Origin of the sequence: Pseudomonas sp. 382 (genome assembly GCF_002759075.1) — a bacterium.
In the GTDB taxonomy this organism is placed as follows: Bacteria; Pseudomonadota; Gammaproteobacteria; order Pseudomonadales; family Pseudomonadaceae; genus Aquipseudomonas; species Aquipseudomonas vlassakiae.
This window is the reverse complement of record NZ_PEMX01000009.1, coordinates 112,183-166,653: the sequence shown is the minus strand read 5'-3', so window position 1 is coordinate 166,653 and position 54,471 is coordinate 112,183. Positions and strand designations below refer to the sequence as shown.

Here is a 54,471-nt window from a genome sequence, read left to right as displayed (position 1 = left end):
GGCCCTGCTGATCACGATCAGCTCGCTGCTGATCATGGCCGGCCTGGCGCTGCTCGTGTTCCCAGGCGTGTGGATCATGATCAACCTGGTGTTCGCCGAGTACCTGCTGGTGCTGCGTGGCCTGCCGGTGGTGCAGTCGATGCGCGAAAGTGCGCGCATGACCACCGGGCACTTCCTGCGCATCATGATCTGCGTGCTCGGCGTGCTGGCACCAATCTGGCTGATCGATGGCCTGCTGCTGATGGCCTTCCCCGAGCCCGCGCCGGGCGTTGAACTGGCCCTGGATAGCCTGAGTGGGTTCTTGCAGTTGTTCAGCACCGTGGTGCTGTATCGCCTGTTCATGTTGCTGGAAGCGCAAGAGCAAGCCTGAAGAACCGAATACCGGAAAAGGACGACCATGAGCAGCAAACACCTGACCCAAACCAGCAAGTTTCTGAGCTATGTCTTGCGCCATGAGCCTCATGCCGTCGGCCTGCAACTCGATGCCGAAGGCTGGGTGGATATCGATGCCTTGCTTGCTGGCGCGGCAAAGGCAGGCCGCATGCTGGACCTGACAACGCTCCGTGAAGTTGTCGAAAGCAGCGACAAGAAGCGCTTCACGCTCTCCGAAGATGGCCAGCGTATTCGGGCTGCACAAGGGCATTCGGCTTCAGGCGTGAATCTCCAGCACACGAAAAAGCAGCCGCCGCCGGTGCTCTATCACGGGACGGCAACACGCTTTCTTGAGTCAATTCTGCAGCAAGGGCTGATTGCGGGTGCACGCCACCATGTGCACCTGTCGCAGGAAACCGTGACGGCGGTCGCTGTCGGGCAGCGATATGGGAAACCGGTGCTGTTGAAAATCGATGCCCAGCGCATGCATCGGCAGGGATTCAGGTTCTACCAGTCTGAGAATGGCGTGTGGTTGACCGAAGCGGTCCCCGTTGAATTCCTCTTGGTGGACGATTAACTGGCCTAAGGCTTACGGCGCAGCGGCCTCGCCCTACTCGCCTGCCTTGGTCTTCAAGGAGTTCAGGATTCTGCCGATGTAGACGCCCGTTCTGCGGTCAACCGCAGCCGTGACCATACTCAACGGGCTTATTTGCGCAAATTGCCCTTTCATCTCGACCAACTGTGGGCGCCCGCAAAACATGTCCTGCTTGTCTTGGTCATTCATGAACCACTTGCCTCCAAGATGGCGCCTGAACACCTGCCCCACGTACCTGGCCGCGCCATCGATGATGGCGGCCTGATCTTTCGGCTTTAGTGCATCGAAATTTTCGTAACGACGAAGCAACCAGGCTTCCAGATAATCCAGCGAGGCAATGGAATAGTCGAATTGCTCTCGGTCGCCTGTTGGAAAACTGTGCAGGAAGCGATCGATGGCATCGTTCATGTCCATAAGCCAGTACTCGAAAAGATCGGCATTCAATCAAAGGGCTCCAGTGAAATCGTTGCTGGCCAGCAGGTTGAGGCGATTGCTGGATTCCATCACCCCATCATATCTCCACCTACCGGATGCTGTGGATTCACTGTATAGGATTTCAGCTTGTTAGGATCAATCACCGCTTCCCCAGCATTGGGAAGTGCGCCGTCGACAGCTTTTACCCCCCCTTTTCACCCCAAGCCGCCGCCCGTTGCAGCGCCTGCCAGCGCTGAGGCAAGCGTCGCCAGCGCAGAAATGGTCTGTTTCTCTTCCTCACTCAGTTGATCCCGAGGCTTGTCAGGATAGATCCGAGCGGCTATCAACTCACCAGTCGCTGCGCCGGCCGCACCTGCAACCGCCGAGTTGCCCTGGGCCTGAGCCACCACGACACCCAATACGGCATGGGCCATGATCCGGACGTTTTCGTTATCACCCGCTACTTTCTTGATAACGCCGGCCAGGTACGGTGCCGAGGCACCGGCAAGCGCACCACCGATGTTGCCACCGGCCAGCCCCTGCAGGGCGGCCGTAACGGCTTGCGTCACCTTCTGGTAATCACCACTGGTCCCGTACTTGCCCATGATCCGCTGGTAAGCATCGGTAGCGACCAGCTTGTCTTGATAGGCCTTGAGGTCCTTTTCGCTCGCCCCTTCTCCCGGCGCCTTGATCCCGCGCGCCTCAAGTTCAGCACGCGCCTCCTTGTCGGCCTTGAGCTGGCCCTCGGTGCGGACGATGTCCGAAACCTGGGTGCCGATCTCGCCTATCATCTGCACCTGCTGCAGGCGCCGTTGCTCTTTCTCTTTGTCGAAGATCGGGCTGATGCTGTCGTTGGCATGCTCGACGTCGTGGCTGAGGCTGGCGACATCCTGCTTCTGCTGGCCCGGATCGCGGATTTCCAGGGTACCTTCGGAAACGGCTGAGGACGTGGTGCCGCTGGCACTGCCGCTGTGGTTGTAGGCGATCAGCGTGCCGCTAGGCATGTTGCTGGTGAAACCCGACGAGCCATTGTTGCCGCCCCTGACGCTGGCTCTTGAACTGCGCCTTGTTCTCGATATCGCTCCAGCCAAGAGTGCCGGTGCTCAGGTGGTTCTCGTCGGCCCCCCGCAGTACTGGCAAACACGCTGCCATCGAGTTGAGTGTACTTGCCTACAGCGATGTTCCAGACGGCTGGACTTGCCCCGGCAGCCCATCAAGCCTGCAAAGGCTGGCAAGCGGCGTATTTAGGTAGCGGCGTTGCCGGAACTGGCCGGGCTGCTCTCGACCACACTCGAACAGCTGTTTGGTCAGCAGCAGGAAACCACTTTGCGTAAGCGTGGCCCGGCTCCAAAATGGAAACAGCAACTGGAAGCCATCGACCAACTGCCCAAGAGCGAAGGGAGATTTAGCAGCAAGCAGATAAACAACACCGGCGCGCGAGAGCAGTGTTGAACAAATACTCCTATTGACTAGCTTTGGTAACCATCAAACTCCCAAGAAAATACTTTTCCTAGCTATATCGCGATAGTTACCCAGTTGTCTCCCTCGCAGCGACTCACACAATCATGAATCAATCTATTCGTAGTCGAAATTCATATTTCCGAACAATTAATATACCTCTCCCCCACCGCGCTTCCCATACTGTCTCTTGCAGCCACTTTGGTGGCCAATAAAAGCTCAAAATCATCTGCCCATTGCGTGCAATCAAGCCCGATCTGAACACGAAAATTCAGAGAAAAATTGTCTACGCTCTCAAGGCAGTAAGTCTCAACATAAAAAATGTCATTAGAAATGCCTTTTATAACAGCAAGCACATTCCTCCTCATCAGCTACATCCAGAGGACTATTACTTACTCTTACGCGCTGACCTGTTACAGGGTTGACGCTGTATGCTCCAAATTCTCCTGCACGCCTGCCGGCTTCCACCAGGCGGCTGTTGACCAAGCCGTTAGCGGCCTTAACCGACAGGTTGCTGCTGGCGCGCAGGTCGCCTTCGTTGCGCACCGTTGGGCGCCCGGCAGTCATTGCTGTGGACCAGGTACAACACGGGCACCTGCACCTGCTCGCCGTTCACCTCCGAGCTCTTCAGCCTGACGATGTTATGGATCAGCGCCGCCACCTGCTCCGAGATCAGGCTCACGCCCACGACCAGGTCCAGCCTATGCGTCGGAGTTTCCGTCGTCCGGGTGCAAAAACTGATTGGACCGATCCCCCTCAAGCTCTCGTCTAGATGATTCCAACATAGTGGACCAGACTTTAAAAATTTTGTCCTCACCCTCTAAAGACGAATCTACTGCAGGCATGTACCTGACAATAGGCTCCATGGACTCTGGATAATCAAAATCCGCATATATCTCTTCAACAACCGCCAATGGATCTTGATATTTATCTCTATTTACAAAGACCCATAAAAGAATCAGAAACAGCCAAGCCTTCTCTGAGCCCTTATCATCTCGCACATCCTGAGCAGCAAGCTGAGCCACGCACTCCCGAACATCACTATCCTGATCGCCATCCAGAGAGGCCAGGTCATACTGACCCGCTGAAGACTCAGGAGAAAGCCCTATAAGAGTATATTGGACAACACCACTTGGAGTTAGATAGCCACGCCCCAAGCCGTAATTAATATCCCCCCAACTTAACCAAGGCGCCTCTGAGTAGCAGAACTCACCATCTAAGATCATATGCATATCTAGCCTCTTATTTTGGCAACCTAGATGGTACTTGGTTGGGACTGCCCGTAATTCTTCCAGCAGGGATAAATCTCTGATGAGTCAACTCGCCCTTCGAGTTTACGAGCCACTCGAATATCTCCGATTTACCATCCACCACGCCTTCCATCTGAGTCAAATTGTACGACTTCCCGTCCCAGCCACGAATGGTGAACAACCTACCCTTCTCTGGGAGCCCTTCTGGATATCTACATCAGCGATATCTAAGCGGCGGGCATAGTTCGCAACATCGACAACAGTATTCACCGTCACCTCTCGCTGCTCCCAGCCAATTGTCGAATGATAAATATCCACTGCGGCATTGGCCTGCGGCGCCCGCACCCTTTGGACCAACGAACCAGTCTACCTCGGCAAAAAACGTCTACGCAAAAATGTTTTGTAGTCATCAGGCGCCGCACTTATTAACGCCTCGATATCATCACCACGAACCAGAGAATGGTCGATTATAGACTCAACAAAATAGTACAGATACTCAGGATTCTCACTCAACTCCAGCTCAAAACCCCAAAGGAATACCAGAATTTGCTCAAATGAATTTTTCTGCACCAGAGCGCAACCTAAAAACTCGTAAGCGGATACGTATTGTGAATCTTCAACAACACCACCCATCCCGCCCAACTCTTTTAACGAAGCCTCCAGAGCACCAGCGGAAAAGAAGGGTAAAGAAACCAACCACAGAACAAATTTTCTGAAGCACTCATCGACCAAGAGCATTGTCGATATCCCTTATTAGCTGTTTGGCAAAATCAATATCCCGCTGACCGTAAGGGTATTTGCCGGGTGGTTGATTCTCAGAATTAGAACTAGATCTCTTTGTCTATTACTGACCTTGATGACTTTTTCCCATGCTCAGCAGGAGACAACATGTCGCCTGTAGCTGGGCGTATCCACGCTAGCTTTTGCACCGACTACCTTGGTGCTCTTTAAAAAATTTCATGCCTTAGCAATTTAAACCCACCACCTTGGCTAATCAATTTTTCTATCTCAGTCGAACGATTTGTAGCATTTACATAAAGCAAGATTTTATAGCTCGCGTAGTTCTGCTCCACTGGATCGCCGTCAAAAGGATCAGTATTCAATTTTAAAACAAAATTCTCTGAATCACTCTTGCCCCACATATAATAAACACCACCTTGATAAGAGCTATCTCTTTCCTCAAAAGTCTCTCCCAGCGCCTTTTCCACATCACTTCTCGCCGACAAAAGACATGATTTTTCCGCACCATAGAGATCATACACAGTAGTCATTTCGGTAACACCGCACTCGGAGCACGACTTACGGCTGTTGCCGCAGAGTCATAGATCATAAACTTCGCGTCCTGCTTGGGCGCTCATCTTACTCGACAAATCCTTCAAACCAAGGGCTTGCAAGTCTCTTGCACTCAACGGCCCTGTGCGAGTTCCGCCACTCCGATTGCTGCGGCGAGATAATCCAGAGCGCTTTCGGCCTCCGCAAAGCTCTTTATATCACTGGTCACCGGGACATAATCAGCACCCGTCGCCACGATCTCTTGCAGGTTTTTACGGCGCTCATCGTACATCTTCACCGAGCAGGCTTCTGAGCTTAGCCCTGCGCAATTCTGCTGTTTGTAGCGTTCGTTTTCTGCCTTGACCCGTTCCTCGGCGACGACCTCTGGCGTCTTGCCTGCCGCCAAGGCCTCGGCAACATCACTCAGCGCATTGTTTTCCGCAGAGTTCCTCCCCGCCTGGCCCGCTGCAACGGCATCTCCCAAGCCGCCGCCCGTTGCAGCGCCTCCCAGCGCTGAAGCAAGCGTCGCCAACGCAGAAATGGTCTGTTTCTCTTCCTCACTCAGTTGATCCCGAGGCTTGTCAGGGTAGATCCGAGCAGCTATCAACTCACCAGTCGCTGCGCCGGCCGCACCCGCAACCGCCGAGTTGCCCTGGGCCTGAGCCACCACGGCACCCAATACGGCATGGGCCATGACCCGGACGTTTTCGTTATCACCCGCTACTTTCTTGATAACACCGGCCAATTACGGGGGCGAGGCTCCGGCAAGCGCACCACCGATGTTGCCACTGGCCCGCAATCCCCTTCTCCAGACGCGTTTCAGGTACCGCGCGGCTTGGCCCGTGCGGTAGCTTCGGCCACCAGCGGATCATCAGGCCAGTAATGCTTCGGGTAACGCCCCTTCAGGTCCTTCTTCACCTCGGCGTAGGTGGTACGCCAGAAGTTGGCCAGGTCCTGGGTCACCTGCACCGGCCGCCGCGCTGGCGACAACAGATGCAGTTTTACCTGCTGGCGGCCCTGGGCAATGCGCGGCGTATCGGCCAGGCCGAACAGTTCCTGCAGGCGCACGGCAAGGATCGGCGGGTGTTCGCTGTAGTCCAGGCGGATGTTCGAGCCGGACGGCACCGCCAGATGCGCCGGCGCCCATTCGTCCAGGCGCTGCGGCAATGGCCAGGGCAGCAGGTTACGCAGGATCGACGGAAGGTCCAGCGCGGCGAAGTGGCTCAGGCGCGAGACCTTGCCCAGGTAGGGCAGCAGCCAGTCTTCCAGCGTCGCCAACAGCGCCTCGTCCCCCAGATCGGGCCATTCGCTTTGCCCGTCCTTGTCCAGATCCAACTGACGCAGCAGCGCCACCCGTGCTTGCCACTGGCGCAGCTCCGGGGTCCAGGTGAGCAGGTTCAGGCCCTTGCGCCGCACCAGGCCAAGCAGCGCCCTGGCGCGGGCCTGGTCATCCAGGCCGGGCAACGGTTCGCGGCCCACTATCAGCTCGCCGACCTTGGTCTGGCGCTCGGCGCGCAGCACTTGCTCGCGCTCGTCCCAATCAAGGACATCGACGCGCTCGACCTGCTCAGCCAACACATCTTCGAGCAGCGCGGGGTCGAACTCGGCCGCCAGATAGATGCGTTCTTCGCGCTGGCCCTGGCGGCTACCGAGGTCGGCGATTACCAGCCAAGGGCATTTCATCAATGCGTCAACCTCGGCGAACAAGGCGGCCCGGCCATTGGCCAGACGATACTCGGCGCCACCTTCGCGACGCTGTTGGGCGACCCGGTCGGGATAGGCCAGCGCCAGCAAGGCGCCTAGCCAGCGGGGATGGTCGGGGGCGGCAACCGCCGCCGTGGCCTTGCCGCGCAACAGGCCACGGTACTGCCGAGCGAGTTGCCGCGCACGCTGCACGCCGCCCTGGCCACCCCGGCTGGCCTTGCTTTCACCGCTGACCAGCGCCAGGCGGCTGTGCAGGTCGGCACCACCACCGCGCTGGATATCTCGCTCGCCAAGCAAGCCCGCGACATCGCAGGCCATCGTTGCCAGGCCAAGGTCCTGGCCGCGCAACAGCAGGTGGGCGATGCGCGGATGAGCCGGCAGTTCGGCCATGGCCTGGCCGTGGTCGCTGAGGTTGTCGCGGCTGCCCGGCTTGAACGCGCCCAGCCGCGCAAGCAGGTCCTGGGCCTGGGCAAAGGCCGCTGCCGGCGGCTGGTCGAGCCAGCGCAACTGGTCGGGAGTGACGCCCCAACGCGCAAGCTGCAAGGCCAGGCCGGCAAGGTCGGCCTGGAGGATCTCGGCGCTGCCGTGGGCAGCCAGTTGGTCATGCTGGGCCTCGGACCACAGGCGGTAGCAGACCCCTGGTTCCAGGCGCCCTGCCCGGCCGGCGCGCTGGGTGGCGCTGGCGCGGGAAATGCGCTGGGTGTCCAGGCGGGTCATGCCGCTCCCCGGATCGAAGCGCGGCACCCGCGCCAGGCCGGCATCGATGACCACGCGCACGCCGTCGATGGTCAGGCTGGTTTCGGCGATGTTGGTGGCCAGCACCACCTTGCGCAGGCCCTGGGCCGGCGGGTCGATGGCGGCGCGCTGGGCACTGAGGTCAAGCTCACCATGCAGCGGGCACAGCAGCACATCTGGCCGCTCACCCAGGGCGTCCTGCAGGCTTTGATGCACACGGCGGATCTCGGCCTGGCCAGGCAGGAACACCAGCACGCTGCCAGGCTGTTCGGCCAACGCCAGCAATACGTTGTCCACCACCCGCGGCTCGATGAACTCGCCCGGCTGGAATGGCCGGCCCCAGCGGATATCCACCGGATGCATGCGGCCTTCGCTGCGCACCACCGGCGCGTCGCCCAGCAGCCGCGAGAGGCGCTCGCCTTCAAGGGTCGCCGACATCAGCAGGATTTTCAGCGCAGGCTCGTCACGCAGTAGTTCGCGGCCATTGAGGCTCAACGCCAGGGCCAGGTCAGCATCCAGGCTGCGCTCATGAAATTCGTCGAAGATCAGCAGGCCCACGCCGTCCAGCGCCGGATCGGACTGTAGCCGGCGGGTCAGGATGCCTTCGGTGACCACCTCGATGCGCGTGGTCGGCCCGACCTTGCTGTCCAGGCGGATGCGGTAGCCCACGGTTTCACCGACCTTTTCACCCAGTTCGCTGGCCAGGCGCTCGGCCGCCGCCCGCGCCGCCAGGCGGCGCGGCTCGAGCATCAGGATGGTCTGCCCGGCCAGCCACGGCTCGTTGAGCAGCGCCAGCGGTACGCGGGTGGTCTTGCCCGCTCCAGGCGGCGCTTCGAGCACGGCTTCATCGCGGTTATGCAGGGCTTCGCGCAAGGCGGGCAAGACAGCATCGATCGGTAAAGAAATCATGGTGGTCCTCGAACAGTCTGGCGAGTATAACGGCGAACCCAGCCTGCTCTATCATGGTCTTAGCTTCAGGTGCTGGCGCTTCGCTTGCCCTGCTGAATACTTTTCGGAGATTTACATGCGCATCCCATCCCGTGTCATCGGTGGCGCCCTGATCGTCACGCTGCTGACCCAACTGACGGCCTGCGGCACCATCTTCTACCCAGAGCGCCGTGGCCAGATCGGCGGCAAGATCGACCCCGTCGTGGCGGCAATGGACGCCATCGGCATCCTGTTCTATGTCATCCCAGGCCTGATCGCCTTTGGCATCGACTTCGCCACGGGCGCCATCTACTACAAAGGTGGGCACACCGCCCAGGTCGACCCGGTAAAACTGCGTGACGCCGTCAGCCCGGATGGCAAGGTCGACAACCTCAAGCTGCAGGCCATTCTGGAAAGCGAACTGGGCCAGCGCCTGCCGCTGGATGACCCGCGGCTGATCCAGCACCGCGGCAGCGTGGAGCAACTGGCGGCCCTGGGGCTGGTACCCGCAGCCTGACACTGACAAGGACAAAGCCCTGAGCATGATCACCCCAGCCGAGCATCAGCGTTTGCTGCGCCTGGCCACCCGCGCATCACTGGCGGTGGCCAGCATACTGGTGGTAAGCAAGGCTGTGGCCTGGTGGCTGAGCGGCTCGGTCAGCCTGCTGGCCGGGCTGACCGACTCGGCGCTGGATGCCGTCGCCTCGTTCCTCAACCTGCTTGCCGTGCACTACGCCCTGCGCCCTGCCGATGACGACCATCGCTTTGGCCACGGTAAGGCAGAGGCGCTGGCGGGCATGGCCCAGGCGCTGTTCATCGGGGTCAGTGCGGTACTGATCGGGATACAGGCCTATGAGCGCCTGCAAGCCCCGCAACCGCTGGGTGACACAGCCATCGGCATCGGCGTGATGCTGTTGTCGCTGGCGCTGACCGTCGCTTTGCTGGCCTTGCAGCGCATGGTGATTCGCCTGACCGGCTCGACCGCGGTGCGCGCCGACTCGCTGCACTACCGGTCCGATCTGCTGCTCAACGGCAGCATCCTGCTGGCCCTGCTGCTGGCACGCCTGGGCTGGGCGCAGATGGATGCGCTGTTCGGCTTGGGCATCGCGCTGTACATCCTTTGGAGTGCACTGCAGATCGCCCGCGAGAGCACGGCGATTCTCATGGACAAGGAACTGCCGAGCGACATCGGCGAAGGGATGGTCGAACTGGTGCTGGGCATTCCGGGTGTCGAAGGCGTGCATGACCTGCGCACCCGGGTGTCAGGTAACCAGTGGTTCGTGCAATTGCACCTGGAGCTACCCGGGCAGCTGCCGCTGAATGCGGCGCACGACTTGTGCGTGCAGGCATCGGACGTCATCCGCCAGCGTTATCCACAGGCGGATGTGATGGTGCATGCCGACCCGGTGTGATCATTGGCAGGCACTGTCTTGCTCATTTTTTAAAGGTCGGCTCGATCCCTGTGGGAGCGAGCAGTTCCTCTCAGGCGTCAGTTGACGCTGTAGCCGCGGCCGCTGAAACAGGCGCTCAGCGCCCGTCGGTAGTTGCTCGCCACTTCGCCGGGAGGCGCATAAGGCGCCGTTGCCGGGTCGAAGCCTGACTGGCTTACCGCCCAGCGGTGGCACTGGTAGCGGTCCTGGTCCTGCTGCTCCTGCCCCTGGCCATACATCGGGTAGGCGATCACGTCGTAGCTGTTGCCGGCCGGCGCTGCCGCCGACAACGGTGCCGGGGCCATGGCGGGCGGGTTGACCACGACGTACTCCTGGCTGTCGGCCAGGTACTGGTAGTAGGTGTCGGCCACAAGGAAGAACAATGCACCGCCCAGCCAGACTTCCCGCGCATAGGAAGGCAGGTAGTTGACCCGCACGCCGTAGGGCGGGGTTACCACCACGTAGCTGCCCCCATGCGGGCGATACCAGTAACCGCCGGAGTAGAAGTAATCATCGCCGCGGTAGGGCACCTTCCAGTAGCGGTCCCGGAAGTGGTCGATGGTATGCCCCGGGCGATACTGCGGCCCGGGGCCCCAGCCATTACCGTGGCCATCCGGGCGCCCCTGCCAGTCGCCACCGGGCCGTTGCCCTGGGCCGCCGGCTTGCCAGTGGCGGTAGTCGCCGTTGTGCCGGGGTATATCCTGGTAATAGCCCTGCCGCGCGGGCTGCGTCTGCTGCACTTCGTCACGCGAGTTGAGAGCGCGGCCAGGGGCTCCCTCGTTGCCGTGCCCCTCGCCCGGGCCTTCGGCCATAGCCCCGAGGCTGATACTCAAGCCCAGCAAACCAACACCTGCCAACTGCCAGATGCGCGACTTCATGTTGTTCCTCACGGTAAAGAAAACGGCATGCTGCCAGTCTACCGCGCTGGCACTAAGGGCAGATGAAATTGCGGCCATGAAAAAAGGGAGGCCATTGGCCTCCCTTTGAGAATTGTCGTCCGTGCTCGGCACTTGTGGCGCCGGCTCACCTCACAGCGTCTTCTGGAAGCTGTGTAGCCCGGGGGCCTGCAGATCCTGTTGGATGGCTGGCCGCGACCGCCCGCCTAGGGCGCGTCGCCGTGGACTGATGTCCGGGCAGTGATTCTGGGGTTAACGATACGGGAGCGGTAGCGGCACAGGATTGCGAAGATTGCTCAGATAAATAGCGCTTGCGCAATTTTTAACCCTGGATCGATAATTCACCGCAATCCGAACAGAAAAGGCCTTTTCCATGAGCAAACTTGACCGCTACGACCTGAGCATCCTCGCCGAATTGCAGCGCGACGCGCGCATCTCCAACCAGGAGCTGGCCGAACGCATCGGCCTGTCGCCATCGCCATGCTCGCGTCGGGTCAAGCAACTGGAAGACGACGGCTATATCTCGCGCCAGGTCGCCCTGCTCGATCGCAAGAAACTCGGCCTGAGCCTCACCGCCTACGTGCTGATCGGCATGGACCGGCACACCCCGGAGCGCTTCGAGACATTCGAAGCCGCCATCCGCAACCTGCCGCAGGTGCTCGAGTGCAGCCTGGTCACCGGCATGGATGCCGACTACCAGCTGAAGGTGGTGGTGCCAGACATGGACCACTACCAGAAACTGCTGCTGGGCAGCCTGACCCGCATCGAAGGGGTGACCAGCGTGCGTTCGAGCTTCGTGCTCAACCAGGTTCTGGCAAGCACCGAGCTGCCACTGACGCACCTGCGTTAGACGCCCACCCGCCCGCGTATAATCGCAAGCTCAGCCTGCCTGGAGAACACAGATGGATCCCGCCGTATTCGAAGAGTGGATGATGATCGTGCTGGTCACTGTACTGATCGGCTTCATGGGCTTCATCGTCTGGGACCTGGCGAAAAAGTCCAAGGCCGGGCGCTTTGGCACGATGATCCTGTTCTTCGTGCTCGGGCTGGGAGTGCTGGCCTTCATCATCAAGAGCGTGGTGGTGGCGTTTCTCGAAGGGGTCTAGGCCATCAACGCGCGAGCTTCGGGGCAACCTCGCGCCAGCAGCCCTGCTCCAGCCCATCCAGCGCCCAGTCGCCGATCCGCACTCGCACCAGGCGCAAGGTCGGCAAGCCGACCGCGGCAGTCATCCGCCGCACCTGGCGATTACGCCCTTCGCGAATCACCAGCTCCAGCCAGCTGGTCGGTACGCTCTTGCGAAACCGTACCGGCGGATTGCGCGGCCATAGCTCGGGCTCGTCGAGGCGCCGCGCTTCGGCTGGCAGGGTTGGGCCATCATTGAGCTCCACGCCATCGCGCAAACGCTGGATCTGCTCGTCGCTAGGTTCGCCTTCCACCTGCACCCAATAGGTCTTGGGCAACTTGTGCCTGGGGTCGGCAATGCGCGCCTGCAAGCCGCCATCGTTGGTCAGCAGCAGCAGGCCTTCACTGTCACGGTCGAGCCGACCGGCCGGGTAGATGCCAGGGATATCGATGAAATCCTTGAGCGTCGCGCGCCCTTCTCCGTCACTGAACTGGGTCAGCACGTCGAATGGCTTGTTGAACAGGATCAGGCGTGGCTCGGCCGGTGGCGCCTTGGCCTGGCGACGGGGGCCGGCAGGCCGCGCCTGGGGGCGGCGCGGCTTGGAACGGGGTGGCAGTGGCATGGATCCTCAGCGGAACGGCGGCTCATCGAAGCTGCGCAGTTTACGCGAGTGCAACGAATTGAGCTCGGTGCGCAGCAGGTCGAGGGCGGCGATGCCGATCTTCAGGTGCTGGCTGACCGCACGGTTGTAGAAGGCATTGGCCGAGCCGGGCAACTTGATCTCACTGTGCAGGGGTTTGTCGGACACGCACAGCAAGGTGCCATACGGTACCCGCAAGCGATAGCCCTGGGCGGCGATAGTGCCGCTTTCCATGTCCACCGCCACGGCACGCGACAGGTTGATCAACGGCCGCTCCTGGGCCCAGCGCAGCTCCCAGTTGCGATCGTCGTAGGTCAGCACGGTGCCGGTGCGCAGGCGCTTCTTCAGCTCTTCGCCACGCTCGCCGGTCACCTGTGCCGCGGCTTCCTGAAGTGCCAACTGCACTTCGGCCAAGGCCGGAATCGGAATGTTCGGCGGCACCACGCGGTCGAGGATCCCATCGCGGCGCATGTAGGCGTGGGCCAGCACGTAGTCGCCGATGGTCTGCGACTGACGCAGGCCGCCGCAGTGGCCGATCATCAGCCAGCAGTGCGGGCGCAGCACCGCCAGGTGGTCGGTGATGTTCTTGGCGTTGGACGGGCCGACGCCGATGTTGACCAGGGTCACGCCATCACCGTCACCGGCGATCAGGTGATAGGCCGGCATCTGGTAGCGGTGCCAAACCACGCTGGCGACCAATGCCTGTGCTTCGCCGTGGTCCATGCCCTTTTCGATCACCACGTTGCCTGGCAGCACCATGCGCACGAAGCGCGGGTCTTCACGCAGCTGCTCGAGGCCGTGGCTGATGAACTGGTCGACATAGCGGTGATAGTTGGTCAGCAGGATCCAGGGCTGCACATGGCGCCAGTCACTGCCGGTGTAATGCACCAGGCGACGCAGCGAGAAGTCCACGCGGGCGGCATCGAACAGCGCCAATGGCAGGGTTGCGGCATTGCCCCAGTCGTACAGGCCATCGGCGATGTTGTCGGTGGCTGCCGACAGGTCGGTGCTGGGGAATACTCGCGCCAGCTCGGCGGCGGTAATGCCGCTGCCAGCCAGCTCATCGCCCTGGTCAACCACGTAGGGGTAGGGAATGTTCTGCTCGCTGACGCCGACTTCCACAGTCACTGTGTAGTCATGCATCAGCGGTCGCAGCTGCTCCAGCAGGTAACCGCGGAATGCCGCCGGCTGGGTGACGGTGACGCTGTAGGTGCCCGCCACCTGGACCTTGGCGTAGGCGCGCGTGGTGGCAGCCACTTCACCGTGGCTGTAATAAGTCAGGCGCAGTGCCGGGTAGCGATACAGGGCGCGCTCGTCGGCACTCGGTTCGGTACGGTCCTTCAGGTATCGCTTGAGGGCCTGGCTCAGAGCCCCGGTGGCCTGTTCATGCAGGGCCGCCAGACGGTCGACGGCCTGTTCGGGGGTATCAACGACTACAAAAGCTTGGCTCACACTGGGCTTCCTGTCTGGACATGCATGTCAGCCATCTTGCCTGCCTTTGTTACTAAATACATCCCCGATGGTCAGCCGCCGTGTTCAGCTGGGCCAGGCGGGGGTCGCCCGCGCCACCAGTGCCTCGACATCGATGCCTCGCGGCAATGCGCCATACACCCGCCCGCCACCGTTCAGCCGGCTGCCAATGAACGCATCGCTGACCACGGCATTGCCCGCCTCCAGCAGCAGCTTGGCCTGCAACGCCAAGGCAATGTCTTCGGTCAGCTGCCGTGCCCGGTACTGGATATCGCTGGTATCGGCGAACGCCCCCTTGAGGTTGCCAATATGCGCGGCCAGGCGCGGGTCGCCATGCCCGTCGCCCAGTTCGGCGAACAGCGCATCGAGCACCCCCGGCTCCTTGGACAACGCCCGCAGCACGTCCAGGCATTGCACATTGCCGGAACCCTCCCAGGTCGAGTTGACCGGCGCTTCGCGATACAACCGCGGCAGGATGCTGTCTTCGACATAACCGGCACCGCCCAGGCACTCGGCAGCCTCGTTGATCATGGCCGGCGCCCGCTTGCAGATCCAGTACTTGCCCACCGCCGTGACCAGCCGTGCGAAGTGCGCCTGCTGCGGGTCGTCGAGCTGTTCCAGGGCCTGCCCCATGCGCAGGCTCAGGGCCAGCGCGGCCTCGCTTTCCAGCGCCAGATCAGCCAGCACGTTCTGCATCAAGGGTTGTTCGTTCAGCACCCGGCCGCCGACCTTGCGATGGGCGCAGTGGTGCGCCGCCTGGGTCAGCGCCTGGCGCATCAACGCGCTGGAGCCGACCATGCAATCGAAACGGGTCATGGCCACCATCTCGATGATGGTTGGCACGCCGCGCCCCTCCTCGCCCACCATCCACGCCAGCGCGCCACGGAACTCGACTTCGCTGGAAGCGTTGGAGCTGTTGCCCAGCTTGTTCTTCAGGCGCTGGATGTAGAACTGGTTGCGGCTGTCGTCGGGCCGATGGCGCGGCAGCAGGAAGCAGCTCAGGCCCTTGTCGGTCTGCGCCAGGGTCAGGAAGGCATCGCACATCGGTGCCGAGCAGAACCACTTGTGCCCGACCAGTTCGTAGGGCTGCCCGGGGCCGGGGCTGCCGACCGGGTAAGCACGGGTGGTATTGGCGCGCACGTCGGTACCGCCCTGCTTCTCGGTCATGGCCATGCCAAGGGTCACGCCGGCCTTGTGACGGTCACCGACGTTGCGCGGGTCGTATTCGCGGGCGAGGATCTTCGGTAGCCAGTATTCGGCCAGCTCTGGCTGCAACCGCAGCGCAGGCACGGCCGCAAAGGTCATGGTCAGCGGGCAGCCGGTACCGGCTTCGGCCTGGCTGTGCAGGTAGGTCATCGACGCCCGCGCCACGTGGGCACCGGGCCGAGGTTCGGCCCAGGGCAATGATGGCAGGCCGTGTTCGACGGCGGTGCGCATCAACTCGTGGTAGGCGGGGTGGAACTCGACCAGGTCGATGCGGTGGCCAAAGCGGTCATGGCTGCTGAATTCCGGCTTGTGCGCATTGGCCAGAAAGCCTGCTGCCATCAGCGGACCGCCGGCCAAGGCACCATAGGCGTCGATCCGCGCTTCGGCCCAACCAGCCCCGAAACGCCGCGACCATTCCTGCAGCGGCAGGTCGAGGCGGTACAGGTTGGCACCGTCGAGCGACGGTGGCTGGTTGGTGACTTCGTGGGTTTCAGCGTACTGGTGCAGGTTCATCGGGAGCTCCTGGATCCGGGCATGCGTGAAAGCCCAGTGAAGCACTCCCTGCCGGTGAGTAATAGTGACAATAATGACTAAACGTGTGGCTCAGGACTGCCAAGGGTTCGCCACAACAATTTCAGCGCCTGCAAGGCAGGCCCTAGAACCGCGTAGCCCCCGACACGGCCCGTCCCGGCGGCATCTGCACCTGGGCAATGGCGACGTTCAAGGCCAGCTCGAACCGGCTCCCAAGTCCCCGCGTCGACTCATGGGACAGCTTGGCATCAAGCAGTTCGGCCAGTTGCCGGCAGATCGACAATCCTATCCCGAGCCCGCCATAGCGGCGAGTCATCGAGCCATCGACCTGGAAGAAGCGCTGATAGAGAATAGCCTGGTCCAGATCATCGAAGCCGATGCCGCTGTCGCTGATGGTAAAGGTCAACGCCAGGCTGTCGGGGCCAAGGCGGCGCCCGCGAACTTGCATCATCACCCCACCGTGATGGGTGAACTTCAGGCCGTTGTCCACCAGGCAGCCCAGGCAGCGGGCCACTTTCTGCGCATCGCCCAGCAACTCGTCCGGCAGCTCGGCGGGGATGTCCAGGCTCAGGTACAGACCCTTGCCCAAGGCCGTTCCGGCATAACCGGCACGCAGGTCCTGCAGCGTGCGCCGCAAGCTGAACGGCAGCGCCTGCAGACGCATACGGCCGGCCTGCAGTTCGGTCAACGTGAGGATGTCGTCAACCATGTCCATCATGTCCTGGGCCGAGCCGACCGCCGTGCGGTGGTACTGGGCCATCTCGGCAGTCATGGGCAGTGTGTGCATCAGTTCCAGCGAGCCGATCACACCATTCATCGGTGTCCGCAGTTCGTGGGTAACGGTGGCGAGGAATTCATCCTTCAGGTGATTGCTCCTGGCCAGCTGCTGGTTCATCTGCTCCAACGCCTCACCGGTATCACGCAAGGTCTGTGCCTGCTGTTCGCGCATGCTGTTGATGCGGTCGGCCAGGGCCAGCGACAGCAACGCCACTTCCAGCGCCGACCCCAGCTGGCTGGAATACATGGTGATGAACTGGTTAGGCAGGTAACCCAGCACCATCAGGGTATTGACCAGCCCACCGAGCAGGAACGCCGTCCAGGCGATGATGAACCAGCGCGCCACACGCAGGCCCCGCACCCAGGCATACAAGCCGGCAGCAAAGATGCTGACGGTGAACAGCAAGGCCAGCACCGTGGCCATGCGCAAGGCGATGCCGTAGCGCATGCTCACCGACAGCACCATCACCAGTACGCCACCCAGCATCAGCAGCTGCAGCAAGCGGTCAAAGCCGCGGCTGATCTTGCCCAACTGCAGGAAGTGGCGGGCGAACTGGCACCCGAACAAGCCCGCAGCGCCGATGAACAGCGGTGTAGCGGCGTTGGCCCACCACGGGCTGTCCGGCCAGAAGTAGGCAACCCCTGCCCCGTTCACCGACACCTGATACAAGCCGAACGAGGCAATGTAGAGGATGTAGTAGAGGTAACTGACGTCTCGCACACTGAGGTAGATGAACAGGTTGTACACCGCCATTACCAGCAGTACGCCGTAGATCATGCCCAGCACATAGAGGCGGGTCGGCTGGTCTTCCAGGTACGCTTCGGCAGACCACAACGACAGCGGTGCCTGTACCGAACCCTGGCTGTGCAAGCGCAGGTAGGCGGTGGTCGACTGCCCGGGCTGCAGTGGCAGTTCGAACAGGTAATTGTTCTGGCGGATCTGGCGGCTGGCGTAGGGCAATGCGTCGCCGGTGCGCCGGGCCAGGACGAACTCGCCATCGCTGCCCGGCAGGTACAGCTCGATATGGTCCATGGGGGGGTATGCCAGCTCGAGCAGCCACTGGCGCGGTTGCGCATTGGCAGAAGCCACATAATGCAGCTCGACCTTGAGCCAGAACACCGAAGTCGAGTAACCGGCGTTCAGCACCTCCTGGTGATGTGTGCGGAAACGGCTGGCAAAGATCGGCGCGCTGACCTGGGCGATGCTCGCGCTGCCATCGCGGTCTTCGTAGACCTGCATGATCTTGCCCAAGGGAAGATGCCGAGTCGCCTCGTCGATTTCGACGGCTCCGGCCAGCACGGGCAACAAGCCCAGAAGCATAATCAGCAAATAGCGCATACAGCCCCAGCATGGCCTGTCCGGTCGCGTCGCGATGGCCCCCAATCCCTTTGAGACGACGAAATCCGGCAGAGCCCGTTTGTCGAGTTATCCGAGCACTCTAGCATAGCTTTCAAGGCTGGCCACGGGCCACTCCAATTTTCTAACAAATGGCTCTAGGACAATACTTTCAGCGCAAACACGCGAGAAAATCTGACCAATCGATCAACAAAACTCGCTTGTAGGACGATCCGCACAAAGGGGTTTGGTGGTAAGCTCGCCGCCCATGAATACCTACAGCTCCCGCCCCGTTGTCCTCTGTCTCTCCGGCCACGACCCAAGTGGCGGCGCCGGCTTGCAGGCAGATATAGAAGCCCTGCTCGCCCAAGGCTGTCACGCCGCACCTACCGTGACTGCCCTGACGGTGCAGGATACCGTCAACGTTTCCGACTTCCGTGTGCTCGACCGCGAGTGGGTCCTGGCCCAGGCCAATGCCGTGCTGGCCGACTCCACCGTCGCCGCCGTGAAGCTGGGCATGCTCGGCTCGATCGACATGGTCGACACCGTCGCCGAACTGCTCAGTGCCCACCCACACCTGCCGCTGGTCTGCGACCCGGTGCTGCGAGCCGGTGGCGGTGGCCGCCTGGGCAAGGACGAAGTTGGCTATGCCCTGCGCGAACGCCTGCTGCCGCTGGCGACCATTGCCACGCCGAACTTGCCAGAAGCGCGCATCCTGGCCGAACTCCCTGAAGGCACCGCCGACGAGTGTGCCGAGAAACTGTTGCCGTTTTGCAAAAACCTGCTGATTACTGGTGGGCACGGTGACGAGGAAGAAATCCACAATCGCCTGTACAGCCGCGACGGCCAGAGCCATACCTGGACCTGCCAGCGCCTGCCGGGCAGCTACCACGGCTCGGGCTGCACCCTGGCCAGCGCCCTGGCCGGTCGCCTGGCCCTCGGCGAGCAATTGCAAAGCGCGGTGAAAAGCGCCCTGGACTATACCTGGCGTACCCTGCGCGACGCCGAACAGCTGGGCAAAGGCCAGTACGTTCCGCGTCGCCTGCCCCTGGATTTCTGCTCCTGAGACGAGGCGTTCAATGAAGCTACGCGGTCTGTATGCAATCACCGACAGCCAGCTGCTCGCCGGCCGTTTCCTGTCCCACGTCGAAGCAGCGCTGGAAGGCGGTGTGTGCCTGCTGCAGTACCGCGACAAGGGCGATGACGCCGCCCGCCGCCTGCGCGAGGCCGAAGCACTGATGAAGCTTTGCGAACGCTACGGCACTCAGCTGATCATCAACGACGACGCCGAACTGGCCGCACGCCTGGGCGTCGGCGTACACCTGGGCCAGACCGACGGCCCGCTGACACCCGCTCGCGCCCTGCTCGGCCGCCAGGCGATCATCGGCTCCACTTGCCACGCCAGCGTCGAACTTGCCGCCCAGGCTGCCAACGAAGGTGCCAGCTACGTGGCCTTTGGCCGCTTTTTCAATTCTGTCACCAAGCCCGGTGCGCCGGCTGCCAACGTCGACCTGCTGGAGCAGGCCCGCGCCCAGGTAAAACTGCCGATCGCCGTGATCGGTGGCATCACCCTCGACAACGCCGCCCCGCTGATCGCCCACGGTGCCGATCTGCTGGCGGTCATCCACGGCTTGTTCGGTGCCGACAGCGCGCAGGAAGTCACCCGCCGCGCCCGCGCCTTCAACGCCCTGTTCGCTTCCTGATTTCGAGAGAAGACCCATGTCCCGTTCCGAAGCCCTGTTTGCCCAAGCCCAGAAGCACATCCCTGGCGGCGTCAATTCGCCGGTCCGCGCTTTCAAAAGCGTCGGCGGCACCCCACTGTTCTTCAAGCATGCCGAAGGCGCCTACGTCGTCGATGAAGATGACAAGCGCTACGTCGACTACGTCGGCTCGTGGGGCCCGATGATCCTTGGCCACGGCCACCCGGACGTACTCGATGCAGTACGTCGCCAGCTGGAACACGGCCTGTCTTACGGCGCGCCGACCGCGATGGAAACCGAGATGGCCGACCTGGTCTGCTCGCTGGTGCCGTCGATGGAAATGGTGCGCATGGTCAGCTCCGGTACCGAGGCGACGATGAGCGCCATTCGTCTGGCCCGTGGCTACACCGGTCGCGACGCCATCATCAAGTTCGAAGGCTGCTACCACGGCCACTCCGACAGCCTGCTGGTCAAGGCCGGTTCCGGCCTGCTGACCCAAGGTGTGCCAAGCTCGGCAGGCGTACCGGCAGACTTCGCCAAGCACACCCTGACCCTGCCGTTCAACGACATCGCCGCAGTCGAGAAGACCCTCGCCGAAGTCGGCCAGACCGTTGCCTGCATCATCGTTGAACCGGTGGCCGGCAACATGAACTGCGTACCGCCGGCACCCGGCTTCCTCGAAGGCCTGCGCGAGCTGTGCGACAAGCACGGTGTGGTGTTGATTTTCGACGAAGTGATGACCGGTTTCCGCGTCTCGCTCGGCGGCGCCCAGGGTTACTACGGGATCAGGCCTGACCTGTCGACCTTCGGCAAGATCGTTGGCGGCGGCATGCCGGTTGGCTGCTTCGGCGGCAAACGCGAAATCATGGGTTGCATCGCCCCGCTGGGCCCGGTGTACCAGGCCGGTACCCTGTCGGGCAACCCGCTGGCCATGGCCGCTGGCCTTACCACCCTGAAGCTGATCAGCCGCGCTGGCTTCCATGACGAGCTGACCGCCTTCACCAGCCGTATGCTCGATGGCCTGCAGCAGCGTGCCGATGCCGCGGGCGTGCCGTTCGTCACCACCCAGGCCGGCGCCATGTTCGGCCTGTACTTCAGCGGCGCCGACGACATTGTCACCTTCGACGACGTGATGGCCAGCGATGCCGAACGCTTCAAGCGCTTCTTCCACCTGATGCTCGACGGTGGCGTGTACCTGGCGCCAAGTGCGTTCGAGGCGGGCTTCACGTCGATCGCCCATGGTGAAAAAGAACTGCAGATCACCCTGGATGCGGCCGAAAAAGCCTTTGCCGCGCTGAAATAAGCCAGCACGCGGCCGCTGTAGGAGCGGCCTTGTGTCGCGAAAGGGCTGCAGAGCAGCCCCAGAGTTTTAGCGTTGACGCAGACAATGTCGGGGCCGCTTTGCGGCCCTTTCGCGACACAAGGCCGCTCCTACACAATCATCCAATCCACCAGCAAGACAGAAATTCGCGTAAAACTTTGTAAGGTTGGCGCTGCTTATCCCATAATGTGCCACCAGAGATATTGGCCGCAGCTTTGCAGAGGTAAGTCGATCCCCATGAACCGCACCGGCCGCGCCCTCACCTTGGGCTGCCTGTTGCTTCTTCAGCCCCTGCTGGCCCTGGCGGAGGGCGGTAACTCGTTGCTGATTCCGGCAACGGGGCGCTGCACGCTCAACGTTCAGCCAGAAGACCTGCAGAACGCGCTGAAAGCCTGCGAAGAAACAGCGGCGACCGGGGACGCCCAGGCACAGTTCGAGCTGGGCGAGTACTACTACACGCTTACGCCGAAAAACCTGAAGTTGGCGCTGGACTGGTTCCAGAAGGCCTCGCTGCAAGGCCACGCCGAAGCCCAGTACCGCCTTGGCGCCATGTTCTTCCATGGCGAAGGGGTAAAAGCCAACAATGTGCAGGCCTATATCCTGCTGAAGATGGCCGCGGTCAACGGCGCCGAGGATGCGCTGGACATGGCCGACGAAGTAACCGAACAGATGCCTCGCGACGAGCTTGAGCACGCCACCCAGGTGCTTGGCCAGATCTTCCGCAAGTACCTGCTGGAACTGCAGAACGCCGAAGGACGCACACCGTTCTCGCCGCTGCCCTGATGCTTACCGCTCCGGCATCGGCATGGGGAACGGCATCACATTGCCGCTGACCTTCGCCTCGCTGATCTTGGCCGTGCCCAGGCGCTCCACTTCATCGATCCGCACGATCGAATGCATCGGTACGAAACTGCGGATCACCCCTTCGAACTGATTCTTGAGCTTCTCTTCGCTTGGGTCGACCACCACCTGGGTGCGTTCGCCGAAAACGAACTCCTCGATTTCCAGAAAGCCCCACAGGTCGCTCTGGTAGATCTGCTTGGCATACATCTCGAAGACCTGCCCCTGGTTGAGGAAGATCACTTTGTAGATGGCGGGTTCGCGTTTGCTCATGTTCGGCGGGATAACACATGCGTAAGAAAAGGCGCGCATCATAGCAGAGCGGGCCCCGGCCCGGGCGGGTACACAGCCTGAACCAACCCTTGATCGTTTCAGTGCTTTCGCCACTGCCCTTCAAGGGTTATTCTTGAGTTCACATTCATTGCCGTCGAGCGGCTAAAAACGACCTTGAACGCACCCATACAACCTCATCGTTTCATCCTCGAACCCTTCGAGGCCCACCGTTTCGCCAACTTGTGCGGCCAGTTCGACGAGCACCTGCGCCTGATCGAACAACGCCTGGCCATCGAAATCCGCAATCGCGGCAACCAATTCGAGCTGATCGGCGAACCCAAGACCACTTCCGCTGCCGAGCAACTGCTGCGCCGCCTCTACCGCGAGACCAAGGCCACGGACCTGTCGCCGGAAACCGTGCACCTGTACCTGCAGGAGTCGACGGTAGAGAACATCGACAATCCTGCGGTCAATGAAGTCAGCGTCTCGCTGCGCACGCGCAAGGGCAATATTCGCCCGCGCGGCGTCAACCAGCAGCGCTACGTCAAGGAAATCCTCGGCAACGACATCAACTTCGGCATCGGCCCGGCCGGTACCGGCAAGACTTACCTTGCCGTGGCCTGCGCCGTCGACGCCCTGGAGCGTGAGCAAGTGCGCCGCATCCTGCTGGTACGCCCGGCGGTCGAGGCGGGCGAAAAGCTCGGTTTCCTGCCTGGCGACCTGGCCCAGAAGATCGACCCGTACCTGCGCCCGCTGTACGACGCGCTGTACGAGATGCTCGGCTTCGAACATGTGGCCAAGCTGATCGAGCGCCAGGTGATCGAGATCGCCCCGCTGGCCTACATGCGCGGCCGCACCCTGAACAATAGCTTCATCATCCTCGACGAAAGCCAGAACACCACGCTGGAACAGATGAAGATGTTCCTTACCCGTATCGGCTTCGGCTCGACAGCGGTGATCACCGGTGATATCACCCAGGTCGACCTGCCCCGTGGCACCAAGTCGGGCCTTGCCCATGTGATCGAGGTGCTCAGGGACGTACCGGGGATCAGCTTCACCCACTTCCAACCCAAAGATGTGGTTCGTCACCCACTGGTGCAGCGTATCGTCGAGGCTTATGACCGCTTCGATGCCCGCCAGGCCAAGCCCGAGGCACCCGGCAAAGATGCTTGAACTTGACCTGCAACGGGCCACGGATGCTGCCGCCCCGGACGACGCCGCCTTCCGCCGCTGGTGCGAACTGGCCTTGCGCCAGCGCACGGCCGATTCGGAAATGACCATTCGTCTGGTCGACGAAGGCGAAGGCCGCGAACTCAACCACACCTACCGGCACAAGGACTACGCGACCAATGTGCTGTCGTTCCCGGCCGACGTGCCGGATGACCTGCTCGATATCCCGCTGTTGGGCGACCTGGTGATCTGCGTGCCAGTGGTCGAGCGCGAGGCGGCCGAACAGGGCAAATCGCTGGAAGCGCACTGGGCGCACCTGGTCATCCACGGCTGCCTTCACTTGCTCGGCTACGACCACATCGAAGACGACGAGGCCGAGGAAATGGAAGCGCTGGAACGGGAATTGCTGGCGGAACTGGGTCACCCTGACCCGTACGCCGACGATGAAAACGAACCTCTCACACACTGATACACGAAGGATCACGAGAACCGCCATGAGCGAAGATCGATCGAGCAACGGGCAGAAGTCCTGGCTGGGTAAACTGACCCAGGCTTTTGCCCATGAGCCGAAAAACCGCCAGGAGCTCCTTGAGCTGCTGCGCGAAGCCCATCAGAACAAGCTGCTCGACAGCGAAGCGCTGACCATCGTCGAAGGTGCCATCCAGGTCGCCGACCTGCAGGTACGCGACATCATGGTCCCGCGCTCGCAAATGATCAGCATCAAGGCGACCCAATCGCCGCGCGAGTTCCTCCCGGCCGTCATCGACGCTGCCCACTCGCGCTACCCGGTGATCGGTGAAAGCCACGACGATGTGCTCGGGATCCTGCTGGCCAAGGACCTGCTGCCGCTGATCCTCAAAGAGAACGGCGACAGCTTCAACATCAAGGACCTGCTGCGCCCGGCCACCTTCGTGCCGGAGTCCAAGCGCCTGAACGTGCTGCTGCGCGAGTTCCGCGCCAACCACAACCACATGGCCATCGTTATCGACGAATACGGCGGCGTGGCGGGCCTGGTGACCATCGAGGACGTGCTGGAGCAGATCGTCGGTGACATCGAGGACGAGCATGACGTCGAGGAAGACAGCTACATCAAGCCGCTACCGAGCGGTGACTTCCTGGTCAAAGCGCTGACCCCGATCGACAACTTCAACGAGTTTTTCGACAGCGAATTCTCGGATGACGAGTTCGACACCGTCGGCGGCCTGGTGATGAGCGCCTTCGGCCACCTGCCCAAGCGCAACGAGACCACCGAAATCGGCGCCTACAAGTTCCGTATTCTCAATGCCGACAGCCGGCGGATACACTTGCTGCGCCTTACCCCGATCACCCGCTAAGGACAAACATGCGTTGGATCACCCGCCCCGGCTGGCCCGGTAATTTGCTGGCCCTGGCGGCCGGCGCATCGACCCTCCTGGCCCTGGCGCCGTTCGATATCTGGCCGCTGGCCCTGCTGTCAATCGCCCTGCTCTACCTTGGCCTGCGCGAGCTCAGCCCGCGCCAGGCCATGTGGCGTGGCTGGTGGTTCGGCTTTGGCCTCTATGGCGCAGGCACGTGGTGGATCTACGTCAGCATGAATACCTACGGCGGCGCCTCGCCGTTGTTGGCGATCGCCTTGCTGCTGGCGTTCTTCGCCGCCCTCGCCTGGTTCTTCGCCCTGCCCACCTGGCTGTGGGCACGCTGGTTCAGGCGCAACGAGGCGCCTCTGGCCGATGCCCTGTGCTTCGCCGCCCTGTGGCTGCTGCAAGAGGCCTTCCGTGGCTGGTTCCTGACTGGCTTCCCTTGGCTGTATGCCGGTTACAGCCAGCTCGACGGCCCGCTGTCGGGCCTTGCGCCGCTAGGTGGCGTGTGGCTGATTTCCTTCGCCCTGGCGCTGAGCGCCGCGCTGCTGTGCAACCTGCAGCGCCTGCGCGAACGCCCATCGTTCCTTGCCATCGGCGCGGTGCTGCTGCTGGCGCCATGGGTGATCGGCATGGCCCTCAAGGGCCACGCCTGGACCACGCCGGCGGGCGACCCGCTCAAGGTTGCGGCCCTGCAGGGCAACGTCGAGCAGGACCTGAAGTGGGACCCGGCCCACATCGACGCGCAACTGGCGCTGTACCGCGACATGAGCTTCAGCTCCAGACCGGTTGACCTGCTGGTGTGGCCGGAAACCGCCGTGCCAGTGCTCAAGGACCAGGCTCAAGGCTATATCGATGTGATGGGCCGCTTTGCTGCCGACCGGCACTCGGCGCTGATCACCGGTGTCCCCGTCCGTGAAGTGGTGCATCACCAGCGCCGTTATTACAACGGCGTCACCGCAACCGGCGAAGGCGACGGCACTTACCTCAAGCAGAAACTGGTGCCGTTTGGCGAGTACGTGCCGTTGCAGGACATGCTTCGCGGCGCGATCGAGTTCTTCAACCTGCCGATGTCGGACTTTGCCCGCGGCCCCGCGGACCAGCCACTGCTGCAAGCCAAGGGCTACCAGGTTGCCCCGTTCATCTGCTACGAAGTGGTCTATCCCGAGTTCGCTGCTGGCCTGGCGGCACGCAGTGACCTGCTGCTGACCATCAGCAACGACACCTGGTTCGGTACCTCGATCGGCCCTCTGCAGCACCTGCAGATGGCGCAGATGCGTGCACTGGAAGCCGGCCGCTGGATGATCCGCGCCACCAACAATGGTGTAACCGCACTGATCGACCCGTTTGGCAAGATCACCGCCCAAGTGCCGCAGTTCCAGCGGGCGGTGCTGTATGGCGAAGTGGTGCCAATGCAGCAGCTGACGCCTTATCTGCAGTGGCGGTCCTGGCCGCTGGCGATTCTTTGCGTGCTGTTGCTGGGCTGGGCCCTGCTGGCGAGCCGTATCGCCAAGACAGTCTGATTCAGCCTGCACCGGCCTGTTCGCGGGCACGCCCGCTCCCACAGGGTTCCGCGCTCCCATGTGGAAGCGGGCGTGCCCGCGAAGAGGCCGGCATTGGCGACACAAGGCTCAGTAGAACAACCGATACCCCACCAACCCCACCGCTTCATTGAGCAACTGCCCGCTTTGCCACATGGCCCGGCTCTCGGGCAGCAACCCTCCGAACGGCCGTGCATGATCGCGCCCCAGGAACCCCACCGGTGCCGGCACCACCTCGAACCCGGCCCGCTCGAAGCTCCAGCGTGAGCGCTGCATGTGCCACGCCTGGGTCACCACCACCACGCGGCGCATACCCAGCGGCTGCAACACCTTGGCGCTCAGCTGGGCGTTCTCCCAGGTGGTACGACTGGCTTCTTCCTTCCATTTCACCTCGACGGCGAAATCTTCGCGCAGGCGATCCGCCATCAGCTGTGCTTCGCTAGGCGGCGTACCGTAATGCAAGCCACCGCTGGTCAGCACCGGCAACCCCGAGGCTTTCGCCAGCCGAGCAGCAAAACGCATGCGCTCAAGGGCCGTCGCCGTGGGCTGGTCACCACCACCCCAGGCCGGATCACCGCGTTCGCGCCCCGCGCCAAGCACGACGATGGCATCTGCCCTGCTCGCCAGGCCGGTCCAATCCGCTGTCGCCAGGGGCGGCTCGGTTTCCAGGAGATGGGCAGACTCTTGCACCACCAGCGGCAAACTCATGAGCCACAGGCCTCCCAGCCCCATGACAAAACACAGCGTCGCCAACTGCGGCCGCCTTCTGCGCAACCACCAGGCCGCGAGCAGCAGCAGAAACAGGACGCCAGGCGGCATCAGCCATTGCTTGAAGAAAAACCGGATCGGCATCGACACACCTCCATGGAAGGCGTGCAGCCTATAAAGGATCGACGCCGGTCAACAAGCCCGGGCCGGCGTCGATCATGGGAAGTGTGTTGTAGAACCGGCGGGCGATTGCCTGCGCCTGGCGTCCTGAACGGCTAGCGATGCGGCAGCCTCCTGGAACTCGCCGAGTTGGCGGGGCGTCTCTTGTCCTTGAGCCAGATGATCTTGGCCGTGGCCGGTTCCGCTTGCGGGAATGTACCGGCACAGGCATTACGGCGTTCCGGGAGGGACTCCAGGTAAGCCTTGATCACTTCGAACTCTGCATGGCTCAAGCCACGCAACTCCAGCTCGGCTGGCATCTCGTCGCGTAATCTTACCGAGGTCCTGGCGACTTCCAGTGCCAGGCCAAGACGGTCGATCAGGCGTTCGTAAAGCTCCGGTTTGATTGCGGGTAGCTGCGTCTCTCCCATCCGTTCACCTCATTGAAGATAAAGATTATCTCCCCCCACACCTGAGCTTAGCGTCGCTGTAAAAAGCAGCCGGATGCCGCGACCAGCGGGCATTCGCAATCAAGGTTTCCCACGATGCGCGGCGCTGCTGTATGCTACGGCGTTCACTCTAAAACGACACCGGAGTGCCGGACGCAGCGAGGTTCCGCTGCCTGGAACAAGGTCTCTTCTCTCTCAGCAAAAAGTAGCCATGCACGAACAATACACGCCCCGTGATATCGAAGCCGCCGCCCAGAAATTCTGGGACGAGCAACAATCGTTCGCTGTTACCGAACAGCCAGGCAAAGACACGTACTACTGCCTGTCGATGTTCCCGTACCCGAGCGGCAAGCTACACATGGGCCACGTGCGCAACTACACCATCGGTGACGTGATCGCCCGTTACCAGCGCATGCTGGGCAAGAACGTCCTGCAGCCGATGGGCTGGGACGCCTTCGGCATGCCCGCGGAAAACGCGGCAATGAAGAACAACGTCGCCCCGGCCAAGTGGACTTACGAGAACATCGACTACATGAAGACCCAGCTCAAGAGCCTGGGCCTGGCCATCGATTGGGCGCGTGAAGTCACCACCTGCAAGCCGGATTACTACCGCTGGGAACAGTGGCTGTTCACCCGCCTGTTCGAGAAAGGCATCATCTACCGCAAGAACGGGACCGTGAACTGGGACCCGGCCGACCAGACCGTACTGGCCAACGAGCAGGTCATCGACGGCCGCGGCTGGCGTTCCGGCGCGCTGATCGAGAAGCGCGAAATCCCGATGTACTACTTCCGCATCACCGACTACGCCGACGAGTTGCTGGAAAGCCTCGACGAACTGCCGGGCTGGCCAGAGCAGGTCAAGACCATGCAGCGCAACTGGATCGGCAAGTCGCGTGGCATGGAAGTGCAGTTCCCGTATGACAAGGCCAGCATCGGCCACGAAGGCACCCTCAAGGTCTTCACCACCCGTCCCGACACCCTGATGGGCGCCACTTACGTCGCCGTTGCCGCCGAGCACCCGCTGGCCACCCAGGCCGCCCAGGGCAACCCGGCCCTGCAGGCGTTCATCGACGAATGCAAGAGCGGCAGCGTCGCCGAGGCCGACATGGCCACCCAGGAGAAGAAGGGCATGCCCACTTCCTTGTTCGTCGAGCACCCGCTGACCGGCGAGAAGCTGCCGGTCTGGGTCGCCAACTACGTGCTGATGCACTACGGCGATGGCGCCGTGATGGCCGTCCCTGCCCACGACGAGCGCGACTTCGAGTTCGCCCGCAAGTACAATCTGCCGGTCAAGGCCGTGGTGCGCACCAGCGCCGGTGATGACGTCGGCAGCGAATGGCTGGCCGCCTATGGCGAGCATGGCCAGCTGATCAACTCCGCCGAGTTCGACGGCCTGGACTTCGCCGGCGCCTTCGACGCCATCGAAGCCGCCCTGATCCGCAAGGAGCTGGGCAAATCTCGCACCCAGTTCCGCCTGCGCGACTGGGGCATCAGCCGCCAGCGCTACTGGGGCTGCCCGATCCCGATCATCCACTGCCCATCGTGCGGCGACGTACCCGTGCCGGAAGACCAGCTGCCGGTCACCCTGCCGGAAAACGTGGTGCCGGACGGTGCCGGTTCGCCGCTGGCGCGCATGCCTGAGTTCTACGAGTGCAGCTGCCCGAAATGCGGTGCTGCGGCCAAGCGCGAAACCGACACCATGGACACCTTCGTCGAGTCGTCCTGGTATTTCGCCCGCTACGCTTCGCCGAACTACGAAGGTGGCATGGTCGACCCGAAAGCAGCCAACCACTGGCTGCCGGTCGACCAGTACATCGGCGGTATCGAGCACGCGATCCTGCACCTGCTGTACGCGCGCTTCTTCCACAAGCTGATGCGCGACGAGGGCCTGGTGACCTCCAACGAGCCGTTCAAGAACCTGCTGACCCAGGGCATGGTGGTCGCCGAGACTTACTACCGCGTAGCCAGCAACGGCGGCAAGGACTGGTTCAACCCGGCCGACGTCGAAATCGAACGCGATGCCAAGGCCAAGATCATCGGTGCCCGCCTGAAGACCGATGGCCTGCCGGTGGAAATCGGCGGCACCGAAAAGATGTCGAAGTCGAAGAACAACGGCGTCGACCCGCAGTCGATGATCGACCAGTACGGCGCCGACACCTGCCGCCTGTTCATGATGTTCGCCTCGCCACCTGACGCGAGCCTGGAGTGGTCCGACTCCGGCGTCGAAGGTGCAAGCCGCTTCCTGCGCCGCGTCTGGCGCCTGGCCCAGGCTCACGTCGCACAAGGCCTGCCGGGCAAGCTGGACGTCGCCGCACTGGACGATGCACAGAAGGTCATCCGCCGCGCCATCCACGCCGCGATCAAACAGGCCAGCACCGATGTCGGCCAGTTCCACAAGTTCAACACCGCCATCGCCCAGGTGATGACCGTGATGAACGTGCTGGAAAAGGCCCCGCAGGCCACCGAACAGGACCGCGCCCTGCTGCAGGAAGGCCTGGAGGCCGTGACCCTGCTGCTGGCACCGATCACTCCGCACATTTCCCACGAACTGTGGAAGCAGCTGGGCCACGACCAGGCTGTCATCGACGCAGGCTGGCCGACAGTCGACGAGAGCGCCCTGGTGCAGGACAGCATCACCCTGGTGGTGCAGGTCAACGGCAAGCTGCGCGGCCAGGTTGAAATGCCAGCCGCCGCCAGCCGCGAGGAAGTCGAAGCCGCTGCCCGCAGCAACGAAAACGTCCTGCGCTTCATCGATGGCCTGACAATCCGCAAGGTTATCGTGGTACCGGGCAAACTGGTCAACATCGTCGCCAACTGATGGCAACGCCCACCCGCATCCGGTGCGGGTGGGCGGTATCGGCCCACAAGGGAGCAACAACATGATCAAACGCAATCTGCTGGTAATGGGCCTGGCTGTCCTGCTCAGCGCCTGCGGTTTCCAGCTGCGCGGCACCGGCACCAACGACCTGCGCGTCAAGGAGATGGACGTCAGTGCGCGCAACGCCTACGGCCAGACCGTGGTGCAACTGCGCCAGGTACTTGAGCGCAGTGGCGTCAACGTGCATGCGGGCGCGCCTTATCGCCTGGTACTGACCAACGAGCAGGAAAGCTCTCGCTCGGCGAGCTACTCCGGCGGCAACAGCACTGCCGAGTACGAGCTCACCACCACGCTCAGCTACAGCATCCTCGGCCTGAACAACCTCGAACTGTTGAGCAACAAGGTAGAAGCACGCAAGGTGTACGTGCGTGACGGTGGCAATATCACCGGCTCCGATCAGGAAGCCCTGCGAGCACGCGAAGAAATGCGCCGCGACCTGGTGCAGTCGATGGTTTCGCGCCTGCAACAGCTGAGCCCTGCGCAGCTCGATGAGTTGCAGCGCAAGGCCGACGCACGCGCCAAGGCCGAAGCCGATGCACTGGAAGCTGCACGCCGCCAACAGGCCGAGACGCCGCAGCAGTCCCCCATGGAAATCCCGGGCAACTAAGCCCGAAACGGGGCACTCCGGTGCCCCGCCTGCTCCCATGAAGCTCGCCCCCGCCCAACTCAACAAGCACCTGCAAGGTAGCCTGGCCCCGGTCTACGTGGTCAGTGGCGACGACCCGCTGCTGTGCCAGGAAGCCGCCGATGCCATCCGCAATGCGGCGCGCCAGCAGGGGTTTGACGAACGCCAGGTGTTCAGCGCTGACGCCAATTTCGACTGGGGTACCCTGCTGCAAGCGGGTGCCAGCCTGTCGCTATTCGCCCAGCGGCGCCTGCTGGAGCTGCGCCTGCCGTCGGGCAAGCCCGGTGACAAGGGCGCTGCGGCACTCATGGAATATTGCGCCAAGCCCGCCGAAGACACCCTGCTGCTGATCAGCCTGCCCAAGCTCGACGGCAGCGCGCAAAAGACCAAGTGGGGCAAGGCACTGATCGAAGGTGCCCACTGTCAGTTCATCCAGATCTGGCCGGTGGATCCCCAGCAATTACCCCAGTGGATCAACCAGCGCCTGTCCCAGGCCGGGTTGTCGGCGCAACGCGATGCCGTCGATCTGATCGCCGCACGGGTAGAAGGCAACTTGCTGGCCGCCGCCCAAGAGATCGAAAAGCTCAAGCTGCTGGCAGAGGGCAACCAGATCACCGTCGAGACGGTACAGGCTGCGGTTGCCGACAGTGCGCGCTTCGATGTCTTCGGCTTGGTGGACGCCATTCTCAATGGTGAGGCCGCACATGCACTGCGCATGCTTGAAGGGCTGCGCGGCGAGGGTGTGGAACCGCCGGTGATTCTCTGGGCGTTGGCGCGTGAGCTGCGCCTGCTGGCCGGGCTGGCCCAGCAGTTCAGCCAAGGTGTACCGCTGGACAAGGCCTTCAGCCAGGCGCGCCCGCCCGTGTGGGACAAGCGCCGACCGCTGGTCAGCAAAGCGCTTCAGCGCCTCTCGGCGCAGCGCTGGGCGCAGTTGCTGCAGGATGCCCAACGTATCGATGCGCAAATCAAGGGACAGGCCGAGGGCTCGCCCTGGACCGGGTTGTCGCGATTGGCACTGTTGATGGCCGGGCAGCGCCTGGTACTTCCTTCGCAATAGCTGAGGGCGCATTGCGCCCTTTTCGCGACACAAGGCCGCGCCTACAACGAACCGCGTTCCCCTGTAGGAGCGGCCTTGTGTCGCGAAAGGGGCGCGAAGCGGCTCCAGAATCTCAGCCATAAAGACAATCAATTGGCTCCACCCAGCCCCAAGCCCTAAAGTCCGCCCCGAAACCTACCCTAGCCGGGATCCCGCCATGAGCAAAAAGCCGAAAAAGCACGGCCACAACAAGGCCAAATCTATCATCGCCCAACCCTTGTTCCGCTGCCGCCAGGAACAACCGGAAAAAGGCAAGGGCAGCTACCGCCGCAAAGCCTTCCAATCGAGAGATTGGGAGGCTTCTTACTTTTTGGCCGCATGAAAGCATCGCAGGCGCAGGCATGGTATGGTCGGCACCTGACCTGCAATTCTGGATCCGTGCATGCTCTTGAGTCTTCTCCCCCGTTGGAATTCCCGCCAGTTACTCGCGGCCTCCAGCTTCATCCTGCTCGTCGCCTGCGCGGAAAAACCCACCGCCGCCGACGCCCTGCCGCTGGCCCCCGCCCAGCCCGCGCCGGCAGTGACCCTGCCCAGCGCCACAGCTGACGTCAGCACTGAAATCCAGCCCCTGCTGTCCTTCGCCGAATGGCAGGCGAACTTCCGCCAGCAGGCCCTCCAGGCCGGCATCGAAGCGAGCACCTTCGACCGAGCATTCCTCGGCGTGACCCCTGACCTCGATGTGATCAAGGCCGACCGCAGCCAGCCCGAATTCACCCGCCCGGTGTGGGAATACCTGGAGGGCGCGCTGTCGCCCCTGCGCGTGCGCAACGGCAAGAAACTGCTGGAACAGAACGCCGAACTGCTGACCCGCATCGAGCAGCGCTATGGCGTCGATCGTCAGGCGCTGGTTGCGGTGTGGGGCATGGAGAGCAACTTTGGCCAGTTCCAGGGCAGCAAGTCGGTGATCCGTTCGCTGGCCACCCTCGCCTATGAAGGGCGCCGCCCTCAGTTCGCTCAGGACCAGCTGATCGCCGCCCTGCAAATCATCCAGCACGGCGATATCCAGCCTGAGGCCATGCGGGGTTCGTGGGCCGGCGCCATGGGCCAGACCCAGTTCATCCCGACCACCTACAACACCCATGCGGTGGATTTCGACGGTGATGGTCGCCGGGATATCTGGAACAGCACGCCAGATGCCTTGGCATCGACTGCGCACTACCTGCAGAGCTCTGGCTGGAAACATGGCCAGCCTTGGGGCTTTGAAGTGCAGGTGCCGGCCGGTTTCGACTACTGGCAAGCCGACGGCTCGCTGCGAAAGCCGGTGTACGAATGGTTGCAGATGGGCGTGAAACTGCCGGCAGGTACCCAGCTGCCAGCGGGCAGCAATCAGCTGTCGGCAGCCCTGCTGCTGCCTGCGGGCGCTCGTGGTCCGGCATTCCTCGTGCTGGACAACTTCCGCGCCATTCTCAAGTACAACAATTCGTCGTCCTACGCGCTGGCAGTGAGCCTGCTCGGTGATCGCTTCTCGGGCTGGGGCTACATCAGCGGCAGCTGGCCGAAAGAAGACCTGCCATTGAGCCGCAGCGAGCGCATGGAGTTGCAAAATCTGCTGAACGCCCGTGGCCATGAAGCCGGGAACCCGGACGGCATCATCGGGGCCAACACCCGCAAGGCGATTCGTAATGCCCAGCAGCAGCTGGGGTGGCCGGCGGATGGCTATCCGACCCACAAGCTGCTTGATAGCCTGCGTCAGCGCTGATGCACCCCGGGGCCGCTTTGCGGCCCCGGCGATTTCAAGCCTTGAACAAATCCTGACCCAGCACCAATGTCTGCTGCTCACTGTCGAGCCTCACCAATGCCCCCAGCGGCAAGCACACATTCGGATCACAATGCCCACTGCGCCACCCGGCCAGCACCGGCACGCCCAGCGGCCCGAACGTCTCCTCCAGCAGCGGCGCCAGCGCTGCCACGGTAATCCCGGCAAAATCCCCCACCAGAACGCCCCGGACGCCCTCCAGCTTGCCCGCCAGGCGCAACTGGGTCAGCAACCGGTCCACCCGATACAGCGGCTCATTGACGTCCTCGATGAACAGGATGCAGCCCTGCGTATCAATCTCCGCTACCGTCCCGAGGGTGGCACCCAGCATCGACAGATTGCCACCCAGCAGGCGCCCGCTGGCGACACCGGGTACCACGCAATTCAAGGCGAACGCGGCCGGATGGACAATTTCATCGCCCTCCCGCAAAAGCCCGCCCAACTGCGCCAGCAACGATGACTCGGTCGGTTGCAGCTTGGCGCCCAACAGGTCGGCATTGAGCATCGCACCGTGAAAGGTGATCAACCCGGTACGCTGGTGAATGGCGGTGTGCAGCGCGGTGATGTCGCTGTAGCCGATCAACGGCTTGGGGTTGCGGCGGATCAGCTCGAAATCGAGCCGATCGAGCAGGCGCATGCTGCCATAACCACCACGCATGCACAGGATCGCATCGACCTGCGGGTCGGCGAAAGCGGCATGCAGATCCTCCAGGCGCTGCTCGTCGCTACCGGCCAGGTAACCCACAGCCTGGGAAACGCCCGGGTAGATCCGGCAACGGCAGCCACGCTCACTGAACCACTGGCCGGCCTTCTGCGCATCCAGACGTGCCGGCCCTGCCGGTGCAACGATGGCAAAGCAGGCATTTTCCGCCAGCGCGGCAGGCAAACGGGACTCTGTGGTTTCAACGCAATTCATCGCAGCTCCTTACGGGACAGCAAAGACAAAAATGCCGATGCCGCCTCTCAGCGTGCATCGGCATGTTCAACGCAAGCCCGGATCAGAGCTTGATCTTGGCTTCGTGCGCCTGCTGGTCGGCATGGTACGACGAACGCACCAACGGGCCGGAAGCGACGTTCTTGAAGCCCATCTTGTAGCCTTCCTCGGCGAACCAGGCGAAGGTGTCCGGGTGGACAAAACGCTGCACCGGCAGGTGGCTGCGCGATGGCTGCAGGTACTGCCCGAGGGTCAACATGTCGATATCGTGCTCACGCATGCGCTGCATCACCTCGATCACCTCCTCGTCGGTCTCGCCCAGGCCGAGCATCAGGCCCGACTTGGTCGGCACGTGCGGGACCATCTGCTTGAACTTTTGCAGCAGGTCCAGCGACCAGTCGTAGTCCGAACCCGGACGCGCGGCCTTGTACAGGCGTGGTACGGTCTCGAGGTTGTGGTTGAACACGTCAGGCGGCGTTTGCGCAGTGATTTCCAGGGCAACGTCCATGCGGCCACGGTAATCGGGCACCAGGGTTTCCAGCTGCACGCCAGGCGACAAGGCGCGGATTTCGCGAATGCAGTCGGCGAAGTGCTGGGCACCGCCGTCTCGCAGGTCGTCGCGGTCCACCGAGGTGATCACCACGTACTTCAGGCGCAGGTCAGCAATGGCAACGGCCAGGTTCTTCGGCTCGTCCAGGTCCAGTGGCTTCGGCCGGCCATGGCCAACGTCGCAGAACGGGCAGCGACGGGTGCAGATGTCGCCCATGATCATGAAGGTCGCGGTGCCACCGGAGAAGCACTCGCCCAGGTTCGGGCAAGACGCCTCTTCGCACACGCTGTGCAGCTTGTGCTTGCGCAGCAGCTGCTTGATGCGGTCGACTTCCGGGGAGACCGGGATGCGCACGCGGATCCAGTCAGGCTTTTTCGGCAGCTCATCGGTGGGGATGATCTTCACCGGGATACGCGCGACCTTTTCGGCGCCACGCAGCTTTACCCCGGCTTCCACTTTTTTCGGCGCTGGGCGCGCGGTGGCATCCTGGGTGGGTATCAGGTTCGGCACGGCTTCTTGCACAGTTGTCATATTCAGTCGATTCCGCCCGTGAGGGTCGTCTGCTCAGCATAGTCGAGGTGCCTGACCAGCTGTCCGCGCAGCCTTGTCCTGACCTCGTCGAGTTCGATCGGACCTGCCAGGTCACGCAGCTGGGTCATGGCCAGCCCCGCATACCCACAGGGGTTGATTCGGCGGAATGGCGCTAGGTCCATGTCCACGTTCAGAGCAAGGCCGTGGAAGGAACGGCCGTTGCGGATTCGCAGGCCGAGGGAGGCGATTTTCGCTCCGTCGACATAGACACCCGGCGCATCGGGCTTGGCCACGGCGTTGACGCCATAGCTGGCCAGCAGGTCGATCAGGGTCTGCTCGATGCGGCTGACCAGGTCGCGCACGCCAAAGCCCAGACGCCGCACGTCCAGCAGCAGGTAGGCCACCAGCTGCCCGGGGCCATGGTAGGTCACCTGGCCGCCGCGGTCGGTCTGCACCACCGGGATGTCTCCAGGAACCAGCAGGTGCTCGGCCTTGCCGGCCTGGCCCTGGGTGAAGACCGCGGGGTGCTCGACCAGCCAGATTTCGTCCTGGCTGTCCGGGCTACGCTGCTCGGTGAAGCGACGCATGGCCTCCAGCACCGGTTCATAGGGCTGCAGGCCAAGTTCGCGAACACCGAGGCAAAGCGACATCAGAGCACCATTTTCACGATGCCGGTGGCACGCAGGGCACTGTTGATGTCATGCAGCTGATTTTCGCTTTCGGCGACGATGTGCAGTTGCACGGTGGTGTACTTGCCTTCCTTGCTCTGGCGCTCGGCCAATGTGGAAAGGTCGACCCTCGCGTGCTTGCTCAGGATCTCGATCACCGTGTCCTTGAAGCCGACTACGGTGTCGCCGATTACCTTGATCGGGTAATCGTCGCAGGGGAATTCGATTTTGTGCGACTTGACGTCAGGTTCGCTCATGGCGGAAACGGCCTCGTAAGCCGTGGCAACAACAACGCCCCCACTGGTTACGCGGGGGCGTGCAGGTCACGTATTCAGTTGAACAACCCGTAGAAGAATAGACGGATGCTATCCCACATACGGCGGAAGAAACCACCTTCCTCGACGCCATCGAGGGCGATCAGGTCGGCGCTGTGAACCACGTTTTCGTCCAGTTTGACTTCCACTTTGCCGATCACGTCACCTTTGGCGATGGGTGCGGTGAGCTGCGGGTTCATGGTCATCGAAGCCACCAGACGTTTAAGCTGGCCTTTAGGCATAGTCATGGTCAGATCTTCGGCCAGGCCAGCCTTGACTTGGCTGGTAGCACCCTTCCAGACCGGAGCCTGGGTCAGCTCGGTGCCCTTCTGGTAGAAGGTCTGGGTTTCGAAGAAGCGGAAACCGTAGGTCAGCAGCTTCTGGGTCTCGGCAGCACGGGCTTGCTCGCTGTTGGTGCCGAACACCACGGCGATCAGGCGCTGGCCGTCACGAACGGCCGAAGCCACCATGCAGTAGCCGGCTTCTTCGGTGTGGCCGGTTTTCAGACCGTCGACGGTCTTGTCACGCCACAGCAGCAGGTTGCGGTTCGGCTGCTTGATGTTGTTCCAGAAGAACTCTTTCTGCGAGTAGATGGCGTAGTGGGCCGGGTCGATATTGATGATCGCGCGGGCCAGCAGGGCCATGTCGTGCGCCGAGGAGTAGTGCTCCGGGTTCGGCAGGCCGGTCGGGTTCATGAAATGGCTGTTGGACATGCCCAGTTCGGCAGCGGTCTTGTTCATCATGTCGGCGAAGGCGTCTTCACTGCCGGCGATGTGCTCGGCCAGGGCAACCGAGGCATCGTTGCCCGACTGGATGATGATGCCGTGCAGCAGGTCGCTCACGGTGACCTGGCTACCGACCTTGATGAACATGCGCGAACCGCCGGTACGCCAGGCGTTCTCGCTGACGGTGACCGGGTCGTTTTCGCCGATCTGGCCGCGACGGATGTCGACGGTGGCGATGTAGGCGGTCATGAGCTTGGTCAGGCTGGCAGGCGGCAGGCGCTCGTCACCGTTGTTCTCGACCAGCACGTTGCCGCTGGACGCGTCCATGAGTACGTAGGACTTGGCTGCCAGTTGCGGTGGCGCCGGCATCATCTGCTCTGCTGCGAAGGCAGCAGGCGTGAGCATCAGCAGTACGGGCAGGCAAAGTCGTTTGGCAAGGTTGGTGATGTTCATCCGTCTCTCGAAAATCGCTAATGGTCTGATGTTCCCTGGGCCACATCGTGTGCCCAGCGCCAGTCAGTCTAGTTTTGGTGGCCTTCGGCCTGGCCCGCGAACTGCGGCTTTATGTCGCTGCGGGCAAAAGCCGATATTGTACATGTCCGGGCCCGGCAATTCATGACAAAACCGACAGTTTGTGGAGGCCCGGGCCCCCACATGAACGGTCAGTCAGCGGTGACCAGCTTGGCCTGGCCAAGATTCGCCAGGCGAATGCTGTCCTGTGCCTGCTGGATCTCGCCCTGGCTGCCGAACGGCCCCAGGCGCACGCGGTGCAGGGTTTGCTGGTTGCGCACGATGGAGCTGATGAACACCGGCGCGCTGACCATGGTGCTGAGCTTGGAGCGCAGCAGTTCGGCAGCATCCGGGTTGGCGAAGGCACCTACCTGCAGGACATTGCCAGCCGCGCCGGCTGGCACGTTGCCGCCGCCCACCTGCACCGGCACCACCGGCGCCGCGTGCTGCTGCGGTGGCGGGGTCCACTGCTCGACCCGCCCGGTACTGGCCGGAATCGCCTGGGTCTGCGCGACCTGCGGTTCTTTCAGCATCAGTGGCGGCTTCTGGCCCTTCTGTGCCCACCACTGCTGCGGGTCGATACCCTCGACCCGTACGTGCGCGGTGCCAATCTCGGCGTAGCCGAGTTTCTTCGCCGCTGCATAGGACAGGTCGATGATCCGATCGGAATAGAACGGGCCACGGTCGTTCACCCGCAGGATCACACTACGACCGTTGGCCAGGTTGGTCACCCGGACATAGGCCGGCAGCGGCAGGGTCTTGTGCGCCGCGCTCATGCCGTACAGGTCGTACAGTTCTCCGTTGGCAGTGTTCTGGCCGTGGAACTTGGTGCCATACCACGATGCAGTGCCCTCGGCGCGGTAGTTGCGCGCGTCCTGCATCGGGTAGTAGGTCTTGCCCAGCACGGTATACGGGTTGGCCTTGTAGGCACCGGTATGCACGGTCGGGGTGGCATCAGGGATCTTGTTGACATCCACATCCCACCACGGCGCACCGTCCTTGTGGGCACGGTTGATATCCAGGCCAGGCTGCGAACGGACGACATTGCCACTGCCCTGGGAGGTCGGGCGGCTGGAGGAACAGCTGACCAGCAATATGCCGACGGTCATGCAGGTCAGCAGCTTGAAGGTATTGGCAGAGATGATTGCGCGCATTACTTGACGCCCCGTACTTGGACCAGCTGTTCCGCAAGCTGATGCACCGCCATGGCATACATCACGCTGCGGTTGTAGCGAGTGATCGCGTAGAAGTTCTTCAGGCCCATCCAGTACTCGGGGCCGTTTTCGCCTTCCAGGCGCAAAGCCGTCACCGGCAGATCATCGCGCAGCGCATCATGGCTCGACCAGCCCAACGCCCGCAACTCCCCGACCGTCTTGACCGGCTCGATGCCCGTGGTGACGCCTTCGTCGACCCGCGTACCACTGACCCGAGCGCGGCTGACCACGCCTTCGCCGGCCACCCAGCCATGGCGCTTGAAGTAGCTGGCCACGCTGCCGATGGCATCGTCGGGGTTGTTCCAGATGTTGATGTGACCGTCGCCGTCGAAGTCCACTGCGTAGTTGCGGAAGCTGCTCGGCATGAACTGCGGCAAGCCCATCGCGCCGGCGTAGGAACCCTTGAGGTTGAGCGGGTCGATCTGTTCGTCGCGGGCCAGCAGCAGGAACTCGCGCAGCTCCTTGCGGAAGAATTCGGCTCGCGGCGGGTAGTCGAAGGCCAGGGTGGACAAGGCATCGATCACTCGGTAGTTGCCGGTGTTGCGGCCAAAGAAGGTCTCCACCCCGATGATCGCGACGATGTATTGCGCCGGCACACCATAAGTTTGCTCGGCCCGGGCCAGCACCGCCTCGTGCTGACGCCAGAAGTCCACACCCCGGGCAATGCGCGCGTCGGTGATGAACATTGGCCGGTATTCCTTCCACGGCTTGACCCGTTCGGCCGGGCGCGAGATGGCGTCGAGAATCGACTGCTTGCGCTGCACCTCGCGGAACACACCGTTCAATTGCTCGGGAGCAAACCCGTAGTCGCGGCTCATCTGGAGAACGAACTCGGTCACCTGCGGGGAGCCGTCGTAGTCACCGGCATGGGCCAGCTGTACAGCGCCGAACAGGCCCACCGCGCCGATCCACGGCGCACAACGGGCAGCCCAGTTACGCACTGCTTGCATGAAATTGTTCACCTTATTCAAACTTGCGCGATCCATTTGCGGTGCGTGTGGATCGACATCAGAACGCCAAACGCTGACAGCAGCGTCACCAACGAAGTTCCGCCATAGCTGATGAAGGGCAGCGGCACCCCCACCACGGGCAACAGGCCGCTGACCATACCGATATTGACGAACACATAGACAAAGAAGGTCATGGTCAGGCTGCCTGCCAGCAACTTGCCGAACAGGGTCTGCGCCTGAGCGGTGATCATCAGCCCGCGGCCGATCAGCAGCAGGTAGACGATCAGCAGCAGGCAGATGCCGACCAGGCCGAACTCCTCGCCAAGCACCGCGATGATGAAGTCGGTGTGGCTTTCCGGCAGGAAGTCCAGGTGCGACTGGGTACCCAGTAGCCAACCCTTGCCGAACACACCACCAGAACCGATGGCAGCCTTCGACTGGATGATGTTCCAGCCGGTACCCAGCGGATCGCTTTCAGGGTCGAGGAATGTCAGTACGCGCTGCTTCTGGTAGTCGTGCATCACGAAGAACCACATCGCCACCGCTACCGGTACCGTCGCTGCAAGTACGCTGAGGATCCAGCGCCAGCGCAGCCCACCCATGAACAGCACGAATGCGCCGGAGGCAAGAATCAGTAACGCCGTGCCCAGGTCAGGCTGACGGACAATAAGAATGAACGGCACGCCAATCAACACCAGGCTTATTGCCACGTGTTTCAGGTGCGGCGGCAACGTGCGCTTGGACAGGTACCAGGCGATGGTCGCCGGCATGATGATCTTGAGGAATTCCGAGGGCTGGAAACGGATCACCCCGGGGATGTTGATCCAGCGCGTGGCACCCATGGCGTTGTGGCCCATGACATCGACCACCACCAGCAGGCACACCCCTACCAGATACGCCAGTGGCACCCAGCGGGCCATGAAGCGCGGCTCAAGCTGGGCGATGACGAACATCGAGACCAGGCCGATACCGAACGAGGTGGCCTGCTTGAGCAGCAGGTCCCAGTTCTTGCCACTGGCCGAATAGAGGACGAACAGGCTGCCGGCAGCGAGGGTCAGCAGGATGATCAGCAAGGGGCCGTCGATGTGGATGCGCTGCAGGAAGCTGGCGCGTCGACGCATCACGTCCTCGCTGGAGAGCATGCGATCGAAATTGTTCTTCACTGGGCCGTTTCCTGGGCGACGGTGGCAGGCGCGAATTCGCTTTTCAGCCGGCCGCTCTCGTCGAGCAGCCAGGCGTCCATGATCTGCCGCACCACGGGCGCGGCAACGCCGGAGCCGGACTCACCGTTCTCGACCATCACCGAGACCACGATCCTGGGATCGTCGGCCGGGGCAAAGGCCACGAACAGGGCGTGGTCGCGGTGGCGCTCCTGGAGTTTGTTGCGGTCGTACTTCTCGCCCTGCTTGATCGCCACCACCTGGGCGGTACCGCTCTTGCCGGCGATGCGGTACTGGGCGCCGGTCGCCGCCTTGCGCGCGGTGCCGCGGGCGTTGTGCATCACCTGCTCCATGCCGTGGGTGACCTTGGCCCAATCGGACTTGTCGCGCAGGACGATGTCTTCCATCGGGTTAGGGTCCACCGGCGGCTGGCCTTCGATGGTCTTGGCCAGGTGTGGACGGTTCCACACGCCCTTGTTGGCGATCAATGCAGTGGCCTGGGCCAATTGCAGCGGCGTGGCCTGCATGTAGCCCTGGCCAATGCCGAGAATCAGCGTTTCACCCGGGAACCAGGCCTGGCGGCGGGTGGCGCGCTTCCATTCGCGCGACGGCATCAGCCCGGGCGATTCCTCGAACATGTCGAGGGCGACCTTCTGGCCGATGCCGAACTTGTTCATGTAGCTGGACAGCCGATCGATACCCATCTTGTGGGCAAGGTCGTAGAAGTAGGTGTCGTTGGAGCGCATGATCGCGGTGTCCAGGTCGACCCAGCCGTCACCGGTGCGGTTCCAGTTACGGTACTTGTGATCGTAGTTGGGCAACTGGTAGTAGCCCGGGTCGAACACCCGGCTGCTGGCGTTGACCACCCCACTGTCGAGGCCAGCAATGGCCACTGCCGGCTTGATGGTCGAACCCGGCGGATACAGGCCGCGCAAAACGCGGTTGAACAGGGGCCGGTCGATCGAGTCGCGCAGTTCGGCGTAGGCCTTGAAGCTGATGCCAGTGACGAACAGGTTGGGGTCGAAGCTCGGCTGGCTGACCATCGCCAGCACCTCGCCGGTACGCGGGTCGAGCGCCACCACCGCGCCGCGCCGGCCACCCAGGGCGGCCTCCGCAGCTTCCTGCAGCTTGATGTCGAGGCTCAGCACGATGTCCTTGCCCGGCTTCGGATCGGTGCGCTTGAGCACCCGCAGCACACGGCCCCGGGCGTTGGTCTCGACTTCCTCGTAACCGACCTGGCCGTGCAGCTCGGGCTCGTAGAAGCGCTCGATGCCGGTCTTGCCGATATGGTGAGTGCCGCTGTAGTTGACCGGGTCGAGGGTTTTCAGCTCTTTTTCGTTGATCCGCCCGACATAACCGACCGAATGAGCGAAATGCGCGCCCTGTGGGTAATGGCGCACCAGCTGGGCGACGACCTCGACGCCAGGCAGGCGGAACTGGTTGACCGCCACGCGGGCGATCTGCTCTTCGTTGAGTTCGAACAGGATCGGCACCGGCTCGAACGGCCGACGCCCCTGCTTCATGCGCTTTTCGAACAGCGCCCGGTCATCCGCCGTCAGGTCCAACACTTCGACGATGGTATCCAGCACTTCCTGCCAGTTCCCCGCACGTTCACGTGTCATCGACAGGCTGAAACTGGGCCGGTTGTCGGCGACGATCACCCCGTTGCGGTCGAAGATCAACCCGCGCGTCGGCGGAATCGGCTGCACATGCACCCGGTTGTTTTCCGAAAGCGTCGAGTGATAGTCGTACTGGATGATCTGCAGGTAATACAGCCGCGCGACCAACACGCAAATGAGCAGCATGACCGCCACCGCGCCGACAACGACGCGGTTGCGCACCAGGCGGGCGTCTTTCTCATGGTCCTTGAGACGGATCGGCTGCGACATCGGACTGCTTACAGGCTCATTTGTGGTAAGGGTGCCCGGACAATACCGTCCAGGCGCGGTAGATCTGCTCGCCGATGAGTATCCTTACCAACGGGTGCGGCAGGGTCAACGGCGACAGCGACCAGCGCTGCTCGGCGCGTGCGCAGACCTCAGGCGCCAGCCCCTCCGGACCGCCCACCATCAAATTCACCGTGCGCGAGTCCAGGCGCCAGCGGTCCAGCTCGGTCGCCAGCTGCTCGGTACTCCAGGGCTTGCCATGGACCTCGAGGGTGACGATGCGTTCCCCAGGCTGAACCTTGCTCAGCATGGCCTCGCCCTCCTGACGGATCAGGCGGGCGACGTCGGCATTCTTGCCACGGGTGTTCAGCGGGATTTCCACCAGCTCGAGCGACAGCTCCTGGGGCAGGCGCTTGGCATATTCATGCCAGCCTTCCTCGACCCACTTGGGCATACGCGAGCCGACCGCGATCAGACGCAGACGCACGACGCTTCCTTATTCCCGGTCTTTCAGTTTTTCGGTGAAGAAGTCGCTGGCGTTTTCCGGGCTGTGGTGCTTGGCATCGGCGGCACGGCTCTGCTCGGCGCCCATCCACAGGCGCTCCAGGTCGTAGAACTGGCGGGCAGCGGCGGTCATCATGTGCACGATGACGTCGTTCAGGTCCAGCAGTACCCAGTCGCTGTCGCCCTTGCCTTCTTCACCCAGCGGCTGTGCGCCCTTGGCCTTGACCGCTTCACGGACCTTTTCCAGCATCGCGTTGATCTGACGGTTGGAAGTACCGGTGGCAATGATCATGTAGTCAGTCAGGCTGTGCTTTTCGCGCACGTCGATGACCTGGATGTCCTGGGCCTTGACGTCTTCCAGGGCGCTGATGGTCAGCATGACCAGTTCTTCGCCATTGATTTTCTGCTTGCTCATAAAAAACTCTTCAACTCGTTTGGATGAGGCGCCCTGGGGCACCGTCAGTGAGGGGCACGATACAGTTCGTGCGCCTCGATGTAGGCCAGTACGGCGTCCGGCACCAGGAACCTCACCGATTTGCCGCTGGCCAGCAGCTGTCGGATCTGTGTAGCCGACACCGCGAGCGGCGTCTGCCAGACGAACGAAATATTCCCCGCCGGGCCGGACATGGCGGTGGGATCGCTCTCCGAGCGCGCAGCCAGCAGGTTGCGCAACTCGTCAGGGGGTTCAACGTCGGCATCCGGGCGTTGCAGCACCAGGATGTGACAGTGCTGCAACAGTTCTTCCCAGCGGTGCCAGGTGGGCAGGCCGCAAAAGGCATCCCAGCCCAGTACCAGGAACAGCTGGTCGTCGATGCCCAGCTCGGCGCGGATCGACTCCAGCGTGTCGATGGTGTACGACGGTTTGTCGCGCTCCAGCTCGCGGGCATCGACACTCAGGCAATCGACGCCCTGCACCGCTTCACGGACCATGGCCAGGCGATCCTGCGCCGCCACCTGCGGGGTATCGCGGTGTGGCGGTCGGGCATTGGGCAACAGGCGCAGCTCATCGAGCGCCATGAACTCGGCCACTTCCAGCGCGCTGCGCAGGTGGCCGATGTGCACGGGGTCGAAGGTACCGCCAAGAATGCCGATGCGCCGGACTGCCTGGGCCTTGCTCAACTCAGCAGGACTCCTGGCCGCGCAGTTGGCCGTCACCGATCACCACGTACTTCTCGCAGGTCAGGCCTTCCAGGCCGACCGGGCCGCGGGCATGCAGCTTGTCGGTGGAAATGCCGATTTCCGCGCCCAGGCCGTACTCGAAGCCATCGGCGAAGCAGGTCGGGGTATTGAGCATCACCGATGCCGAATCGACCTCGGCCATGAACTGGCGGGCCTGGCCTTGGTGTTCGGTAATGATCGAGTCGGTGTGGTGCGAGCCATACTGGTTGATGTGCTCGATGGCCTGGTCCAGGCCGTCGACGACGCGGATCGACAGGATCGCGTCGAGGTACTCGGTGTGCCAGTCGTCTTCAGTGGCCGGCGTGGCCTCGATCAACCCACGGGTACGCTCGCAGCCAAGCAGTTCGACGCCCTTCTCCTGGAAGCGGCGGGCCATTTCCGGCAGGAAGCCTTCGGCCACGCACTGGTCGACCAGCAGGGTTTCCATCGCACCACAGATGCCGTAGCGGTAGGTCTTGGCGTTGAATGCCACGCGCCAGGCCTTGTCCAGGTCGGCGTGCTCGGCCACATAGACGTGGCAGATACCGTCCAGGTGCTTGATGACCGGCACCCGGGCATCGCGACTGATGCGCTCGATCAGGCCACGGCCACCGCGCGGCACGATGACGTCGACGAACTCGGGCATGCTGATCAGCGCGCCAACGGCTTCGCGATCGGTGGTCTCGACCACCTGCACCACGGCAGCCGGCAAGCCGGCCGCAGCCAGGCCACGCTGGATGCAGGTGGCGATGGCACGGTTGGAGTGGATGGCCTCGGAACCGCCACGAAGGATGGTGGCGTTGCCCGATTTCAGGCACAGGCTGGCGGCATCGATGGTCACGTTCGGGCGCGACTCGTAGATGATCCCGATCACCCCCAGCGGCACGCGCATCTTGCCGACCTGAATGCCCGACGGGCGGTAGCTCATGTCGCGGATGGCGCCGACCGGGTCTGGCAGGCTTGCCACTTGGCGCAGGCCAGTGATCATGCCGTCGATACGCGCCGGTGTCAGCGCCAGGCGGTCAAGCAGCGCCGCTTCCAGGCCATTGGCACGGCCGGCGGCCAGGTCCTGTTCGTTGGCTGCGGCAAGCTCGGCGCGCGCAGCATCCAGCGCATCGGCGGCGGCCTGCAGGGCGCGGTTCTTCTGCGCGGTGCTGGCACGTGCGATGACGCGGGAAGCCTGGCGTGCGGCGCGACCCAGGCGGGTCATGTAGTCAAGAACGGACTCAGTCATCGGTTCGGTGTCTTGGCGAAGGGGAAATCGGCTGATTATAACTGCCGCGCAGGTATACGCCCAGCGGCGGGTGGCGGATGGTCGAAAATGGCTCGGTAGAATCCATAGGAAAGATGTAACCGCGCTTATCGAACTGTCCCGGTTCAGCCTCGATTAAGCTATTCATTGCTATCATCCCCGCCTTTACTGCCACGAACCGCCAGCATGCCAGCCTCAGCCCCCTGCCCTGCACGCGCCCTCCCCGACAGCTTCTTCGACCGCGACGCCCAGACCTTGGCCAAGGCGTTGCTGGGCAAAGTCATCCGTCATCGCCAAGGCGACCTGTGGCTGGCCGCGCGGATCATCGAGACCGAGGCCTACTACCTGACCGACAAAGGCAGCCACGCGTCGCTCGGCTACACCGAAAAACGCAAGGCGCTGTTCCTCGACGGCGGGCACATCTACATGTATTACGCCCGCGGCGGCGACTCGCTCAACTTCAGTGCCCAGGGCCCAGGCAATGCCGTGCTGATCAAGTCCGCCTATCCCTGGGTCGACGCCGTCTCCGATGCCAACAGCCTGGCGCAGATGCAACTGAACAACCCCGACGCCAGCGGCAACCTGCGCCCACCTGAGCGCCTGTGCGCCGGGCAGACCCTGTTGTGCAAGGCCATGGGCCTGAAAGTGCCGCACTGGGACGCACAACGGTTCGACCCCGAGCGCCTGTACGTCGAAGACTGCGGCATCGCCGTGCCAAGGGTGATCCAGACGGCACGGTTGGGCATTCCCCACGGGCGCGACGAGCACCTGCCGTACCGCTTCGTCGATGCCGAATACGCCCGTTTCTGCACCCGGAACCCGCTGCGCCGGGGCCAAGTCGAAGGGCAAGACTTTTTCACCATCAAACAAGGAAGCTGAAACATGGGCCAATGGCTCGACAGCCTGACCGGCTGGCTCAGCGCCAACCCCCAGTGGCTTGGCCTGGCGATTTTTTTGGTGGCGTGCGTTGAGTGCCTGGCCATTGCCGGCATCATCGTGCCGGGCACGGTACTGCTGTTTGCCGTTGCCGTGCTGGCCGGCAGTGGTGCATTCAGCCTGGGTGAAACCCTGCTGCTGGGGTTCCTCGGCGGCCTGCTCGGTGACGCTCTGTCATACACCGTCGGCAAGTACTTCCACCAGAACATCCGCCGCCTGCCGCTGCTGCGCCATCACCCCGAATGGATCGGCAGCGCCGAGGCCTACTTCCAGCGCTACGGCATCGCCAGCCTGCTGGTCGGCCGCTTCATCGGCCCGCTGCGGCCGATGCTGCCAATGGTGGCCGGGATGTTCGATATGCCGCTGCCGCGCTTCATCGCCGTCAGCCTGGTGGCGGGTGCCGGTTGGTCGGTGGCCTATCTGCTGCCCGGCTGGGCCACCGGTGCGGCCATGCGCCTCCCCTTGCCAGAAGGTTTCTGGCTGGATGCCGGCATCATCGCCGGGACCCTGGCGGTACTGATCGGCCTGAGCCTGAACAGCAGCCTGCGCGATCAGCGTCATGGTACCCGGCTGATCGCCGGCCTCAGCTTCATCGCACTGACGGCGGTGTTTCTTGGCTGGCCCTACCTGCAGGCCTTCGATCAGGGCGTGATGACGCTGGTGCAGGAGCACCGTAGCAAAGCCATTGACGGCACCGTGGTGCTGGTGACCCGGTTGGGCGACTTCAAGACCCAGTTTTTCCTGGGAGGTTTGCTGACCGGCTTGCTGCTCCTGGCGCGTCAGTGGCGCCATGCCCTGTTCGCGGGCGGTACGCTGATGGGCACGGCGCTGGCCAATGGCACGCTCAAATGGCTGTTCGCCCGTGCCCGCCCGGAAGTACTGAGCGACCCTTTGACCAGCTACAGCATGCCCAGCGGGCACAGTTCGGCATCGTTCGCATTCTTCCTGACCCTGGCGGTGCTGGCAGGGCGCGGCATGCCGCCGCGCATGCGCCTGACCTGGGTGATGCTGGGCTGCATCCCGGCGCTGGCGATTGCCTTGTCGCGGGTGTACCTGGGTGCCCATTGGCCGACCGACATCATGGCCGGTGCCCTGCTGGCCTGTTGCGTGTGCGCCCTGAGCCTGACCCTGGTGCAGCATCGGCAGCCGCTGACGGCACTGCCGCAAAAAGTCTGGTGGCTGGTGCTGCCGGCGTGTATCGCGCTGCTGGCGTTCTTTGCCATGCATGCGTTGCCCCACGCCCTGCTGCGTTACCAGTATTGATGTTGCCTGCACCGGCCTCTTCGCGGCTAAAGCCGCTCCCACAGGGATCGCACATTACCTGTAGGAGCGGCTTTAGCCGCGAAGAGGCCGGTACAGGCAACTGAGCTCAATCAGGCGAACAACTCACCCTGGATGCGCTCCAGCAGCTTCTGGATCTCTTCCAGCCGCTGCGCCGGCGAGTCGATCGCCAGCAAGTCCAGCTTGTCCTCTTCCATGAACGGCAACAGGTAAGCCAGTTGGTTGGCCAGGGCCTGGCGCCCGTCGACGTCCCGCGGCATGTCCAGCGCCTCGACCATCGGATGCTCGCCCAGGGCCACCAACAGCGCCAGCAAGTCATCGTCGTGATCGGTGAGCGGGCTGTCCGGCTGCTCCGCCAGCCAATGCACCTCGCCGACCAGCAATTGATCCTTCTGCACTTCGGTCTGGCTCAACTCGAAGCGCCGTACACCTTCCACGCGAATACCCAGCAAGCCGTTGTCCTGCTGGACGAAGTCACGAATCATGGCCTCGCAACCGATCGAAGCCACCACCGGCGGCGCCTTGCCGACCTGCTCGCCTTCAACGATGCACACCACGCCAAAGCCAGTGCCCTGCTTCATGCAGCGGCCAATCATGTCCAGGTAGCGCGCCTCGAAGATCTGCAGATCCAGCAGGCAACCGGGAAACAACACGGTATTGAGGGGAAACAGCGGTAGCGTCATCACAACTCCTCAAGCCACCAGGCTGACCGCCAACGGCAGGAACACCGCCGTGGCCACCCCCATCAGGCTCATCGCCAGCGCGGCAAAAGCGCCGCACTCGTCACTTTCCTGCAAGGCCACCGAAGTGCCCACGGCATGAGCCGTCACACCTAGCGACATGCCACGCGCCTCCGGGCTGTGCACACCCAGACGGGTCAGCAGTGCGGGGCCGAAGATTGCCCCGATCACCCCGGTAATCAACACGAACACGGCTGCCAGCGCCGCCACGCCACCAATCTGTTCCGCCACCAGCATGGCGATCGGCGAAGTGACCGATTTCGGCGCCATGGTCATCAGGATCATGTGTTCGGCACCGAACCACCACCCCAGCAGCAAGCAGCAGACCGTGGCGAACAGGCCTCCGATTACCAGCGTAGTAAAAGTCGGCCAGAACAGCTGCCGGATGCGCCGAAGGTTGAGATAGAGCGGCACCGCCAGGGCCACGGTGGCGGGACCGAGGAGGATGTTCATGATTTCGGTACTTTTGCGGTATTCGCCGTAGCTGATGCCGCAGGTCAGCAGCACGCCGATCACCAGCAGCATCGACACCAATACCGGTTGCAGGAACAGCCAGCGGGTCTTTTCGTAGGCAGCCAGCACTATCTGGTACGCGCCCAACGTGATCCCGATACCGAACAAGGGATGGTGGATGACCGCGTCGAGCGCGCCCTGCCAATCAAAGATCATGGCTACTCCTCGTGCTTGCCGTGTTGGCGGTCGATTAGCTTCTGCATCAGCAGGCCGACGAACACCAGGGTGACCAGGCAGGAAATCAGCAACGCACCGGCAATCGCCCAGAAGTCTGCGGCAATGTCCTTGGCGTAGACCATCACCCCCACCGCCGGTGGCACCAGCAGCAATGGCAGGTAACGTAGCAGGCTACCGGCGGCCTCGCTCAGCGGCTTGCCGACCTCGCCGCGAGCCATGAGGAAAAACAGCAGCAGCAACAGGCCGATGATCGGGCCCGGCAGAATCGGCACACACAAGTGATTGAGCGCCGTACCCAGCAGCTGAAACAGCACCAGCCAGGTCAAACCACGCAACAGCATAAGGATCTCCTTCAGGCACGCCGCGTCATTATAAGCACGCGTTACGTATAAGCCGATATTCGCCGAAATGCGGGCTTCTTGACTGAAACTGTTCGCCGTGCTGATCTTGCACTTTCGTACCAAATGACAACCTGGAGAGTCGCGATGCCCTATGTACCGGTAAATGAGCTATCGCAGTACGTTGGAAAGGAGCTGGGACGTTCCGACTGGCTGAAGATCGACCAGCAGCGCATCAACCTGTTCGCTGAAGCCACCGGCGATTTCCAGTTCATCCATGTCGACCCGGAAAAGGCGGCAAAAACCCCGTTCGGCACCACCATCGCGCATGGTTTTCTGACCTTGTCGCTGATCCCCATGCTGATGATGGACATCCTGGTACTGCCTGAGGGGTTGAAGATGGTGGTCAATTATGGACTCGACAGCGTGCGTTTCATCCAGCCGGTAAAGGTCGACAGCAAGGTTCGACTGAAGGTGGACCTGGGTGAGGTGACCGAGAAGAAGCCGGGGCAGTGGCTGCTCAAGGCGACCGCTACCCTGGAGATCGAAGGCGAAGAGAAGCCGGCCTATATCGCTGAACCCCTCTCGCTCTGCTTCGTCTGAACCGGCCGCTTCGCGGCGGTTCGACGGCTCGGTGAACCCGCTTGCACAGGATCGCCACACGGCCAGGCCTTGTGCCGTACCTGTCGGAGCGGGTTCACCCGCGAACAATCCAACCCTGCTTTCGATTGGATCACAGATACCTGCGCCCCGTATTCTGCGGCATACTCGGCAGACCTTTTGCCCGGATTCCGCCATGCGTCCACTGCTCCCCCTCGCACTGACCCTGATGCTCGCAGCCTGTGGCGATGGTGAATCATTGTCCCCGCCTGACGCGCGCCTGCCCGACGGTGGCCGCTACCGTGGGCAGGTGGTCGATGGGTTGCTGCAGGGCGAGGGACGCATCGACTACCCCAACGGCAGCTGGTACGCCGGCAGCTTCAAGGACGGCCAGTGGCACGGCCAGGGCGAGTGGCACGGCAGCAATGGCGAGATCTACCGAGGCCAGTTCGACAAGGGACTGTTCCACGGGCTGGGCGACCTGACCACCCCCGGCAGCCACTATGCCGGCACCTTCAGCCACGGCCGACGTGACGGTGAAGGTACGCTCAAACAGGCCGACCTGACCTACCGCGGCCAATTCAAGGATGACCAGTACGAAGGCGCAGGCGAACTGGAAATGGCCGACGGCAGCCGCTACCAAGGCCTGTTCGCCAGAGGCAAACCCAATGGCGCCGGCGTGCGCAGCGATGCCAGCGGCAACCAGTTCAGCGGCCGCTTCGTCGATGGCCAGTTGCAGGGCAGCGGCACCTACGACAGTGTCGATGGCGAGCAATACATCGGCGAGTTCAAGGACAACCGCCTGGAGGGCCGTGGCCGCTACGAGAACGCCGACGGCGACGTCTGGATAGGCGAGTTCAAGGACGGTTCGCTGACCGGCGAAGGCGAATTGCTCGGCAGCGACGGCAGCCACTACAAAGGCACCTTCGTCGACTGGCACCTGTCTGGCCAAGGCAGTCTGCAGTTGCCGGATGGCAGCAAGTACGTCGGCGGTTTCGACAACGACGCCTACCAGGGCCACGGCAAGCTGACGCTGGCCAGCGGCCAGGTCGAAAGCGGCTTCTGGGTCAATGGTGTGCGCGTACGTGACCAGAAAGGCAAGCTTCTGCCCGACCCGCTGGACCTGGCCCTGCTCAATCAGGGCCGCCTGCTCGATGAAGCGCTGGCGCGGGTACCGCGCTCGGCGCCGCCCGTCCAGCTGTACAGCCTGGTAGTGGCCGGTGATGGTCAGCAGAGCGTGTTCCTGCGCGAAGCCGACTATGTCAGTAATATGCTCAATGTGCGTTTCGGTGCCCGTGGCCAGGTCACCTTGGTCAACCACCGCGACCAGATGACCACCCGCCCCATGGCCACCCGCGAGAACCTCAGCCGCGCCGCCCGTACCCTGGCCGAACGCAGCGGCCCGGAAGACCTGATCTTCATCTACCTGACCAGCCACGGCAGCCAGGACCACCAACTGGTGCTCGACCAACCGCGCCTGCAGCTGGCCGACCTGTCCGCCGACGAATTGGCCAGCGCCCTGGCCCCGCTCAAGGACCGCGACAAGATCATTGTCATCTCCGCCTGTTATTCAGGTGGCTATATCCCCCCGCTCAAGGATGACCGCACGCTGATCATGACGGCCGCCCGTGCCGACCGGGTGTCGTTCGGGTGCTCGGAAGAAGCTGACTTCACCTACTTCGGCGATGCCTTGTTCGCCGAGGCCTTGAACCAGACCGATGACCTGAAACAAGCGTTTGAACTGGCGCGCGCCAGTGTTGCCGAACGAGAACGGAGGGAAGGTTTCGAGGCCTCCGAACCCCAGATCTGGGCGCCGACCGCAGTACTGGCACACTGGCAGCAACTGCGTAAGCACCAAGCCGAGGAAGCCTTGCGTAATGCGGCACAGGCCAAGCCGGAGGAACAGGCAAAAACGCCTGCCAGCCGCTAAGCTTGTGTGTAACAAGGGAGAGACATCATGTATTTGACGCCTCAGCATGTCCTGCTTGCCGGTGCCACCGGCCTAACCGGTGAGCACCTGCTCGACCGCCTGCTCAACGAACCCACCATCAGTCGCGTGCTGGCCCCGACCCGTCGGCCATTGGCCGAGCACCCCCATCTGGAAAACCCGGTGGGCGACCCCGCAGTGTTTCTCCCGCAACTGGCCGGCCGGGTCGATATTGCCTATTGCTGCCTGGGCACCACCCTCAAGCAGGCGGGCTCGGAGCAAGCGTTTCGCGCCGTCGATCTGGACATGGTCGTGGCCTTCAGCAAGCGCGCACGGGAAATGGGTGCGCGCCACCTGCTGGTTGTCAGCGCCCTGGGGGCCGACCCCAAGTCGCCGATCTTCTACAACCGCGTCAAAGGCGAAATGGAAGAAGCGCTAAAGGCTCAGGACTGGCCACAACTGACCATCGTGCGGCCATCGTTGCTACTCGGTGAACGGCTGGAACCACGCCTGGGTGAAAAGCTGGCCTCACCGTTCTCGAAGTTGATGCCGGGTAAATATCGCGGGATCGAGGCATGCACACTGGCACGGGCGTTGTGGCGCCTGGCGCTGGAAGAAGAAGATGGAATCCGCGTGATCGAGTCCGACGAGTTACGCAGGCTCGGCAAGTAATAGCCGCTACAGCCCACCCGTAGCCTGAAACCCTATGCCTGCCGCCGTCAGCAATGACAGCGGCAGGAACAGCGTGTCCAGCAGCATGCTGCCAGGCAGGTCCAGGTGAGGATATGCCGGTGCCTCGGCCCCAAAGCGATCCTTGGGGCAGCAGCCACCGTTGATCACGTACATATCCAGCCGGGTCCCGGCATACACCACCGGTGCCCCAGGCTTGTTGGCGTCCAGCGTGCGCACCGTGGCGCAGCCGCCGAGCAGACTGGCCGCCAGCAATCCAGCCAGGCAGCGTTTCAATCATCAGCCCCGAAATGATGCTCGCCCCAGCGCGGCAGCATGTCCTGCGGAATGTTCAGCAGGTTGAGAATGCGCGCCACGACGAAGTCGATCAGGTCATCGATGGTCTGCGGCTGGTGATAGAACCCCGGCGCCGCTGGCAGGATCATTGCCCCCATCTGTGACAGCTTGAGCATGTTCTCCAGGTGAATGGTCGAGAACGGTGCCTCGCGTGGCACCAGGATCAGTTGCCGACGCTCCTTGAGGGTGACGTCGGCGGCTCGCTCGATCAGGTTGTTGCAGGCGCCGGTGGCGATTGCCGACAAGGTACCGGTTGAACACGGCACCACCACCATCGCCGCTGGCGCTCCAGAGCCCGAAGCCACCGGCGACATCCAGTCTTCCTTGCCATAGACACGGATCTGCCCATCGGCAGCACCCGTGTATTCGGTGAGAAACGCCTGCATGGCCTGCGGCTTGGCCGGCAGGAGTACGTCGGTCTCGGTGGCCATCACCAGTTGCGCGGCCTTGGAGATGAGGAAATGCACCTCGCGGTCCTCGCGCACCAGGCAATCGAGCAGGCGCAGGCCATATTGCACGCCGGAGGCGCCAGTCATGGCCAGGGTGATGCGTTCCGGACCGCTCACTGCAGTGCCTCGGCCAGCTTG

At 62.7% G+C, this 54,471-nt stretch carries 61 protein-coding genes (2 of these 61 cut by a window edge); 25 read left to right on the top strand and 36 right to left on the bottom strand.

Annotation, left to right across the window (positions count from 1 at the left end; translation table 11 throughout):
* A protein-coding gene (locus tag CQW31_RS13315; protein WP_099814668.1) for a YciC family protein crosses the window boundary here: on the top strand, positions 1 to 370 show its 3' portion. 287 nt of this gene lie to the left of the window's left edge; 370 of the gene's 657 nt are visible here — the last part of the coding sequence; its start codon lies beyond the left edge, outside the window; it ends in the stop codon at positions 368 to 370.
* A 27-nt stretch (positions 371 to 397) separates the two neighbouring features.
* Complete coding sequence (locus tag CQW31_RS13310) at positions 398 to 949, top strand: RNA 2'-phosphotransferase (protein WP_099814667.1); 552 nt, start codon at positions 398 to 400, stop codon at positions 947 to 949.
* A 33-nt stretch (positions 950 to 982) separates the two neighbouring features.
* Here the strand turns inward: CQW31_RS13310 and CQW31_RS13305 are convergent, their stop codons facing one another.
* From CQW31_RS13305 to CQW31_RS31630, 3 genes are all read right to left on the bottom strand, one after another.
* Positions 983 to 1,411: a hypothetical protein gene (locus CQW31_RS13305; RefSeq protein WP_054883931.1), complete on the bottom strand. Its 429-nt coding sequence runs from the start codon at positions 1,409 to 1,411 to the stop codon at positions 983 to 985.
* Positions 1,412 to 1,596: 185 nt separating this feature from the next.
* The gene (locus CQW31_RS13300) at positions 1,597 to 2,385 is read right to left on the bottom strand and encodes a VENN motif pre-toxin domain-containing protein (protein ID WP_249342197.1); all 789 of its coding nucleotides are present in this window, start codon (positions 2,383 to 2,385) and stop codon (positions 1,597 to 1,599) included.
* Positions 2,378 to 2,521 carry a hypothetical protein gene (locus CQW31_RS31630; RefSeq protein ID WP_249342198.1) on the bottom strand — a complete coding sequence of 48 codons (144 nt, stop codon included), beginning with the start codon at positions 2,519 to 2,521 and terminating at the stop codon, positions 2,378 to 2,380. The genes CQW31_RS13300 and CQW31_RS31630 overlap by 8 nt, the downstream gene beginning before the upstream one ends.
* 117 nt (positions 2,522 to 2,638) lie before the next feature.
* Between CQW31_RS31630 and CQW31_RS30895 the strand changes: the two genes are divergently transcribed.
* Positions 2,639 to 2,833: a hypothetical protein gene (locus CQW31_RS30895; protein ID WP_143524219.1), complete on the top strand. Its 195-nt coding sequence runs from the start codon at positions 2,639 to 2,641 to the stop codon at positions 2,831 to 2,833.
* 505 nt (positions 2,834 to 3,338) lie between these two features.
* Here the strand turns inward: CQW31_RS30895 and CQW31_RS13290 are convergent.
* From CQW31_RS13290 to hrpB, 6 genes are all read right to left on the bottom strand, one after another.
* Positions 3,339 to 3,521, bottom strand: a complete 183-nt coding sequence (locus CQW31_RS13290) for a hypothetical protein (protein WP_143524218.1) — start codon at positions 3,519 to 3,521, stop codon at positions 3,339 to 3,341.
* A gap of 19 nt (positions 3,522 to 3,540) precedes the next feature.
* The gene (locus tag CQW31_RS13285) at positions 3,541 to 4,071 is read right to left on the bottom strand and encodes a DUF2247 family protein (protein WP_099814665.1); all 531 of its coding nucleotides are present in this window, start codon (positions 4,069 to 4,071) and stop codon (positions 3,541 to 3,543) included.
* Between the two features lie 384 nt (positions 4,072 to 4,455).
* Entirely contained in the window at positions 4,456 to 4,827 is a 372-nt protein-coding gene (locus CQW31_RS13280) for a hypothetical protein (protein WP_099814664.1), read from the bottom strand.
* A gap of 209 nt (positions 4,828 to 5,036) precedes the next feature.
* Positions 5,037 to 5,360 (bottom strand): hypothetical protein, encoded by a 324-nt coding sequence (locus tag CQW31_RS13275; protein WP_099814663.1) that lies wholly within the window; start codon positions 5,358 to 5,360, stop codon positions 5,037 to 5,039.
* Positions 5,361 to 5,494: 134 nt separating this feature from the next.
* Positions 5,495 to 6,106 carry a VENN motif pre-toxin domain-containing protein gene (locus tag CQW31_RS13270; RefSeq protein ID WP_212632740.1) on the bottom strand — a complete coding sequence of 204 codons (612 nt, stop codon included), beginning with the start codon at positions 6,104 to 6,106 and terminating at the stop codon, positions 5,495 to 5,497.
* A 74-nt stretch (positions 6,107 to 6,180) separates the two neighbouring features.
* Complete coding sequence (gene hrpB / locus CQW31_RS13265; RefSeq protein ID WP_099814662.1) at positions 6,181 to 8,709, bottom strand: ATP-dependent helicase HrpB; 2,529 nt, start codon at positions 8,707 to 8,709, stop codon at positions 6,181 to 6,183.
* Positions 8,710 to 8,824: 115 nt separating this feature from the next.
* Here hrpB and CQW31_RS13260 point away from each other — a divergent pair, with 115 nt between their 5' ends.
* Together CQW31_RS13260 and CQW31_RS13255 are read left to right on the top strand one after the other, a co-directional pair.
* Positions 8,825 to 9,244: a hypothetical protein gene (locus tag CQW31_RS13260; protein ID WP_054886744.1), complete on the top strand. Its 420-nt coding sequence runs from the start codon at positions 8,825 to 8,827 to the stop codon at positions 9,242 to 9,244.
* 25 nt (positions 9,245 to 9,269) lie between these two features.
* A complete protein-coding gene (locus CQW31_RS13255; RefSeq protein ID WP_099814661.1) occupies positions 9,270 to 10,139 on the top strand; it encodes a cation diffusion facilitator family transporter in 870 nt (289 codons plus the stop codon).
* A gap of 77 nt (positions 10,140 to 10,216) precedes the next feature.
* Here CQW31_RS13255 and CQW31_RS13250 read toward each other — a convergent pair whose 3' ends face one another.
* On the bottom strand, positions 10,217 to 11,035 hold the full coding sequence (locus CQW31_RS13250) for a DUF6515 family protein (RefSeq protein WP_099814660.1): 819 nt from the start codon (positions 11,033 to 11,035) through the stop codon (positions 10,217 to 10,219).
* 391 nt (positions 11,036 to 11,426) lie between these two features.
* Between CQW31_RS13250 and CQW31_RS13245 the strand changes: the two genes are divergently transcribed.
* Positions 11,427 to 11,903, top strand: coding sequence for an Lrp/AsnC family transcriptional regulator (locus CQW31_RS13245; RefSeq protein WP_003249795.1), 477 nt, complete (start codon positions 11,427 to 11,429; stop codon positions 11,901 to 11,903).
* Between the two features lie 52 nt (positions 11,904 to 11,955).
* A complete protein-coding gene (locus CQW31_RS13240; RefSeq protein ID WP_027917747.1) occupies positions 11,956 to 12,159 on the top strand; it encodes a DUF2788 domain-containing protein in 204 nt (67 codons plus the stop codon).
* 4 nt (positions 12,160 to 12,163) lie between these two features.
* Here the strand turns inward: CQW31_RS13240 and CQW31_RS13235 are convergent, their stop codons facing one another.
* From CQW31_RS13235 to CQW31_RS13220, 4 genes are all read right to left on the bottom strand, one after another.
* Complete coding sequence (locus tag CQW31_RS13235) at positions 12,164 to 12,799, bottom strand: pseudouridine synthase (protein ID WP_054886731.1); 636 nt, start codon at positions 12,797 to 12,799, stop codon at positions 12,164 to 12,166.
* Between the two features lie 6 nt (positions 12,800 to 12,805).
* On the bottom strand, positions 12,806 to 14,269 hold the full coding sequence (gene amn / locus CQW31_RS13230; RefSeq protein WP_054886730.1) for an AMP nucleosidase: 1,464 nt from the start codon (positions 14,267 to 14,269) through the stop codon (positions 12,806 to 12,808).
* Positions 14,270 to 14,353: 84 nt separating this feature from the next.
* Positions 14,354 to 16,006 carry an acyl-CoA dehydrogenase family protein gene (locus CQW31_RS13225; protein WP_099814659.1) on the bottom strand — a complete coding sequence of 551 codons (1,653 nt, stop codon included), beginning with the start codon at positions 16,004 to 16,006 and terminating at the stop codon, positions 14,354 to 14,356.
* A gap of 142 nt (positions 16,007 to 16,148) precedes the next feature.
* Positions 16,149 to 18,140, bottom strand: coding sequence for a hybrid sensor histidine kinase/response regulator (locus CQW31_RS13220; RefSeq protein WP_099814658.1), 1,992 nt, complete (start codon positions 18,138 to 18,140; stop codon positions 16,149 to 16,151).
* A gap of 265 nt (positions 18,141 to 18,405) precedes the next feature.
* On the opposite strand from CQW31_RS13220, the gene CQW31_RS13215 reads away from it, so the two are divergent.
* From CQW31_RS13215 to CQW31_RS13200, 4 genes are all read left to right on the top strand, one after another.
* Positions 18,406 to 19,203, top strand: coding sequence for a hydroxymethylpyrimidine/phosphomethylpyrimidine kinase (locus tag CQW31_RS13215; protein WP_054886727.1), 798 nt, complete (start codon positions 18,406 to 18,408; stop codon positions 19,201 to 19,203).
* A 13-nt stretch (positions 19,204 to 19,216) separates the two neighbouring features.
* Positions 19,217 to 19,840 (top strand): thiamine phosphate synthase, encoded by a 624-nt coding sequence (thiE, locus tag CQW31_RS13210; protein ID WP_054886726.1) that lies wholly within the window; start codon positions 19,217 to 19,219, stop codon positions 19,838 to 19,840.
* A 16-nt stretch (positions 19,841 to 19,856) separates the two neighbouring features.
* Positions 19,857 to 21,140, top strand: coding sequence for a glutamate-1-semialdehyde 2,1-aminomutase (gene hemL, locus CQW31_RS13205; RefSeq protein WP_099814657.1), 1,284 nt, complete (start codon positions 19,857 to 19,859; stop codon positions 21,138 to 21,140).
* 255 nt (positions 21,141 to 21,395) lie between these two features.
* Positions 21,396 to 21,941, top strand: coding sequence for a tetratricopeptide repeat protein (locus CQW31_RS13200; RefSeq protein ID WP_054886145.1), 546 nt, complete (start codon positions 21,396 to 21,398; stop codon positions 21,939 to 21,941).
* A gap of 3 nt (positions 21,942 to 21,944) precedes the next feature.
* Here CQW31_RS13200 and CQW31_RS13195 read toward each other — a convergent pair whose 3' ends face one another.
* A complete protein-coding gene (locus CQW31_RS13195) occupies positions 21,945 to 22,271 on the bottom strand; it encodes a DUF1820 family protein (RefSeq protein ID WP_054886146.1) in 327 nt (108 codons plus the stop codon).
* Positions 22,272 to 22,445: 174 nt separating this feature from the next.
* On the opposite strand from CQW31_RS13195, the gene CQW31_RS13190 reads away from it, so the two are divergent.
* Genes CQW31_RS13190 through lnt form a run of 4 tightly spaced genes read left to right on the top strand, consistent with a single transcriptional unit; the run spans position 22,446 to position 26,301 of the window.
* Positions 22,446 to 23,444 carry a PhoH family protein gene (locus tag CQW31_RS13190; RefSeq protein WP_054886147.1) on the top strand — a complete coding sequence of 333 codons (999 nt, stop codon included), beginning with the start codon at positions 22,446 to 22,448 and terminating at the stop codon, positions 23,442 to 23,444.
* The gene (ybeY, locus tag CQW31_RS13185; RefSeq protein WP_099814656.1) at positions 23,437 to 23,910 is read left to right on the top strand and encodes an rRNA maturation RNase YbeY; all 474 of its coding nucleotides are present in this window, start codon (positions 23,437 to 23,439) and stop codon (positions 23,908 to 23,910) included. The genes CQW31_RS13190 and ybeY overlap by 8 nt, the downstream gene beginning before the upstream one ends.
* A gap of 25 nt (positions 23,911 to 23,935) precedes the next feature.
* Complete coding sequence (locus tag CQW31_RS13180; RefSeq protein WP_027917759.1) at positions 23,936 to 24,775, top strand: HlyC/CorC family transporter; 840 nt, start codon at positions 23,936 to 23,938, stop codon at positions 24,773 to 24,775.
* Between the two features lie 8 nt (positions 24,776 to 24,783).
* Positions 24,784 to 26,301, top strand: coding sequence for an apolipoprotein N-acyltransferase (gene lnt, locus CQW31_RS13175; RefSeq protein ID WP_099814655.1), 1,518 nt, complete (start codon positions 24,784 to 24,786; stop codon positions 26,299 to 26,301).
* A 108-nt stretch (positions 26,302 to 26,409) separates the two neighbouring features.
* Here lnt and CQW31_RS13170 read toward each other — a convergent pair whose 3' ends face one another.
* Entirely contained in the window at positions 26,410 to 27,171 is a 762-nt protein-coding gene (locus tag CQW31_RS13170) for a YdcF family protein (RefSeq protein ID WP_099814654.1), read from the bottom strand.
* Between the two features lie 131 nt (positions 27,172 to 27,302).
* A complete protein-coding gene (locus CQW31_RS13165) occupies positions 27,303 to 27,617 on the bottom strand; it encodes a hypothetical protein (RefSeq protein ID WP_054886151.1) in 315 nt (104 codons plus the stop codon).
* A gap of 229 nt (positions 27,618 to 27,846) precedes the next feature.
* Between CQW31_RS13165 and leuS the strand changes: the two genes are divergently transcribed.
* From leuS to CQW31_RS13140, 5 genes are all read left to right on the top strand, one after another.
* Complete coding sequence (gene leuS / locus CQW31_RS13160; protein ID WP_054886152.1) at positions 27,847 to 30,453, top strand: leucine--tRNA ligase; 2,607 nt, start codon at positions 27,847 to 27,849, stop codon at positions 30,451 to 30,453.
* Positions 30,454 to 30,514: 61 nt separating this feature from the next.
* On the top strand, positions 30,515 to 31,120 hold the full coding sequence (gene lptE, locus CQW31_RS13155; protein WP_054886153.1) for an LPS assembly lipoprotein LptE: 606 nt from the start codon (positions 30,515 to 30,517) through the stop codon (positions 31,118 to 31,120).
* A 37-nt stretch (positions 31,121 to 31,157) separates the two neighbouring features.
* Complete coding sequence (gene holA, locus CQW31_RS13150; protein WP_099814653.1) at positions 31,158 to 32,195, top strand: DNA polymerase III subunit delta; 1,038 nt, start codon at positions 31,158 to 31,160, stop codon at positions 32,193 to 32,195.
* Between the two features lie 196 nt (positions 32,196 to 32,391).
* Positions 32,392 to 32,556, top strand: a complete 165-nt coding sequence (gene arfA, locus CQW31_RS13145; RefSeq protein WP_054886155.1) for an alternative ribosome rescue factor ArfA — start codon at positions 32,392 to 32,394, stop codon at positions 32,554 to 32,556.
* A 60-nt stretch (positions 32,557 to 32,616) separates the two neighbouring features.
* The gene (locus CQW31_RS13140) at positions 32,617 to 33,933 is read left to right on the top strand and encodes a lytic murein transglycosylase (RefSeq protein ID WP_099814652.1); all 1,317 of its coding nucleotides are present in this window, start codon (positions 32,617 to 32,619) and stop codon (positions 33,931 to 33,933) included.
* A 34-nt stretch (positions 33,934 to 33,967) separates the two neighbouring features.
* Here CQW31_RS13140 and CQW31_RS13135 read toward each other — a convergent pair whose 3' ends face one another.
* The 13 genes from CQW31_RS13135 to CQW31_RS13075 form a co-directional block, all read right to left on the bottom strand.
* Positions 33,968 to 34,906 (bottom strand): LD-carboxypeptidase, encoded by a 939-nt coding sequence (locus CQW31_RS13135; RefSeq protein WP_099814651.1) that lies wholly within the window; start codon positions 34,904 to 34,906, stop codon positions 33,968 to 33,970.
* Between the two features lie 82 nt (positions 34,907 to 34,988).
* On the bottom strand, positions 34,989 to 36,005 hold the full coding sequence (gene lipA / locus CQW31_RS13130) for a lipoyl synthase (protein ID WP_054886158.1): 1,017 nt from the start codon (positions 36,003 to 36,005) through the stop codon (positions 34,989 to 34,991).
* 2 nt (positions 36,006 to 36,007) lie between these two features.
* Entirely contained in the window at positions 36,008 to 36,655 is a 648-nt protein-coding gene (gene lipB, locus CQW31_RS13125; RefSeq protein ID WP_054886159.1) for a lipoyl(octanoyl) transferase LipB, read from the bottom strand.
* Entirely contained in the window at positions 36,655 to 36,930 is a 276-nt protein-coding gene (locus CQW31_RS13120; protein ID WP_054886160.1) for a DUF493 domain-containing protein, read from the bottom strand. The genes lipB and CQW31_RS13120 overlap by 1 nt, the downstream gene beginning before the upstream one ends.
* A 74-nt stretch (positions 36,931 to 37,004) precedes the next feature.
* Entirely contained in the window at positions 37,005 to 38,165 is a 1,161-nt protein-coding gene (locus CQW31_RS13115) for a D-alanyl-D-alanine carboxypeptidase family protein (RefSeq protein ID WP_054886161.1), read from the bottom strand.
* Positions 38,166 to 38,374: 209 nt separating this feature from the next.
* Positions 38,375 to 39,376, bottom strand: coding sequence for a septal ring lytic transglycosylase RlpA family protein (locus tag CQW31_RS13110; RefSeq protein ID WP_099814650.1), 1,002 nt, complete (start codon positions 39,374 to 39,376; stop codon positions 38,375 to 38,377).
* The gene (mltB, locus tag CQW31_RS13105; RefSeq protein ID WP_054886190.1) at positions 39,376 to 40,386 is read right to left on the bottom strand and encodes a lytic murein transglycosylase B; all 1,011 of its coding nucleotides are present in this window, start codon (positions 40,384 to 40,386) and stop codon (positions 39,376 to 39,378) included. The genes CQW31_RS13110 and mltB overlap by 1 nt, the downstream gene beginning before the upstream one ends.
* A 17-nt stretch (positions 40,387 to 40,403) precedes the next feature.
* Entirely contained in the window at positions 40,404 to 41,507 is a 1,104-nt protein-coding gene (gene rodA, locus CQW31_RS13100; protein WP_054886191.1) for a rod shape-determining protein RodA, read from the bottom strand.
* Between the two features lie 38 nt (positions 41,508 to 41,545).
* Positions 41,546 to 43,435, bottom strand: coding sequence for a penicillin-binding protein 2 (gene mrdA / locus CQW31_RS13095; RefSeq protein ID WP_054886163.1), 1,890 nt, complete (start codon positions 43,433 to 43,435; stop codon positions 41,546 to 41,548).
* A gap of 16 nt (positions 43,436 to 43,451) precedes the next feature.
* Positions 43,452 to 43,919, bottom strand: coding sequence for a 23S rRNA (pseudouridine(1915)-N(3))-methyltransferase RlmH (gene rlmH, locus CQW31_RS13090; protein ID WP_008090421.1), 468 nt, complete (start codon positions 43,917 to 43,919; stop codon positions 43,452 to 43,454).
* Positions 43,920 to 43,928: 9 nt separating this feature from the next.
* Entirely contained in the window at positions 43,929 to 44,351 is a 423-nt protein-coding gene (rsfS, locus tag CQW31_RS13085) for a ribosome silencing factor (protein ID WP_099814649.1), read from the bottom strand.
* Positions 44,352 to 44,395: 44 nt separating this feature from the next.
* A complete protein-coding gene (nadD, locus tag CQW31_RS13080) occupies positions 44,396 to 45,055 on the bottom strand; it encodes a nicotinate-nucleotide adenylyltransferase (protein WP_099814648.1) in 660 nt (219 codons plus the stop codon).
* A 1-nt stretch (position 45,056) separates the two neighbouring features.
* Positions 45,057 to 46,328, bottom strand: coding sequence for a glutamate-5-semialdehyde dehydrogenase (locus CQW31_RS13075; protein ID WP_099814647.1), 1,272 nt, complete (start codon positions 46,326 to 46,328; stop codon positions 45,057 to 45,059).
* A gap of 204 nt (positions 46,329 to 46,532) precedes the next feature.
* Between CQW31_RS13075 and CQW31_RS13070 the strand changes: the two genes are divergently transcribed.
* Together CQW31_RS13070 and CQW31_RS13065 are read left to right on the top strand one after the other, a co-directional pair.
* The gene (locus CQW31_RS13070) at positions 46,533 to 47,225 is read left to right on the top strand and encodes a DNA-3-methyladenine glycosylase (RefSeq protein ID WP_054886167.1); all 693 of its coding nucleotides are present in this window, start codon (positions 46,533 to 46,535) and stop codon (positions 47,223 to 47,225) included.
* A 3-nt stretch (positions 47,226 to 47,228) separates the two neighbouring features.
* Complete coding sequence (locus tag CQW31_RS13065; protein ID WP_054886168.1) at positions 47,229 to 48,545, top strand: bifunctional DedA family/phosphatase PAP2 family protein; 1,317 nt, start codon at positions 47,229 to 47,231, stop codon at positions 48,543 to 48,545.
* Positions 48,546 to 48,655: 110 nt separating this feature from the next.
* Here the strand turns inward: CQW31_RS13065 and CQW31_RS13060 are convergent, their stop codons facing one another.
* Genes CQW31_RS13060 through CQW31_RS13050 form a run of 3 tightly spaced genes read right to left on the bottom strand, consistent with a single transcriptional unit; the run spans position 48,656 to position 50,334 of the window.
* Positions 48,656 to 49,246 carry an LON peptidase substrate-binding domain-containing protein gene (locus tag CQW31_RS13060; protein ID WP_054886169.1) on the bottom strand — a complete coding sequence of 197 codons (591 nt, stop codon included), beginning with the start codon at positions 49,244 to 49,246 and terminating at the stop codon, positions 48,656 to 48,658.
* A gap of 9 nt (positions 49,247 to 49,255) precedes the next feature.
* Complete coding sequence (locus CQW31_RS13055) at positions 49,256 to 49,972, bottom strand: LrgB family protein (protein ID WP_054886170.1); 717 nt, start codon at positions 49,970 to 49,972, stop codon at positions 49,256 to 49,258.
* 2 nt (positions 49,973 to 49,974) lie between these two features.
* The gene (locus tag CQW31_RS13050; RefSeq protein ID WP_054886171.1) at positions 49,975 to 50,334 is read right to left on the bottom strand and encodes a CidA/LrgA family protein; all 360 of its coding nucleotides are present in this window, start codon (positions 50,332 to 50,334) and stop codon (positions 49,975 to 49,977) included.
* A gap of 144 nt (positions 50,335 to 50,478) precedes the next feature.
* Here CQW31_RS13050 and CQW31_RS13045 point away from each other — a divergent pair, with 144 nt between their 5' ends.
* From CQW31_RS13045 to CQW31_RS13035, 3 genes are all read left to right on the top strand, one after another.
* Positions 50,479 to 50,934, top strand: coding sequence for a MaoC family dehydratase (locus CQW31_RS13045; RefSeq protein WP_054886172.1), 456 nt, complete (start codon positions 50,479 to 50,481; stop codon positions 50,932 to 50,934).
* 193 nt (positions 50,935 to 51,127) lie between these two features.
* Positions 51,128 to 52,861: a C13 family peptidase gene (locus tag CQW31_RS13040; RefSeq protein ID WP_099814646.1), complete on the top strand. Its 1,734-nt coding sequence runs from the start codon at positions 51,128 to 51,130 to the stop codon at positions 52,859 to 52,861.
* A 27-nt stretch (positions 52,862 to 52,888) separates the two neighbouring features.
* Positions 52,889 to 53,530, top strand: a complete 642-nt coding sequence (locus CQW31_RS13035; protein ID WP_054886174.1) for an oxidoreductase — start codon at positions 52,889 to 52,891, stop codon at positions 53,528 to 53,530.
* A gap of 6 nt (positions 53,531 to 53,536) precedes the next feature.
* On the opposite strand, the gene CQW31_RS13030 is transcribed toward CQW31_RS13035, so the two are convergent.
* The 3 genes in view from CQW31_RS13030 to mpl are tightly spaced (each overlapping or abutting the next) and all read right to left on the bottom strand, a layout consistent with a single transcriptional unit that may run on beyond the window.
* Positions 53,537 to 53,824: a YceK/YidQ family lipoprotein gene (locus CQW31_RS13030; protein ID WP_054886175.1), complete on the bottom strand. Its 288-nt coding sequence runs from the start codon at positions 53,822 to 53,824 to the stop codon at positions 53,537 to 53,539.
* Complete coding sequence (gene ubiX, locus CQW31_RS13025; protein WP_054886176.1) at positions 53,821 to 54,450, bottom strand: flavin prenyltransferase UbiX; 630 nt, start codon at positions 54,448 to 54,450, stop codon at positions 53,821 to 53,823. The genes CQW31_RS13030 and ubiX overlap by 4 nt, the downstream gene beginning before the upstream one ends.
* A protein-coding gene (mpl, locus tag CQW31_RS13020) for a UDP-N-acetylmuramate:L-alanyl-gamma-D-glutamyl-meso-diaminopimelate ligase (protein WP_099814645.1) crosses the window boundary here: on the bottom strand, positions 54,447 to 54,471 show its 3' portion. Its footprint extends 1,325 nt past the window's final position; 25 of the gene's 1,350 nt are visible here — the last part of the coding sequence; its start codon lies off the right edge, out of view — the gene reads right to left on this strand; its stop codon occupies positions 54,447 to 54,449. The genes ubiX and mpl overlap by 4 nt, the downstream gene beginning before the upstream one ends.

What these genes read in the sequence shown, in the direction of transcription:
- CQW31_RS13280 (WP_099814664.1), bottom strand. Translation starts at nt 4,827, where the DNA reads ATGCTCTTGGTCGATGAGTGCTTCAGAAAATTTGTTCTGTGGTTGGTT.
- CQW31_RS13070 (WP_054886167.1), top strand. Translation starts at nt 46,533, where the DNA reads ATGCCAGCCTCAGCCCCCTGCCCTGCACGCGCCCTCCCCGACAGCTTC.
- lnt (WP_099814655.1), top strand. Translation starts at nt 24,784, where the DNA reads ATGCGTTGGATCACCCGCCCCGGCTGGCCCGGTAATTTGCTGGCCCTG.
- hrpB (WP_099814662.1), bottom strand. Translation starts at nt 8,709, where the DNA reads ATGATTTCTTTACCGATCGATGCTGTCTTGCCCGCCTTGCGCGAAGCC.
- CQW31_RS13245 (WP_003249795.1), top strand. Translation starts at nt 11,427, where the DNA reads ATGAGCAAACTTGACCGCTACGACCTGAGCATCCTCGCCGAATTGCAG.
- arfA (WP_054886155.1), top strand. Translation starts at nt 32,392, where the DNA reads ATGAGCAAAAAGCCGAAAAAGCACGGCCACAACAAGGCCAAATCTATC.
- CQW31_RS13050 (WP_054886171.1), bottom strand. Translation starts at nt 50,334, where the DNA reads ATGCTGTTGCGTGGTTTGACCTGGCTGGTGCTGTTTCAGCTGCTGGGT.
- CQW31_RS13135 (WP_099814651.1), bottom strand. Translation starts at nt 34,906, where the DNA reads ATGAATTGCGTTGAAACCACAGAGTCCCGTTTGCCTGCCGCGCTGGCG.
- CQW31_RS13195 (WP_054886146.1), bottom strand. Translation starts at nt 22,271, where the DNA reads ATGAGCAAACGCGAACCCGCCATCTACAAAGTGATCTTCCTCAACCAG.
- CQW31_RS13045 (WP_054886172.1), top strand. Translation starts at nt 50,479, where the DNA reads ATGCCCTATGTACCGGTAAATGAGCTATCGCAGTACGTTGGAAAGGAG.
- CQW31_RS13220 (WP_099814658.1), bottom strand. Translation starts at nt 18,140, where the DNA reads ATGCGCTATTTGCTGATTATGCTTCTGGGCTTGTTGCCCGTGCTGGCC.
- lptE (WP_054886153.1), top strand. Translation starts at nt 30,515, where the DNA reads ATGATCAAACGCAATCTGCTGGTAATGGGCCTGGCTGTCCTGCTCAGC.
- rsfS (WP_099814649.1), bottom strand. Translation starts at nt 44,351, where the DNA reads ATGAGCAAGCAGAAAATCAATGGCGAAGAACTGGTCATGCTGACCATC.
- CQW31_RS13115 (WP_054886161.1), bottom strand. Translation starts at nt 38,165, where the DNA reads ATGAACATCACCAACCTTGCCAAACGACTTTGCCTGCCCGTACTGCTG.
- mrdA (WP_054886163.1), bottom strand. Translation starts at nt 43,435, where the DNA reads ATGTCGCAGCCGATCCGTCTCAAGGACCATGAGAAAGACGCCCGCCTG.
- holA (WP_099814653.1), top strand. Translation starts at nt 31,158, where the DNA reads ATGAAGCTCGCCCCCGCCCAACTCAACAAGCACCTGCAAGGTAGCCTG.
- CQW31_RS13110 (WP_099814650.1), bottom strand. Translation starts at nt 39,376, where the DNA reads ATGCGCGCAATCATCTCTGCCAATACCTTCAAGCTGCTGACCTGCATG.
- CQW31_RS13310 (WP_099814667.1), top strand. Translation starts at nt 398, where the DNA reads ATGAGCAGCAAACACCTGACCCAAACCAGCAAGTTTCTGAGCTATGTC.
- rodA (WP_054886191.1), bottom strand. Translation starts at nt 41,507, where the DNA reads ATGCGTCGACGCGCCAGCTTCCTGCAGCGCATCCACATCGACGGCCCC.
- CQW31_RS13170 (WP_099814654.1), bottom strand. Translation starts at nt 27,171, where the DNA reads ATGCCGATCCGGTTTTTCTTCAAGCAATGGCTGATGCCGCCTGGCGTC.
- ybeY (WP_099814656.1), top strand. Translation starts at nt 23,437, where the DNA reads ATGCTTGAACTTGACCTGCAACGGGCCACGGATGCTGCCGCCCCGGAC.
- CQW31_RS13235 (WP_054886731.1), bottom strand. Translation starts at nt 12,799, where the DNA reads ATGCCACTGCCACCCCGTTCCAAGCCGCGCCGCCCCCAGGCGCGGCCT.
- CQW31_RS13040 (WP_099814646.1), top strand. Translation starts at nt 51,128, where the DNA reads ATGCGTCCACTGCTCCCCCTCGCACTGACCCTGATGCTCGCAGCCTGT.
- CQW31_RS13285 (WP_099814665.1), bottom strand. Translation starts at nt 4,071, where the DNA reads ATGCATATGATCTTAGATGGTGAGTTCTGCTACTCAGAGGCGCCTTGG.
- leuS (WP_054886152.1), top strand. Translation starts at nt 27,847, where the DNA reads ATGCACGAACAATACACGCCCCGTGATATCGAAGCCGCCGCCCAGAAA.
- lipB (WP_054886159.1), bottom strand. Translation starts at nt 36,655, where the DNA reads ATGTCGCTTTGCCTCGGTGTTCGCGAACTTGGCCTGCAGCCCTATGAA.
- mltB (WP_054886190.1), bottom strand. Translation starts at nt 40,386, where the DNA reads ATGCAAGCAGTGCGTAACTGGGCTGCCCGTTGTGCGCCGTGGATCGGC.
- CQW31_RS13035 (WP_054886174.1), top strand. Translation starts at nt 52,889, where the DNA reads ATGTATTTGACGCCTCAGCATGTCCTGCTTGCCGGTGCCACCGGCCTA.
- CQW31_RS13260 (WP_054886744.1), top strand. Translation starts at nt 8,825, where the DNA reads ATGCGCATCCCATCCCGTGTCATCGGTGGCGCCCTGATCGTCACGCTG.
- CQW31_RS13180 (WP_027917759.1), top strand. Translation starts at nt 23,936, where the DNA reads ATGAGCGAAGATCGATCGAGCAACGGGCAGAAGTCCTGGCTGGGTAAA.
- CQW31_RS13240 (WP_027917747.1), top strand. Translation starts at nt 11,956, where the DNA reads ATGGATCCCGCCGTATTCGAAGAGTGGATGATGATCGTGCTGGTCACT.
- CQW31_RS13255 (WP_099814661.1), top strand. Translation starts at nt 9,270, where the DNA reads ATGATCACCCCAGCCGAGCATCAGCGTTTGCTGCGCCTGGCCACCCGC.
- CQW31_RS13140 (WP_099814652.1), top strand. Translation starts at nt 32,617, where the DNA reads ATGCTCTTGAGTCTTCTCCCCCGTTGGAATTCCCGCCAGTTACTCGCG.
- CQW31_RS13275 (WP_099814663.1), bottom strand. Translation starts at nt 5,360, where the DNA reads ATGACTACTGTGTATGATCTCTATGGTGCGGAAAAATCATGTCTTTTG.
- CQW31_RS13300 (WP_249342197.1), bottom strand. Translation starts at nt 2,385, where the DNA reads ATGCCTAGCGGCACGCTGATCGCCTACAACCACAGCGGCAGTGCCAGC.
- CQW31_RS13225 (WP_099814659.1), bottom strand. Translation starts at nt 16,006, where the DNA reads ATGAACCTGCACCAGTACGCTGAAACCCACGAAGTCACCAACCAGCCA.
- lipA (WP_054886158.1), bottom strand. Translation starts at nt 36,005, where the DNA reads ATGACAACTGTGCAAGAAGCCGTGCCGAACCTGATACCCACCCAGGAT.
- CQW31_RS13200 (WP_054886145.1), top strand. Translation starts at nt 21,396, where the DNA reads ATGAACCGCACCGGCCGCGCCCTCACCTTGGGCTGCCTGTTGCTTCTT.
- CQW31_RS13055 (WP_054886170.1), bottom strand. Translation starts at nt 49,972, where the DNA reads ATGATCTTTGATTGGCAGGGCGCGCTCGACGCGGTCATCCACCATCCC.
- CQW31_RS13250 (WP_099814660.1), bottom strand. Translation starts at nt 11,035, where the DNA reads ATGAAGTCGCGCATCTGGCAGTTGGCAGGTGTTGGTTTGCTGGGCTTG.
- CQW31_RS13065 (WP_054886168.1), top strand. Translation starts at nt 47,229, where the DNA reads ATGGGCCAATGGCTCGACAGCCTGACCGGCTGGCTCAGCGCCAACCCC.
- CQW31_RS13060 (WP_054886169.1), bottom strand. Translation starts at nt 49,246, where the DNA reads ATGACGCTACCGCTGTTTCCCCTCAATACCGTGTTGTTTCCCGGTTGC.
- thiE (WP_054886726.1), top strand. Translation starts at nt 19,217, where the DNA reads ATGAAGCTACGCGGTCTGTATGCAATCACCGACAGCCAGCTGCTCGCC.
- hemL (WP_099814657.1), top strand. Translation starts at nt 19,857, where the DNA reads ATGTCCCGTTCCGAAGCCCTGTTTGCCCAAGCCCAGAAGCACATCCCT.
- CQW31_RS13215 (WP_054886727.1), top strand. Translation starts at nt 18,406, where the DNA reads ATGAATACCTACAGCTCCCGCCCCGTTGTCCTCTGTCTCTCCGGCCAC.
- CQW31_RS13075 (WP_099814647.1), bottom strand. Translation starts at nt 46,328, where the DNA reads ATGACTGAGTCCGTTCTTGACTACATGACCCGCCTGGGTCGCGCCGCA.
- CQW31_RS13120 (WP_054886160.1), bottom strand. Translation starts at nt 36,930, where the DNA reads ATGAGCGAACCTGACGTCAAGTCGCACAAAATCGAATTCCCCTGCGAC.
- CQW31_RS13165 (WP_054886151.1), bottom strand. Translation starts at nt 27,617, where the DNA reads ATGGGAGAGACGCAGCTACCCGCAATCAAACCGGAGCTTTACGAACGC.